This window comes from Microbacterium sp. Bi121 (assembly GCF_918698005.1).
GTDB lineage: Bacteria > Actinomycetota > Actinomycetes > Actinomycetales > Microbacteriaceae > Microbacterium.
Genome location: NZ_CAKKLJ010000012.1, coordinates 1 through 40,594, shown reverse-complemented (window position 1 = coordinate 40,594; position 40,594 = coordinate 1). Strand labels below are relative to the sequence as shown.

Annotated in this window: 42 protein-coding genes, 2 tRNA genes and 2 pseudogenes; 23 read left to right on the top strand and 23 right to left on the bottom strand. The window is 66.7% G+C overall.

What is annotated here, in order from left to right; translation table 11 throughout:
• Positions 1 to 128 precede the first annotated feature (128 nt).
• Together LQZ87_RS14550 and LQZ87_RS14545 are read left to right on the top strand one after the other, a co-directional pair.
• Positions 129 to 500 (top strand): hypothetical protein, encoded by a 372-nt coding sequence (locus tag LQZ87_RS14550; protein WP_230104162.1) that lies wholly within the window; start codon positions 129 to 131, stop codon positions 498 to 500.
• Positions 497 to 892 carry a PIN domain-containing protein gene (locus LQZ87_RS14545; RefSeq protein ID WP_230104161.1) on the top strand — a complete coding sequence of 132 codons (396 nt, stop codon included), beginning with the start codon at positions 497 to 499 and terminating at the stop codon, positions 890 to 892. Before LQZ87_RS14550 ends, LQZ87_RS14545 begins: the two co-directional genes overlap by 4 nt.
• A gap of 110 nt (positions 893 to 1,002) precedes the next feature.
• On the opposite strand, the gene LQZ87_RS14540 is transcribed toward LQZ87_RS14545, so the two are convergent.
• Together LQZ87_RS14540 and LQZ87_RS14535 are read right to left on the bottom strand one after the other, a co-directional pair.
• Positions 1,003 to 2,463, bottom strand: a complete 1,461-nt coding sequence (locus LQZ87_RS14540) for a CCA tRNA nucleotidyltransferase (protein ID WP_230104160.1) — start codon at positions 2,461 to 2,463, stop codon at positions 1,003 to 1,005.
• An 81-nt stretch (positions 2,464 to 2,544) separates the two neighbouring features.
• Positions 2,545 to 3,159, bottom strand: coding sequence for a TetR/AcrR family transcriptional regulator (locus LQZ87_RS14535; protein WP_230104159.1), 615 nt, complete (start codon positions 3,157 to 3,159; stop codon positions 2,545 to 2,547).
• 81 nt (positions 3,160 to 3,240) lie between these two features.
• On the opposite strand from LQZ87_RS14535, the gene LQZ87_RS14530 reads away from it, so the two are divergent.
• Complete coding sequence (locus tag LQZ87_RS14530) at positions 3,241 to 4,455, top strand: NAD(P)/FAD-dependent oxidoreductase (RefSeq protein ID WP_230104158.1); 1,215 nt, start codon at positions 3,241 to 3,243, stop codon at positions 4,453 to 4,455.
• On the opposite strand, the gene LQZ87_RS14525 is transcribed toward LQZ87_RS14530, so the two are convergent.
• The 3 genes from LQZ87_RS14525 to LQZ87_RS14515 form a co-directional block, all read right to left on the bottom strand.
• Positions 4,442 to 4,726 carry a hypothetical protein gene (locus tag LQZ87_RS14525; protein WP_230104157.1) on the bottom strand — a complete coding sequence of 95 codons (285 nt, stop codon included), beginning with the start codon at positions 4,724 to 4,726 and terminating at the stop codon, positions 4,442 to 4,444. The genes LQZ87_RS14530 and LQZ87_RS14525 overlap by 14 nt on opposite strands.
• 178 nt (positions 4,727 to 4,904) lie before the next feature.
• A complete protein-coding gene (locus LQZ87_RS14520; RefSeq protein ID WP_230104156.1) occupies positions 4,905 to 5,957 on the bottom strand; it encodes an LLM class flavin-dependent oxidoreductase in 1,053 nt (350 codons plus the stop codon).
• Between the two features lie 45 nt (positions 5,958 to 6,002).
• Positions 6,003 to 7,559, bottom strand: a complete 1,557-nt coding sequence (locus LQZ87_RS14515) for a methyltransferase (RefSeq protein ID WP_230104155.1) — start codon at positions 7,557 to 7,559, stop codon at positions 6,003 to 6,005.
• Positions 7,560 to 7,657: 98 nt separating this feature from the next.
• Between LQZ87_RS14515 and LQZ87_RS14510 the strand changes: the two genes are divergently transcribed.
• From LQZ87_RS14510 to trxA, 3 genes are all read left to right on the top strand, one after another.
• A complete protein-coding gene (locus tag LQZ87_RS14510; RefSeq protein WP_230104154.1) occupies positions 7,658 to 9,721 on the top strand; it encodes a DUF6049 family protein in 2,064 nt (687 codons plus the stop codon).
• Positions 9,722 to 9,817: 96 nt separating this feature from the next.
• On the top strand, positions 9,818 to 10,789 hold the full coding sequence (gene trxB / locus LQZ87_RS14505) for a thioredoxin-disulfide reductase (RefSeq protein ID WP_230104153.1): 972 nt from the start codon (positions 9,818 to 9,820) through the stop codon (positions 10,787 to 10,789).
• Positions 10,790 to 10,847: 58 nt separating this feature from the next.
• The gene (trxA, locus tag LQZ87_RS14500) at positions 10,848 to 11,171 is read left to right on the top strand and encodes a thioredoxin (protein ID WP_230104152.1); all 324 of its coding nucleotides are present in this window, start codon (positions 10,848 to 10,850) and stop codon (positions 11,169 to 11,171) included.
• A gap of 75 nt (positions 11,172 to 11,246) precedes the next feature.
• Here trxA and LQZ87_RS14495 read toward each other — a convergent pair whose 3' ends face one another.
• From LQZ87_RS14495 to rpmH, 10 genes and pseudogenes are all read right to left on the bottom strand, one after another.
• Positions 11,247 to 11,582 (bottom strand): tryptophan synthase subunit alpha, encoded by a 336-nt coding sequence (locus LQZ87_RS14495; protein WP_230104151.1) that lies wholly within the window; start codon positions 11,580 to 11,582, stop codon positions 11,247 to 11,249.
• Between the two features lie 9 nt (positions 11,583 to 11,591).
• On the bottom strand, positions 11,592 to 13,034 hold the full coding sequence (locus tag LQZ87_RS14490) for a sugar porter family MFS transporter (protein ID WP_230104150.1): 1,443 nt from the start codon (positions 13,032 to 13,034) through the stop codon (positions 11,592 to 11,594).
• Positions 13,035 to 13,103: 69 nt separating this feature from the next.
• Positions 13,104 to 14,078 (bottom strand): ParB/RepB/Spo0J family partition protein, encoded by a 975-nt coding sequence (locus tag LQZ87_RS14485; protein ID WP_230104149.1) that lies wholly within the window; start codon positions 14,076 to 14,078, stop codon positions 13,104 to 13,106.
• Entirely contained in the window at positions 14,078 to 15,001 is a 924-nt protein-coding gene (locus LQZ87_RS14480; RefSeq protein ID WP_230104148.1) for a ParA family protein, read from the bottom strand. The genes LQZ87_RS14485 and LQZ87_RS14480 overlap by 1 nt, the downstream gene beginning before the upstream one ends.
• 344 nt (positions 15,002 to 15,345) lie before the next feature.
• Positions 15,346 to 16,073 (bottom strand): annotated as a pseudogene (rsmG, locus tag LQZ87_RS14475) (16S rRNA (guanine(527)-N(7))-methyltransferase RsmG).
• On the bottom strand, positions 16,003 to 16,497 hold the full coding sequence (locus LQZ87_RS14470; protein WP_230104147.1) for a R3H domain-containing nucleic acid-binding protein: 495 nt from the start codon (positions 16,495 to 16,497) through the stop codon (positions 16,003 to 16,005). The pseudogene rsmG and the gene LQZ87_RS14470 overlap by 71 nt, the downstream one beginning before the upstream one ends.
• Positions 16,497 to 17,564, bottom strand: coding sequence for a membrane protein insertase YidC (yidC, locus tag LQZ87_RS14465; RefSeq protein ID WP_230104146.1), 1,068 nt, complete (start codon positions 17,562 to 17,564; stop codon positions 16,497 to 16,499). Before yidC ends, LQZ87_RS14470 begins: the two co-directional genes overlap by 1 nt.
• 3 nt (positions 17,565 to 17,567) lie before the next feature.
• Positions 17,568 to 17,918: a membrane protein insertion efficiency factor YidD gene (yidD, locus tag LQZ87_RS14460; protein WP_230104145.1), complete on the bottom strand. Its 351-nt coding sequence runs from the start codon at positions 17,916 to 17,918 to the stop codon at positions 17,568 to 17,570.
• Complete coding sequence (rnpA, locus tag LQZ87_RS14455; RefSeq protein WP_230104144.1) at positions 17,915 to 18,265, bottom strand: ribonuclease P protein component; 351 nt, start codon at positions 18,263 to 18,265, stop codon at positions 17,915 to 17,917. The genes yidD and rnpA overlap by 4 nt, the downstream gene beginning before the upstream one ends.
• A gap of 20 nt (positions 18,266 to 18,285) precedes the next feature.
• Entirely contained in the window at positions 18,286 to 18,423 is a 138-nt protein-coding gene (rpmH, locus tag LQZ87_RS14450) for a 50S ribosomal protein L34 (RefSeq protein WP_005054680.1), read from the bottom strand.
• Positions 18,424 to 18,746: 323 nt separating this feature from the next.
• Between rpmH and dnaA the strand changes: the two genes are divergently transcribed.
• The 12 genes from dnaA to LQZ87_RS14390 all read left to right on the top strand — a co-directional run bounded on the left by dnaA (position 18,747) and on the right by LQZ87_RS14390 (position 31,971).
• A complete protein-coding gene (gene dnaA / locus LQZ87_RS14445; protein WP_230104143.1) occupies positions 18,747 to 20,138 on the top strand; it encodes a chromosomal replication initiator protein DnaA in 1,392 nt (463 codons plus the stop codon).
• Between the two features lie 424 nt (positions 20,139 to 20,562).
• A complete protein-coding gene (gene dnaN, locus LQZ87_RS14440; protein WP_230104142.1) occupies positions 20,563 to 21,705 on the top strand; it encodes a DNA polymerase III subunit beta in 1,143 nt (380 codons plus the stop codon).
• 232 nt (positions 21,706 to 21,937) lie between these two features.
• The gene (recF, locus tag LQZ87_RS14435; protein ID WP_230104141.1) at positions 21,938 to 23,131 is read left to right on the top strand and encodes a DNA replication/repair protein RecF; all 1,194 of its coding nucleotides are present in this window, start codon (positions 21,938 to 21,940) and stop codon (positions 23,129 to 23,131) included.
• Positions 23,128 to 23,613 carry a DciA family protein gene (locus tag LQZ87_RS14430; protein ID WP_230104140.1) on the top strand — a complete coding sequence of 162 codons (486 nt, stop codon included), beginning with the start codon at positions 23,128 to 23,130 and terminating at the stop codon, positions 23,611 to 23,613. The genes recF and LQZ87_RS14430 overlap by 4 nt, the downstream gene beginning before the upstream one ends.
• A gap of 119 nt (positions 23,614 to 23,732) precedes the next feature.
• On the top strand, positions 23,733 to 25,778 hold the full coding sequence (gyrB, locus tag LQZ87_RS14425; protein WP_230104139.1) for a DNA topoisomerase (ATP-hydrolyzing) subunit B: 2,046 nt from the start codon (positions 23,733 to 23,735) through the stop codon (positions 25,776 to 25,778).
• A 49-nt stretch (positions 25,779 to 25,827) separates the two neighbouring features.
• Entirely contained in the window at positions 25,828 to 28,389 is a 2,562-nt protein-coding gene (gene gyrA / locus LQZ87_RS14420; protein ID WP_230104138.1) for a DNA gyrase subunit A, read from the top strand.
• A complete protein-coding gene (locus LQZ87_RS14415; RefSeq protein WP_230104137.1) occupies positions 28,386 to 28,790 on the top strand; it encodes a DUF3566 domain-containing protein in 405 nt (134 codons plus the stop codon). The genes gyrA and LQZ87_RS14415 overlap by 4 nt, the downstream gene beginning before the upstream one ends.
• Before the next feature lie 142 nt (positions 28,791 to 28,932).
• Complete coding sequence (locus LQZ87_RS14410) at positions 28,933 to 30,228, top strand: sensor histidine kinase (RefSeq protein WP_230104136.1); 1,296 nt, start codon at positions 28,933 to 28,935, stop codon at positions 30,226 to 30,228.
• Entirely contained in the window at positions 30,216 to 30,935 is a 720-nt protein-coding gene (locus LQZ87_RS14405; RefSeq protein WP_230104135.1) for a response regulator transcription factor, read from the top strand. Before LQZ87_RS14410 ends, LQZ87_RS14405 begins: the two co-directional genes overlap by 13 nt.
• The gene (locus tag LQZ87_RS14400; protein ID WP_230104134.1) at positions 30,932 to 31,744 is read left to right on the top strand and encodes a DUF4097 domain-containing protein; all 813 of its coding nucleotides are present in this window, start codon (positions 30,932 to 30,934) and stop codon (positions 31,742 to 31,744) included. Before LQZ87_RS14405 ends, LQZ87_RS14400 begins: the two co-directional genes overlap by 4 nt.
• A gap of 53 nt (positions 31,745 to 31,797) precedes the next feature.
• Positions 31,798 to 31,871, top strand: a tRNA-Ile gene (locus LQZ87_RS14395).
• A 27-nt stretch (positions 31,872 to 31,898) separates the two neighbouring features.
• Positions 31,899 to 31,971: transfer RNA gene (locus LQZ87_RS14390), tRNA-Ala, on the top strand.
• 29 nt (positions 31,972 to 32,000) lie between these two features.
• Here the strand turns inward: LQZ87_RS14390 and LQZ87_RS14385 are convergent.
• The 4 genes from LQZ87_RS14385 to LQZ87_RS14370 form a co-directional block, all read right to left on the bottom strand.
• Positions 32,001 to 32,363: a hypothetical protein gene (locus LQZ87_RS14385; RefSeq protein WP_230104133.1), complete on the bottom strand. Its 363-nt coding sequence runs from the start codon at positions 32,361 to 32,363 to the stop codon at positions 32,001 to 32,003.
• Between the two features lie 148 nt (positions 32,364 to 32,511).
• Entirely contained in the window at positions 32,512 to 32,676 is a 165-nt protein-coding gene (locus LQZ87_RS14380; protein ID WP_230104132.1) for a hypothetical protein, read from the bottom strand.
• A 78-nt stretch (positions 32,677 to 32,754) separates the two neighbouring features.
• A complete protein-coding gene (locus LQZ87_RS14375; RefSeq protein WP_230104131.1) occupies positions 32,755 to 33,405 on the bottom strand; it encodes a response regulator transcription factor in 651 nt (216 codons plus the stop codon).
• A 12-nt stretch (positions 33,406 to 33,417) separates the two neighbouring features.
• A complete protein-coding gene (locus LQZ87_RS14370; RefSeq protein ID WP_230104130.1) occupies positions 33,418 to 33,747 on the bottom strand; it encodes a hypothetical protein in 330 nt (109 codons plus the stop codon).
• A gap of 224 nt (positions 33,748 to 33,971) precedes the next feature.
• Between LQZ87_RS14370 and LQZ87_RS14365 the strand changes: the two genes are divergently transcribed.
• The 3 genes from LQZ87_RS14365 to LQZ87_RS14355 all read left to right on the top strand — a co-directional run bounded on the left by LQZ87_RS14365 (position 33,972) and on the right by LQZ87_RS14355 (position 36,490).
• Complete coding sequence (locus LQZ87_RS14365; protein ID WP_230104165.1) at positions 33,972 to 35,081, top strand: histidine kinase; 1,110 nt, start codon at positions 33,972 to 33,974, stop codon at positions 35,079 to 35,081.
• Positions 35,082 to 35,216: 135 nt separating this feature from the next.
• Positions 35,217 to 35,486, top strand: a complete 270-nt coding sequence (locus LQZ87_RS14360) for a hypothetical protein (RefSeq protein WP_230104129.1) — start codon at positions 35,217 to 35,219, stop codon at positions 35,484 to 35,486.
• Positions 35,487 to 35,593: 107 nt separating this feature from the next.
• On the top strand, positions 35,594 to 36,490 hold the full coding sequence (locus tag LQZ87_RS14355; RefSeq protein WP_230104128.1) for an alpha/beta hydrolase: 897 nt from the start codon (positions 35,594 to 35,596) through the stop codon (positions 36,488 to 36,490).
• A gap of 70 nt (positions 36,491 to 36,560) precedes the next feature.
• Here the strand turns inward: LQZ87_RS14355 and LQZ87_RS14350 are convergent, their stop codons facing one another.
• Positions 36,561 to 37,634, bottom strand: a complete 1,074-nt coding sequence (locus tag LQZ87_RS14350; protein ID WP_290368282.1) for a 3-deoxy-7-phosphoheptulonate synthase — start codon at positions 37,632 to 37,634, stop codon at positions 36,561 to 36,563.
• A 295-nt stretch (positions 37,635 to 37,929) separates the two neighbouring features.
• The gene (locus LQZ87_RS14345; protein ID WP_230104127.1) at positions 37,930 to 38,373 is read right to left on the bottom strand and encodes a hypothetical protein; all 444 of its coding nucleotides are present in this window, start codon (positions 38,371 to 38,373) and stop codon (positions 37,930 to 37,932) included.
• Positions 38,374 to 38,474: 101 nt separating this feature from the next.
• On the opposite strand from LQZ87_RS14345, the gene LQZ87_RS14340 reads away from it, so the two are divergent.
• Both LQZ87_RS14340 and LQZ87_RS14335 read left to right on the top strand, forming a co-directional pair.
• Positions 38,475 to 39,608 (top strand): aminotransferase class V-fold PLP-dependent enzyme, encoded by a 1,134-nt coding sequence (locus LQZ87_RS14340; RefSeq protein WP_230104126.1) that lies wholly within the window; start codon positions 38,475 to 38,477, stop codon positions 39,606 to 39,608.
• A gap of 94 nt (positions 39,609 to 39,702) precedes the next feature.
• Positions 39,703 to 40,125, top strand: coding sequence for an NUDIX domain-containing protein (locus LQZ87_RS14335; protein ID WP_230104125.1), 423 nt, complete (start codon positions 39,703 to 39,705; stop codon positions 40,123 to 40,125).
• Here LQZ87_RS14335 and LQZ87_RS14330 read toward each other — a convergent pair.
• Together LQZ87_RS14330 and LQZ87_RS15260 are read right to left on the bottom strand one after the other, a co-directional pair.
• A complete protein-coding gene (locus tag LQZ87_RS14330; RefSeq protein ID WP_230104163.1) occupies positions 40,122 to 40,490 on the bottom strand; it encodes a YbaK/EbsC family protein in 369 nt (122 codons plus the stop codon). The genes LQZ87_RS14335 and LQZ87_RS14330 overlap by 4 nt on opposite strands.
• Positions 40,491 to 40,493: 3 nt before the next feature.
• Positions 40,494 to 40,594: pseudogene (locus LQZ87_RS15260) on the bottom strand (DNA helicase); the annotation flags it as partial.

The window sequence follows — 40,594 nt, the reverse complement described above, 5'->3', positions numbered from 1 at the left end:
CCCCTCGCCTTCACCTTCGCCCCCGGAACCCGCCACAGGCGACGCGGAACCGACACCTGAGCCCTGATCGGCGGCGCACCGCTGAGTGTCGATACCCAGTGCTAGCATTGTGCTGGCAGGAGGTATCCATGGCCGCGATCACGATCCGCAACCTTCCCGACGACGTCGTCGAGGCGCTGAAGCAGCGCGCGCAGAAGAACTCCCGTTCGATGGAGGCCGAGGCGCGCGACGCACTCACGCGGCTCGCCGCTGGTGAACTCCGCAGCGGCTTCGAGGAACTGTCTCAGCAGCAGCTGCGTGCGCGACGGTTCTCCGTTCCAGCAAGCGAGGTCATGGCACGACTGGCTGCGAATCCGCCCACGGAGAAGGATCTCCGCGTCGCCGCAGAGTGGCTGGAGGAGCACAACGCCAGACCCTACGACGACCCGAGCGTCTGGGACGACCCGTGGAAGCGGGTCGAGCGGGACCACAACGCGCTGAAGAAGCAGCAGAACGCATGATCCTGCTCGACACGAGCGTTCTGATCGACATCGATCACGTCGAGTTGCCCGACGACGCGATCGCGCTCAGCGCCCTCTCGGCCGCCGAGCTTCACTTCGGGATCGAGCGCGCCTCGACGATGGATCTGCGACGACGACGAATCGCGCACCTCAGCCGGCTCACGAGGGTTCTTGACATCGCATGGCTGCCCTTCGATGAGACGGCAGCTATTGCGTACGGCCAGCTCGCCGCCATCGTCGCCAGAACCCGGCCGGCTCACGCCCGCGGCACGGACCTCTTGCTGGCCGGCCACGCACTCGCGCTCGGCGCTCGCCTCGTCACCTTGAACCCGAAGGACTTCGAGCTCCTCGCCGATGAGGTCGAGATCATCGTGCCCGAATTGCGCGACTGAGACGGTTTCGACTCGCCTTCGGCCCGCTCAACCCGTTTCGGCTTCGGCGGCGGTTCCGCCTGCGCTCAACGACCCGCACAGAGGCCGCTCGCAGGGCGACCGCCGGTGGCCTATCCCCGCGCGGCCCACCATTCGCGCAGACGCTGCTCGGCGGCATCCGGGCCGATCATGCCCTCGTCCAGACGCAGGTCGAGCAGGAACCTGTATGCCTCGCCCACCTCGCGACCGGGGCCGATCCCGAGGATCTGCTGGATCCGGTTGCCGTCGAGCTCTGGACGCATGGCGTCGAGCTGCTCCTGCTCGCGCAGGTCGGCGATGCGCTTCTCGATGTCGTCGTAGGCGGATGCCAGACGCGAGGCCTTGCGCTTGTTGCGCGTGGTCACGTCCGCTCGGGTGAGGATGTGCAGGCGCTCGAGCAGGCCGCCGGCATCCCGTACGTAGCGGCGGACGGCAGCATCCGTCCACGTCCCCTCGGCATAGCCGAAGAAGCGCAGATGCAGTTCGATGAGCGTGGCCACGGCATCCGTCGTGTCGCCGTCGAAGCGCAGGGCCTGCAGACGCTTGCGCGCCATGCGCGAACCGACCACGTCGTGGTGGTGGAACGTCACCGCTCCCCCTGGTTCGAGCTTGCGCGTCCGCGGCTTGCCGATGTCATGCAGGAGCGCGGCGATGCGCAGGGCGACGTCGGGCGCCTCGCCGGGGTGGCGGGAGTGCTCGAGCTCGATCGCCTGCTGCAGCACGGTGAGCGAGTGCTCGTAGACGTCCTTGTGGTGATGGTGCTCGTCGACTTCCAGGCGCAACGCGCTGATCTCGGGCAGGAACTCCTCGACGAGGCCGGTGTCGACGAGCACGCGGATGCCGCGGACGGGGTCGTCGGTCTGCATGAGCCGGACGAGCTCGCCCTGGATGCGCTCCGGGCTGACGATCTTCAGCGTGTCGCGCAGGCGGGTGATCGCCTCCCGCGTCGCGTCGTCGATCTCGAAGCCGAGCTGTGCGCTGAAGCGGGCGGCACGGAGCATCCGGAGCGGATCGTCGCCGAAGCTGACGTTCGGATCGGCCGGGGTGCGCAGGATGCCGGCGACGAGGTCCTCGACGCCGCCGGTCGGGTCGACGAGCTTGATCTCTCGCGCCGTCTCCGGGGATGCGACCTGCAGAGCCATCGCATTCACGCGGAAGTCGCGACGCACGAGGTCGCCCTCGATCGTGTCGCCGAACTCGACGGTCGGCTTGCGGGTGACGCCGTCGTAGCTGTCGGCGCGGTAGGTGGTGATCTCGACCTGCTCGCCCTTGCCGCCAGAACCGGGCACCCTGGCGCCGATCGTCCCGAAGGCGCGGCCGATGTCCCACTGCGCGGTAGAGATCGGCGTGACGATCTTCAGGATCTCGTCGGGCGACGCGTTGGTCGTGAAGTCGAGGTCGTTCACGTCGCGGCCGAGCAGCGCATCGCGCACCGGCCCCCCGACGACGGCGAGCTCGAAGCCCGCAGCGTGGAACGCGTCGGCGACCGCCGAGACGACCGGTCCTTCGGCGAGCGCGCGCAGACGTGCAAGCCCCTCGGCCATGTTCAGCATGGGTTCCAGATTACCGGGCGCTTGCGTCGTGACTCATCGTGCCGAATCCCGGATGACTCGTGCGCAGTCCGGCAGGCCCCGTCACGCCGCCAGCAGTCGGCGGAGCACCAGGCCGGGGGCGGATGCCGCGACCGCAGCCCGTTCGGTCGGGATGGCACCACCGGCAAGTGCCCATTCATCGATCGCACGCAGCACGGCGAAGGCGATGTCGGCCTGCAGATCGAGCGGAAGCTCGTCGCGCACGGCACCGGACGAGCGTCCGGTCTTCAGCACGTCCTGCACCCAGGTCCGCACGCTCGCCAGCAGTTCAGCGCGAGCCCCAGACGCTTCCGCTCCGCCCTGCAGGTAGAAGATCCGGCCCAGGTGCTGCAGCGCCGGTGTCGCAGACAGGGCCCCGAGCTGCTCCAGCAGCTCATCGACGTGCCGCCAGAACGCTCGCGCGCCGAACTCCGCGAACTCGGCGGGCGCCGGCGGCGTCCATATGGCGGCCACATCGGCGATGAGCATCCGCACGACCGTGTCGAACAGCTCGTCCTTGGATCCGACGAAGTGGTAGAACGAGCTCTTGCTCATGCCGGCGGCACGGATGATCCGGTTCAGCGACGCGCCCTCATACCCGGCGCGCGAGAACTCCGCGACCGTCGCCGCGGCGAGCGCGCTGTTTCGGTCGGGTGCCGGGCGTTCGGAATCATCCATGTCGCGATCATACTGGACCACCCAGTCCAATCAGGAGTAGGCTCTGGACCACCCAGTCCAGAGCGTCATCCGGAGGACCGCATGCTCACCGCCACCACGCTCTCCGAGCAGCTCGAGGCGCAGAGGGACGATCGCCTGCGCGTCCTCATCGCAGGTGCCGGCGTCGCCGGTGTCACTCTCGCGTCTCTCCTGCGCACCCGGGGTCTCCATCAGGTGCTCATCGAGCGGATGCCGCGCATGGAGCATCCCGGCTACATGCTCGCCCTCATGCCGACCGTCGATCCCGTGCTGAAGGACATCGGCGTGCACGACGAGTACCTCGCCCGCAGCGCGCCGCTCACCCGCTACGCCTTCCGCTCGCATCGCGGCAGGACGCTTCGCACGGACGACCTCGGCGCCCTACTCTCGCTCCACGGCGATTACCAGGGCATCGAACGCGGTGTGCTCCTCGAGGTGCTCACGGCGCACGGATGCCCGGTGACGTTCGACACGACGATCACGACGATCGGAGACGACGTCGGGTTCAGCTCCGGCGAGCGCGCGGCGTTCGATCTGGTCGTCGCCGCCGACGGCATCCATTCGCGCACGCGCGACCTGCTCGAGGTCGGCGAGGTGTCGACCGTCGACACCGGCTGGGCCGGCTGGGTGACCTGGTCGGACGCGCTGGGCGACGACCCCGCGCTCGGCGAGGAGCTGTGGGGTGATGGTCTCTTCCTCGGCGTCTATCCCGTCAAGGATCGGATCGGCATCTTCCTCGGCGGCCCCGTCGCCGATCTGAGAATCGGGCCCTCGGCGCTCGCTGCGCGCGTCCGGAAGGCCGCACCCGAGATCGGTCCGCGACTCGGCGCGGCCCTGGATGCCGTCACCGCCGATCCCGACACCTATCTGTGGCCGCTCACCGACGTCCGTGCGCAGCGCTGGATCGATGCCCGACGACATGCGGTGCTACTCGGCGACGCGGCATCCGGATTCCTCCCGACTGCCGGCATCGGTGCGGGCATGGCGATGGAATCCGCGTGGATGCTGGGGCGGATGCTCGCGCACGCCGACCGTTCGAACCTCGAGGCGGTGCTCGCCGAGTGGGAGCGCGTGCAGAAGCCGCGCGTCGAATCCGCGCAGTCAAACTCGCGGATGCTTGCGAAGCTGATGTTCCGCCGCGGCAAGATCATCGCATGGTTGCGCGAGACCGCGATGCGGGTGATGACGGTCAAGGCGGTGCTCGGCCCGATCATCAGGCTCATCGCCGAGCAGCCAGACCCCGATGCCGCGGCCGAGAGCGCGATCAGCGCCCGGTGATGTCGCGCAGCTCCTGGGCGTGACGGCGGGTCATCGACATGATGCCGGTGCTCATCGCGGTCGCTCCGATCAGGGCGATGCCGAGGAGGATCCAGATGCCGAACTGCGGATCGACCAGACCGAGCAGGTACACGACGACGACAGCCGCCAAGATCGCCAGACCCTCGACGACGGCGAACGTGATGAAGAAACGGCTCTGACGCTGCTGGTGCTGCCGCTTGAGCGCCTCGACCCTGTGGTCCTCAGAACTGCCGTTCAGCGAATAGCTCATGCCCGAAGCGTAGCGGGGCGGTACCGCTCCGGAGGATGCTGCGTTTCACCGCGAGCTGTGGTTGGAGCGCGACCCGCGAACGGATCGGCTATTGCGGCTTGGTAGCCGGCGCGATGCCGCGCACGGCGATTCGATCTTCACCACGATCCTCCTGTAGCGGTCAGGCCGCTCCGACCCATCACACTGGGTCGCCCTGAACGGGACCCTCGGTGTTCGGCTTCCAACCCAGCGCCGGGGCGACGTGCTCGGCGAACGCCTGCAGCACGTGCAGGTTGTAGTCGACGCCCAGCTGGTTCGGGATCGTCAGCATCAGAGTGTCCGCGGCCATCACGGCTTCATCGGCGAGCAGCTGCTCGATCAGCACATCGGGCTCTGCCGCGTAGGTCTTGCCGAAGGTCGAGCGGAATCCGTCGATGATGCCGACCTGGTCGCCGTTCTCGGCACTGCGCAGACCGAAGTACGCGCGGTCCATGTCGGAGATCAGCGGGAACACACTGCGACTGACCGACACTCGGGGAGTCCCCTCATGCCCTGCCGCCTGGTACGCCGCCCTGTACAGATCGATCTGCTCACGCTGCAGCACGTGGAACGGCACTCCGGTGGCCTCCGTGAGCAGAGTCGAGCTCATCATGTTCAAACCCTTGCGACCGGTCTCCTCGGCCGTCGCACGCGAACCGGAGCCCCACCAGATGTGCTCGCGCAGAGTCTCGGAACGCGGCTCGATCGCCAGGTAGCGGCCCTCTCCGACCTGCTGCGGGTCGCCCTGGACGACGCCGGCACCGTCGATCGCCTCGAGGAACAGATCGAACTTGTCGCGGGCGAGGTCAGCGCCACGAGGGTCTTCCGACCCCAGGTATCCGAACGCCTCGTAGCCGCGCAGCGCGGTCTCGGGTGAACCGCGGCTCACGCCGAGCGCGATGCGCCCGCGAGCGATGAGGTCGAGTGCGGCGGCCTCTTCGGCGAATTGCAGCGGATTCTCGTATCGCATGTCGATCACGCCGGTGCCGACCTCGATGCGCTCGGTCTTCGCGGCCATCGCGGCGAGCAGCGGCATCGGCGACGCGGCCTGACGCGCGAAGTGATGCACCCGCACGTAGGCGCCGTTGACGCCGATCTCGTCCGCACCGACGGTGAGATCGATCGTCTGGTGCAGCATGTCGCCGGCGGTGCGGGTGCCAGAGCCGGGGACCGGCGCGTAGTGCCCGAACGAGAGGAATCCGAAAGCCTTCATGCTCCATGCAACCGAATGGATGCCGAGGGCATTCCCCGAAGCGCGTCAGGATGCCGCGACGAGGAACCCGTCCTGCACGAGTTCGCGGATGCGCGGCTCCAGCTCCGCCCAGAGGTCGGCCAGCGGCACGTCGAACAGGTCGGCGAGGGCGCCGGCGATCTGCGAGACCGTCAATTCGCCGTCGCACGCGCCGACGAATCCGGCGAGCGCGGTGTCGGCCGAGACGGTCCGCCCGAATCCGCCGCCCTGTCGCAGCTCGATCACGCTCGGATCGTCGTCTCCGGGCATGTAATGCCGCGCCTCGGTGACATCGGATGCCGTCACGAGAGTCTGCGGGATGCCGTCGCCGAGTACGTCGTGAGCCGCGAGCCCGTCGCGCAGCGCTCGCCCCGGAGCTGAGAGCGGTTGCGACAGCCTCTCGAAGCGCCTGAGGGGCGCGCGGCCGGCGGCGCCCCGCCGCAGCAGAACATACCCGAAGCCGACGGCCGTGACACCGCGGCCTGCGAAGTCGTCGAGCCAGGCTTCCAGCATCCGGCCGAACGTCGGCTCACGCGGTGTCGTGCCGCCGTCACGGATCCACAGCTCCGCGTACTCGAGGGGTGTGAGCTCCTCGCGCTGGATCACCCAGGCGTCGAGGTCCGGCGCGATCCACGATTCGAGGCGGTCGAGACCTGAGGTCGTCGACCCTTCGGCCCCCGGCCCGGTCGAAGGATCGGAACCCGAGGACACCGACTCCCAGTTACCGAGAAGCTGAGCGATCCCGCCAGGGGTGAGATGCGCTGGGGCGGATCGCACGAACTGCTCCACCAGCGCATCGCCGATGAGTCCCCCGTCGCGGTACTCGTACGCCGTGACACCGTCCACCCGGGGCGTGATGACGAACGGCGGGTTCGACACGATGAGGTCGAACGCCTCCCCCTCCACCGGCTCGAACATGCTCCCCAGCTGGAAAGTGATGTTGCTCACCCCGTTCAGTCGCGCGTTCAGCGCCGCGAAGGCCAGTGCGCGCGACGACACGTCGGTTGCGACGACCTCGCCGGCGTGCCGAGACACGAGGAGCGCCTGGATGCCGCATCCGGTCCCGAGGTCGAGCGCCCTGCCTACGGGCGTCGGCACGATCAGCTCCGCCAGGGTGCGGGATGCTCCACCGACCCCGAGCACGTGATCGGCGGGCAGCTCGGTGCCGAGGGCGAGTTCGTCGAGATCGCTGGCGATCCACCACTCCCCGATGCCGTCGGCGTCCACGAACGACTGCGGTCGCACGAGCGCCGTCGGCACGGCATCCGCGCCGCTCACACGAGCGAGCCCCAGGGCTGCGAGACCTTCGGCGCCGAGCCGCGGCAGCGCCGCCGAGACCAGCGCGGCGGGCTGCGGCATCCCGAGAACCAGCAGACGACCCAGGGTCGCCAGCGCACTGGAGTCGCCGTCGACGGCCCGCAGCAGCGGCTCGCGGACTCCGCGACCGAGGGCGTCATCCGCCTCCTCTCCCCACAGGCGCCGCAGCGGCTCGGAGCGGAAGTCCGAGGCATCCAGGTCGGCGGCGAGCGCCGAGACGAGGGCAGGGTCGGGCACGGGAGGCAGGGCGTCGGACACGGCGGTCACTCTACGCGCCTTCAGGGTTCCCCGACGCCGCCCGCCTAGAATTGCGGGGTCACAACTCACGGGCCGCCGCCACCGCGCGCCCGAGGAAGACCAGAGACTTGATCAGCCCCCGAAACGGCAGACGTGCCCGCGCGCACCGCGGCATCCGCGGTGCGCTGGCGTCGGCCATCGCCGTCGGGGTCATCGCAGCCGGTCAGCTGATCGCGCCGGCATCCGCCGTCGCCGACGTGCAGACGCCCGACGAGGATGCCGCCGTCGAGCTCTCGCTGACCGCCGGCATCCACGGTGTCGTGGCGCCCGATGCGCCGGTGACCGCGACCGTGACGATCGACAACGGCACCGATGCGGCCGTGGCCGCAGGGCGCGTGTCGGTCGAGATCAACAAGACCCCGCTGGCGAATGCTGCGGCGCTGACCGCCTGGCTCGACGGCGGTGAGGCCGACGGCGCCTTCACCTCGATCGGTTTCGAGGACTCCGACGAGGTGGCCGCCGCCCAGACCGCGTCGACGACGATCAGCGCGACGACCACCGTGCTCGGCAAGCTGCCAGCCGGCGTCTATCCGATCCGTGCGCTGCTCACGGGTCCGGAGATCACTGAGGCCCCCGGCGCGACGAGCGTGCTCGTGGTCACCGCCGAGAAGGACCTGCAGCTCACCGTCGTCGTGCCGATCACTGCGACGCCGGCCGACGGCGGGTTGCTCACCGCCGATGAGCTCACCGCCCTCACCGCCCCTGATGGCGCCCTGACTGCACAACTCGACGGCGTCGCCGGCACCTCGGCCGCCATCGCGGTCGACCCGCTCATCCCCGCGGCCGTCCGTGCCCTGGGTTCGGCGGCGCCGGCGGATGCCTCGTCCTGGCTCGCCCGCCTGGAGTCGCTCTCGAACGAGCGCTTCACGCTGCAGCCCGGCGATGCGGATGCGACTGTTCAAGCGCGTGCGAGCCTGCCCGAGCTTCTCCAACCACTGCCGCTGTCGCCGTTCATCGACCAGGCGAACTTCGTCGAGACCGGCGACGCCGACGGTCCGACGCCCACCCCGACGCCGACGGAGCTCGCACCGGAGATCCCGACCGATGCCGAGCTCAGCGCGGTCAGGGACGCCGAGTCAGGCATCCTCTGGCCACTCGGCGAAGCGCGCACCGCCGATCTCGAGACGTTCGACGGGTACCTCGACACGGACGTCACGACGATCCTCCCGTCCTCCTCCGTCGCGGCCGAGAGCAGCGCGCTGGTCGAGGTCGACGGCCACCGGGTCCTCGTGACGGATGCCGCGGCCTCCGCAGCGCTGTCGGAGGCCGTCGCCACCGCCGACGAGTCGGATCGGGAGCGCACCATCACGGCGGGCATCGCCGGGCTCAGCCTGGTGCCGCACTCGTCGCTCCTCATCGGCCTCGACCGCAATGAGACGCGCACCGCTGACGCCCTGCGGGAGACGATCCTCTCGCTCTCGTCGATCGGCGCTCCGACGTCGCTCTCCGCGCTGCGCGCCGAGGAGCCGGCATCCACCACGATCGTCGGCGACGCCACCACGGCGCGAGCCGACGCGCTGAAGGATCTCCTCGCCGACGAGGTCCAGCTCACCTCGTTCGCGTCCATCCTCGATGATCCGCTCGTGCTCCTCTCTCCGGAGCGCATCCAGATCATGCGCCTGATCGGCGTCGGCACCGCGAGCGTCTTCGCGCCGGGGACCGGAGCGCATCGTACGCAGACCACAGTCACCCTGAACGCCGTCGGCGTGCAGCAGCCGAGCCCCGTCCAGCTGTTCACGTCCGCCGCTCCCCTACCGGTTTGGGTGCGCAACGACCTCCCCTGGCCTGTGAACGTGACGCTCACATCGACCCCGTCGGATGCCCGCCTCGACATCGAACCGCTCACCGCTGTGGCCACGCAGCCCGCGAGCAACACGCGGGTGAAGGTGCCGGTCTCCGCACGCGTCGGCAGCGGTGTGCTCGATGTTCGGTTCAGTCTCACCTCTCCCACCGGGGTGCACATCGGCACCGACCAGACCGCCAAGGTCACGGTGCGCGCCGAATGGGAGGGCATCGGCCTCGGCATCCTGGGCGGCCTCATCGGCCTGCTGCTGATCCTCGGCATCGTGCGCACCATCGTTCGTCGTCGCAAGGACAGCGAGGCGGATGCCGGGGCAGCTGCGGCCGAGTAGTCCCGCGCCACCCGACACAGCTCCGCGCGCGGGAATGCCGCGCGGTTACGATTGGTTTCACGCAGGGACGCGTCTGCACGCGAGAAGGAAGAGGACATGCGCAAGGTCATCATCATCGGCTCCGGCCCCGCCGGATTCACCGCCGCCATCTACGCGGCCCGCGCGAACCTCGAGCCGCTTCTGATCGCGAGCTCGGTCGAAGTCGGCGGCGAGCTGATGAACACCACCGAGGTCGAGAACTACCCCGGCTTCCCCGACGGCATCCAGGGTCCCGACCTGATGTCGAAGTTCCAGGCGCAGGCCGAGCGGTTCGGCACCGAGGTCGTGTACGACGATGTGACCTCGCTCCAGGTCGACGGCCCGGTCAAGAAGGTCGTCCTCGGCAGCGGAGCGGAGCACGAGGCCCACACGATCATCTACGCCACCGGCTCTGCGTACCGGAAGCTCGGCATCGAGGGCGAAGAGCGCCTCTCGGGCTACGGCGTCTCGTGGTGCGCGACGTGCGACGGCTTCTTCTTCCGCGAGAAGACGATCGCCGTCGTCGGCGGCGGCGACTCGGCGATGGAAGAGGCCACGTTCCTCACCCGCTTCGCGGACAAGGTCTACGTGATCCACCGCAAGGACACGCTGCGCGCCTCGAAGATCATGCAGGAGCGCGCGTTCGCGAACGAGAAGATCGAGTTCATCTGGAACAGCGAGGTCGCCGAGATCACCGGTGGGGATGCCGTCACCGGCGTCACCCTGCGCGACACGGTCGATGGGTCCACCCGCGAGCTGGCCCTCGACGGTCTGTTCATCGCCATCGGTAACGACCCGCGCACCCATCTGGTGCACGACAAGCTCGAGCTCACCGCCGAGGGCACCATCTGGGTCGACGGCCGCTCGTCCCGCACCTCCGTTCCCGGCATCTTCGCCGCCGGCGACGTCATCGACCCGACCTACCGCCAGGCGATCACAGCCGCCGGCTCAGGAACGGTCGCCGCTCTCGACGCCGAGCACTTCCTCGCGGATCTTGAGGACGCCTCGGTGGAGGTCTCGGCTGCCGAGGCAGCCGAGATCATCGCGTAGGGAACAGTTCCGACACCTCTGCTGTTGCAGTGGGTGAACTTCGATCAAGGAGAAGCAGATGACTGCCAAGGTAACGAGCCAGGCGACGTTCGAGCAGGACGTGCTGCAGGCTGAGGGCCCCGTCCTCGTGGACTTCTGGGCCGAGTGGTGCGGACCGTGTCGCATGGTCGCTCCTGTTCTGGACCAGATCCAGGCGGAGCACCCCGACAAGATCACCATCATGAAGCTCAACGTCGACGAGAACCCCGAGCTCGCGATGAAGTACCAGATCACGTCGATCCCGGCGATGAAGGTCTTCCAGGGCGGCGAGGTCAAGACGACCATCATCGGCGCCAAGCCGAAGCCCGCTCTCGAGCAGGACCTCGCCGCGTTCATCGGCTGATCCCGTTTCACTGAAGAACCCGTCCTTCCGTCAGGGAGGGCGGGTTCTTTCTGTTCGGCGGCTCAGCCCGGGATGCTAGGACGCGTCAGCGATCGTGGCATCCCACCGGCGATGCTGCGATCCCTCGCCGAGGAGCCCCCACACGGCCGTCGTGAGCTCCGGATACTCGAGAGCGATCTGCCGCATCACACGGTAGTTGCGCGCTGTGTTCGGGCGAACGCCGTCATTTGCTGCGATGTTGTCAGCCCGCAGGAGGAACACGACGAGCTCGTCGACGCTGGGGAGATCCTCCATGAACTCCCAGGGGTCCTCGCCGCTGAGCAACCGCTCCTGGATGAGCACAGCCAGCTCGTCCGACGCCTCTGCGCGCAGCACCTCGAGGCTGGCGCGGCGGGGGACGGCTTCAGACATGCTTCCAGCCTACGCGGGCTTCTTGCCACCGCGGCGCGGCAGGTTCACGACATCCGTCATCGTCTCGAGCTCCCGCCCCTTGGTCTCCGGCACCTGGTAGAAGACGAAGAAGAACGACACCAGCGCGAAGAACGCATAGAAGCCGTACGCGAACGTGAGCCCGATCTCGGCGAACGCGGGGAACGTCGTCGAGATGAAGAAGTTCGCGACCCACTGCGCTGCCGCGGCGACGGCCAGTGCTCCGGCGCGGATCTTGTTCGGGAACATCTCCCCCAGCAGCACCCACACGAGCGGGCCCCAGGTGGCGCCGAAGAAGACGACGAAGCCGTTCGCACAGACCAGAGCGATCAGCGACCACGGCTGCGGCAGGGTGACAGCACCGTCCTCGAGCGTGCCGAACGAGAAGGCCAGCGCCATCATGCCGAGAGTCACGGCCATGCCGATCGATCCGATCATGAGCATCGGGCGGCGGCCCACCCGATCGACCAGCAGGATGGCGACGATCGTGACCACGATGTTGGTGATCGATGTGATGACCGAGGTCATCAGGGCGCTCGACTCGTCGAAGCCCACCGACAGCCAGAGCGTCGTCGAGTAGTAGAAGATCACGTTGATGCCGACGAACTGCTGGAAGACACTGAGCAGGATGCCCACCCAGACGATGGGCTTCAGACCGAAGCGGTCACCTCTCAGATCCTTCAACGACTCGTTCTTCTCGTCGCCGAGACTCTCGCGGATCTCCTCGATCTTGAGGTTCACGTCCGTCTCGCCGGTGAAGTCGTACAGCACCTGCGAGGCCTTGTCGACCTTGCCTCGGGCGACGAGGAACCGCGGGGACTCCGGCAGTCGGAGCGCCATGATGCCGTAGACGATGGCGGGGATCGCTTCGACCATGAACATCCATCGCCAGGCGTCGATGCCGAGCCACAGGACGTTCGCCGCCGAGCCCGCGATGTTCGCGAGCAGGGCGTTCGAGAGCAGAGCGGTGAAGATACCGGTGACGATGGCGAGCTGCTGGAGAGAGCCGAGCCTGCCGCGGACCTTAGCCGGCGAGACCTCGGCGATGTAGGCGGGGGCGATGACGGATGCCGCACCGACACCGAGACCGCCGATCACACGCCAGACGATCAGGTCGATGACACCGAAGGCGAGTCCGGATCCGATGGCCGAGACCAGGAACAGGATCGCCGCGATCACCATGACCGGGATGCGCCCGAGCTTGTTCGCGAGACTTCCGGCGAACCATGCGCCGATGGCGCAGCCGATCAGCGCGGACGAGACCGCGAAGCCCTGCAGGCCCGGTCCGAGCTCGAAGGCCCCGGCGAGGGCATCCACGGCACCATTGATGACCGCGGTGTCGAACCCGAACAGGAAGCCGCCGAGCGCTGCCGCGATGCTGATGCCGATGACCCGGCCGTTGAGCCGGCCTGCTTTGCTCTTGTTCTCGGACATGTGCCCTCCCCCGTCTCGGTCCACTCTAGGAGCCGGACGGGGACGGGGCGCGGAGACGGGCGGAATCCGTCAGGATCCGTACTGCTCCTCACCCAGCTCCGAGAGGATGCGGTTGAGGTCCTGGATTGACGCGAATTCGATCGCGACCTGGCCTTTTCGCGCGCCGAGTGTGATCTTGACGCGGGTGTTCAGGCGGTCTCCGAGCTTGCCGGATACCTCGTCGAGGTACGCACGGCGCGCGCCCGGCTGGGGCTTCACCTTCTTGGCGCCGGCCGCTGGCAACGCCTTGGCGGCTGCCTCGGTCGCACGCACAGAGAGGTCCTCGTTGATGACCTTGTCGGCGAGCTTCTGCATCTGCTCCGGGTCGTCCAGCGACAGCAGGGCGCGGGCGTGACCGGCCGACAGGACTCCCGCCGCCACGCGCTGCTGCACGGGAACGGGAAGCCTGAGCAGACGGATCGTGTTGCTGATCTGTGGGCGGGACCGGCCGATGCGGGTGGCCAGTTCCTCCTGCGTGATGCCGAAGTCCTCGAGGAGCTGCTGGTACGCGGATGCCTCTTCCAGCGGGTTCAGCTCTGACCGGTGCAGGTTCTCCAACAGGGCATCGCGGAGCAGATCTTCGTCGGCGGTGTCGCGGACGATCGCGGGGATGGTCTCGAGGCCGGCTTCTCGTGCGGCGCGGGTGCGCCGCTCCCCCATGATGAGCTCGTAGTCGCCGTCCGTGTTCTTCCGGACGATCACCGGTTGCAGGACGCCGAACTCGCGGACGCTGTGGACGAGCTCGGCCAGATCCTCCGTGTCGAAGTGCGTACGCGGCTGACGAGGGTTCGGAACGATCGTCGTCGGGTCGATCTGGATCAGGTGGATGCCGGGAACAGACTCGAGCTCGGCCTCCGGAGCATCCTGCTTCTCCGGCTCACCGCTCGTCGGTGGGGCCTGGATCGTCCCTCCGGGGAAGAACACGTCCACCGGACGCGCCGAGGTCTGGTCGGCCGTGGGGATGAGTGCGCCGATTCCTCGACCGAGCCCAGTGCGCTTCGCCATCAGTTCTCCTTGCTCTGCGTCTTGTGGGACGCGATCTCGACAGCGGCCTCGCGGTACGCGATCGCGCCGGCGGAGGACCCGTCGTACGCGATGACCGTCTGGCCGAAGCTGGGGGCCTCGGAAACACGCACCGAACGCGGGATCACCGTGTTCAGGACCTGCTCCGGGAAGTGATTGCGGACCTCATCGGCGACCTGCTGCGCCAGGCGGGTGCGACCGTCGTACATCGTGAGCAGGATCGTCGAGAGGTGAAGACCGGGATTGAGGTGCTTCTGGATCATCTGGATGCTGCCGAGCAGCTGGCTGAGGCCTTCAAGCGCGTAGTACTCGCACTGGATGGGGATGAAGACCTCTGATGCCGCCGTGAAGGCGTTGATCGTCAGCAGTCCCAGCGAGGGCGGGCAGTCGATGATGACGAAGTCGACCGGGTGGTCAGCGATGTACTGGTCGAGGGCGCGGCGGAGGCGGTGCTCACGGGCAACCTGCGACACGAGTTCGATCTCGGCGCCGGCGAGGTGGATCGTGCTCGGCGCGCACAGCAGCGTCTCGGCCTCCGGGCTCTGCTGAACGATGTCGGCGAGCGGAACATCATCGATCAGCACGTCGTAGACGCTCAGGGTCTCCGCATCATGCGGGACCCCGAGGGCTGTGGATGCATTTCCCTGCGGATCGAGGTCGATCACGAGCACCTTCGCTCCGAAGGAGGCGAGCGCGGAAGCGATGTTGACGGCTGTCGTGGTCTTGCCGACGCCGCCCTTCTGGTTGGAAACCGTGAGAACGCGGGTCTCACCCGTGAAGGTGACCTCGACGTTCTCGAGGTTGCGGCGGCGAGCACTCAGATCGGCGATTTCGCGAGCCAGGGGCGTATCGATCCCGAAAGCCTCGTTCGGCGTTGTCTTCTCGGACTGTTTCACGTGAAACATCCACTCCTCTCGATGGCCGCGTTCCACTCTACTTGGCTCCCTCAGTGCTCGGTTACTCGCGGGCGTGAGAGCCGCACGATGTTTCACGTGAAACATTTCCACCGGGCATCCCATGGTCGTTGAGCGAAGCCGTCGCAGACGGCGAAGACGAAACGGGGCGAGCGAGCGAAACGAGTCGAAGCCGCAGCCCGGTGCGGCTTGTCTGCAGGAGGGCTTCGACCCATCGCCGAGGAGCTCCTCGCTCAGCCCGTTTCGTCTCGCTCCGCTCGGTCAACGAACCGCGATCGCACCCACGCACTCCCGAGTCGATGTTTCACGTGAAACATCACTGCCTGCGGAGACGGTCAGACGACGCGAACCTTGGCGCGCACAACGCGCGTCGTCTCGGCTAGGACGCCCTCGCCGAGCACATCCACCCGCACATCGCTCAGCCGGTACTTCTTGAGTTGCTTGGCCGCAGCTTCGATCTCGGCGGAAGCATTCTGCCCCTTGAGCAACACGAGCTCTCCCCCGTCGCGTACGAGCGGCGCGGTCCAGGGCAAAAGAGTCCGCAACGCGCTGACCGCGCGGGCGGTGACGACGTCGAACTGCTTCGGCACGACCTCTTCGGCTCGGGCCCGAATCACGGTGACGTTGGAGAGTCCAAGCTCGTCTACCTGCTCCGTGAGCCAGGTGACGCGTCGCTCCATCGGCTCGATCAGAGCCCAGGTGACATCGGGGCGTGCGATAGCGAGCACGACACCGGGAAGTCCCGCGCCGGATCCGATGTCCGCCGCGGACCCATGGAACAGCGGGGCAGCGATGGCGCTGTTCAGAACATGCCTCGTCCACAGGCGGGGCAGCTCGAGCGGGCCGATCAATCCTCGCTCTTCTCCCTGCGCAGCGAGGTTCGCCGTGAACGCCCTGGCCAGGTCGATGCGGTCACCGAACAGCGCGGCCGCGGCATCGGGTTCGGTCTCAACAGTCATCCCAGCGACCTCAGCAACGTTTCACGTGAAACATCAGCGCCGGCGGATGACCGTGTGACGGTCTGCGCCCTCGCCGTACGACTCGGAAACGAGTTCGCGGTCAGCCACGATGTCGTGCACCAGCTTGCGCTCGTAGCTCGACATGGAAGGAAGTGAAGCCTGCGATGCTCCCTCGTCCAGTTTCACGACCGCGGCATCCACCAGCTTCTCCAGCTGACGACGGCGAGCGTCGCGTGATCCCCCGATGTCGAGGATCAGACGTGAGAACGAACCGGTCTTGCTCTGCACGGCCAGACGGGTGATCTCCTGCAGCGCCTGCACGGTGTCCGGATCCGCAAGCACGGAAAGACTGGAATCCTCGGACTCGACCGAGACGTACGCACGTCCCTGACGGACGTCGAGGTTCAGGTCACCGTCGATGTCGGCGATGTCGAGCAGTCCCTCGATGAAGTCGGCGGCGACGTCACCCTCGAGCTCGAGCTGCTCCACGGAAGGTTCAGAGCGCTCTGCGACGTTGTCCACGGCCATCAGTTCGACCCCTTCTTCTTGGCGCGCTTCTTGCTCACCGGCTGCTGACGCTTGGGAGCCTCCTGCTTGGCCTTCTCTACTTCTTCCAGCATCCGCTTCTGCTCCGCTTCGTAAGCCGCCATCGGAACGACCTTGCCCGACGAGTCGATCGCCTTGCCCTTTCGAGCAAGCCTCTCCTCGCGAGCCTTCGCGGCCTCGGAGCCGGGCGTGGGCATCTCGCGGATGACGAGGAACTGCTGGGCCATGGTCCACAGGTTCGAGATGAACCAGTAGACGACGACACCGAGCGGGAAGAAGACACCCGAGAAGATGAAGCCCAGCGGCAGCACGTAGAGCATGATCTTCTGCATCTGGTACGCCTGGCCGGTCTTGGCCTCGGGCGACAGGTTCTTCGAGATGATCTGCAGCTGGGTGAAGAACTGCGAGCCGATCATCAGCACGACGAGAATCACCAGCAGGACGATGGCGATCGTGTTCTGCGTCTCGACAGCCTGACCGAGCGTGCCGTGCAGCGACACAGTTCCGAAGATCGTGGCGTCGTAGAACTCCTTGGTGAGCTCGGGACTGAGCAGTCCGACTCCACCGAGGCCGGCGATGGCATGCTTGCTGACGTCGTTGAGCACGCTGAAAAGCGCGAAGAAGATCGGCATCTGCACGAGCAGCGGCAGACAGCTCGACATCGGCGACGTGCCGTGCTTCTTGTACAGGCCCATGGTCTCGCGGCTCATCGCCTCGCGAGAGAGCTGATCCTTCTTGCCCTTGTACTTCTCCTGGATCTTCTTCATCTCAGGAGCGATTTCCATCATCTTGCGCTGGCTCTTGATTTGCCGCACGAACAGGGGAAATACTGAGGCGCGAACCACGATCACAAGACCGATGATCGACAGGATCCAGGTGATTCCGGATGCCGCCGGCAGGCCCACAGCGGTGAACAGCCAGTGCCAGGCGACCAGGATGAGTTCAACAGCCCACTTCAGGGGCCACAGGATGGTGCCGAGCAGATCGAAGCCGCCACCGGTGTCGGTCGGCGTGGGTGTCGCAGAGGCGAGCAGAAGGTCAAGACCCACTGTTCAGTCCTTTCGAGAAGGTACGACGAAACCTCGTGCGGTCAGGTCGTGTCGGAAATGGTCGTGTGGGCGGACGTCGTCGACGCCGCCTTTGCTCCAGGGGTTGCAGCGCAGGATGCGCCACGCAGAGAGCGCGGCTCCCTTGATCGCACCGTGCTGCTGCACCGCTCCTACAGCGTAAGCCGAGCACGAAGGGTAGTACGCACAGACGTCCCCGTAGATCGGCGAGATCACAGCCCGATAGGCGGTGAGAAATCCCAGCACGAGATTGCGAGGGATGAGCGGGATGCTGCGCGCGACGTCGCGGGCACGCAGATGTCCCGTGCCCATCGCATACGAAGGCAGCGCGCTCATGATGTGGCCTGCGCACGATTCAGACGTGCCAGGCACCGCGTCACGTCGGCTTCGAGTTCGGCGAAGCTCGCTGACGCAGACGCAGGAAGGGCACGGATGACGACATCCGTGCCCTCAGGGAGCCCGGCGATCGCGCCTGCGCACACGGCCTTGAGCCGACGGCGCACGGTGTTGCGGATCACAGCGGTACCCACCTGCTTGCTGATGATGAACCCGAATCGGGGTTCGCGCGCTTCCCCCGTCGTCAACATGGAGGTGACGACTCGGGCGCCCCCGCACCGGACACCGCGACGGACGACTGACCTGTAGTCAGTGCCTCGCGTCAGCCGGAACGGACGGGCGAGCACAGCGGTTCCGGGCTCAGAGCTTACGCCGAGAGCTCGGTGCGGCCCTTCGCACGACGAGCCGACAGGATGCTGCGGCCGGCGCGGGTGCGCATGCGAGCGCGGAAGCCGTGCTTCTTGGCGCGACGACGGTTGTTGGGCTGGAACGTACGCTTGCTCATGGAATCACTCCGGGAATGGCGTCACCGGGAGAGTACGACCGGAGACATTGGGGAACTGCCCAGATCCGGGCATAAGTCAACCGATTAAGGGTACGTCTTGGCGGCGCAGAGAGCAAATTCCCCGCGCTGGGCGCCTGGCGCACGAGCCACTTCGCACACCAATTATCCACAACTGCGACTTTCGTGACACGCAGGACACGCCCCCGGTTTTCCACAGGCAGGTTGCCCTGCACAGCTTCGATGACTACCGTGGCATCCGAAGTTATCCACAGGGGAGCCGGGCCGATTCGCCCACCCCGACGCGAGCCACTGCCCGGAGCACCATGTCCTCACCTGCCCAGCCCGACGTTCCAATCTGGGCACAGGTGCTGGAGCTGCTCGATCATGACGATCGTGTCACTCCGCAGCTTCAGGGTTTCCTGAGCCTGGCCGTACCCGCCGGTGTCATGAGCGGCACCCTCTACCTCGACGTCCCCAATGACCTGACCGCGGCGCAGATCAACAAGCGTCTGCGCGTGCCGCTGATGGAAGGTCTGGCGCACCTCGGCCAGGAGGTCACGTCCTTCCGCGTCGTCGTGAACCACGAGCTCGCCGAGCAGCCGACCGCGCCGATCGCGGTCGCCGACTTCGGCCGCCCCGAGGCACCGCGCACCGATCTCACCATCGAACAGCCGACACCGATGCGCCATGAATCGCGCCTCAACCCGAAGTACACCTTCGACAACTTCGTCATCGGTCAGTCCAACCGTTTCGCGCACGCCGCTGCGGTCGCCGTCGCCGAAGCGCCGGCCAAGGCGTACAACCCGCTGTTCATCTACGGCGACTCGGGGCTCGGCAAGACCCATCTCCTCCACGCGATCGGCGACTATGCGCAATCGCTCTACACAGGAGTGAAGGTGCGGTACGTCTCGAGTGAGGAGTTCACGAACGACTTCATCAACTCGATCGCGAACAACCGCGGCTCGGCTTTCCAGGCTCGATACCGCGACGTCGACATCCTTCTCATCGACGACATCCAGTTCCTGCAGGGTCGCGCCGAGACGCAGGAGACGTTCTTCCACACCTTCAACACGCTGCACGATCACAACAAGCAGATCGTGATCACCAGTGATGTCGCGCCGAAGCACCTCACCGGTTTCGAGGACCGGATGCGGAGCCGGTTCGAATGGGGTCTCATCACCGATGTGCAGGCTCCCGACCTCGAGACCCGTATCGCGATCCTCCGCAAGAAGGCGCAGAGCGAGGCGCTGCACATCCCCGATGACGTCCTGGAATACATCGCCACGATCGTCTCGTCGAACATCCGTGAACTCGAGGGCGCCCTGATCCGCGTCTCGGCCTTCGCGAGCCTGAACCGCTCGCCGCTCGACATCTCTCTCGCCCAGACCGTTCTGCGCGACATCGTCGACACGGCGGAGGACAACATCATCTCGCCGACCGACATCATCTCGGCGACCGCTCAGTACTTCAAGCTCACCGTCGACGATCTGTACGGCTCGAGCCGCTCGCAGCAGATCGCGACGGCTCGGCAGATCGCGATGTACCTGTGCCGGGAGCGCACGAACCTGTCACTGCCCAAGATCGGGCAGCTCTTCGGCAACCGCGACCACACGACGGTGATGTACGCATACAAGAAGATCAGCGACCTCATGAAGGAGCGCCGCTCCATCTACAACCAGGTGACCGAGATCACCACGCAGCTCGGTCGACGCTGAAAACGTCCCCTCGGAAGTCTTGACAGCAGCCGCCGGCATCCCTTTAAATGCCGCTTTGCACATGTGGATAACTTGTGGATGAATACGGTCCGCGCTCGGGACGAATGTGTGCGGATCGCGGCATACTGTGGATAACTCGTCAACGAGCGGATGCGACTGACCACCTGTTTTCGCCCGGATTCCTCACGAATTCCACATCTCACAAACGTGTAGTTCCCTACGGAGCGTTGCTATCCACCGAGTTATCCACAGTATCCACAGATGTTAACACTGTTAAGAAGTTAATCCTCTAGAGCCGGCATCCGATCACCTCGAAGATGTGGGAAGTCCGGCGTATGGCGCATCTGCGCTCTGGGGATACGATGGGAACCCCTGAGGTGGGTCACGCCTCTCAGGTCATGTAATTCACGACGAGGGAGAGCCCGTGAGGTTCCAGGTCAACCGCGATGTCTTCAGCGAAGCAGTGTCGTTCGTCGTCAAGCTGCTCCCGCAGCGCAATCCGCAGCCGATCCTGGCAGGTGTGCTCATCGAGGCGGGTGACGAGGGTCTGACCCTCTCGGCGTTCGACTACGAGGCGTCGGCTCGCACGACCATCGACGCCACGGTGGACACCCCCGGCACGATCCTCGTCCACGGACGTCTGCTCTCCGACATCGCCAGCCGTCTGCCCAACGCCCCGATCGAGATCGCCGTCGAGGAGGACGGCGGCATCGCGGTCACCTGCGGTTCGGCTCGATTCACGCTGGCTGCGATGCCCGTCGAGGAATATCCGTCGATCCCCGAGGTGTCTGGATCTTCCGGCGTCGTCCCGGCTGACGATTTCGGCACCGCGATCGCGCAGGTCGGGTTCGCGGCATCCCGTGACGACGTCACCCCCGTGCTGACCGGAGTCCAGCTCGAGGTCGCAGGTCACAACCTGAGCCTCGTCGCCACCGACCGCTACCGCGTTTCGCTTCGCGACGTCCCGTGGGATGGCGAAGCCGCCGAGCAGACCGCTCTGGTCCCTGCCCGCACGCTCACCGAGGTCGGCAAGACCTTCGGTCACGCCGGCACGATCCAGGTCGCTTTCTCCGGCAGCGGCGACCGCGAGATCATCGCCTTCACCGCCGGCAACAAGACGGTCACGTCGCTGCTGATCAAGGGCAACTTCCCGCCGGTCCGCCGACTGTTCCCCGAGCAGACCGAGCACTACGCGGTCGTGAACACCGCCGACCTCATCGAGGCCGTGCGTCGCGTCGCCCTGGTGCTCGACCGCGCCGCTCCGCTGCGCTTCACATTCACGTCCGACAGCGTGACGATGGATGCTTCGGGCAGCGAGCAGGCGCGCGCATCGGAGTCGGTCGACGCTCATCTTTCTGGCGGCGCCGATGTCACTCTCGGTCTGAACCCCCAGTACCTCACCGAGGCGCTGAGTGCGGTCAAGAGCGAGTTCGTCCGCGTCACGTTCACGTCGAGCGACAACGCGAACAAGCTCAGCCCGGTTCTCATCACGAGCCAGACCTCTGTCGACCAGGCCGGCTCGGACTCGTTCAAGTACCTGCTCCAGCCGAACCTCCTGCTGCGCTGATCCTTCTTCCTCGACCGTTCCTTCATCAGCCGGCCAGTCAGCGTTCCGAGCGAAGCGATGGATGCCTCCGACGGGCTGGCACCGGGTCTGGCGGGAGCCCGGCCGAAGGCCGAGCGAGGGCATGTCCCGACGAAGGCATCCATCGCGTAGCGAACCCACTCGTGAGGTCCGTCACCCGAGGCATCCGTGCCGCTGCGAACCCGGTGTCACACCCCCGAAGTAGGCTGAACCCGTGATTGTGGAGCACCTGAACCTGGTCGACTTCCGCAACTACGCGACCGCTGATCTGAGCCTTCTGCCAGGGCCGAACGTCCTCGTCGGCCGCAACGGCCAGGGCAAGACGAATCTCGCAGAGGCCGTTGTCTTCCTGGCGACGCTCGGATCGCACCGGGTCTCGGCGGATGCTCCGATGGTCCGAGACGGCCAGGACTTCGCGGTGATCCGCGCTCGCCTCTCCGTCGGGGAGCGGCGCGTGCTCACCGAGGTGCAGATCAATCGCCAGGGTTCGAACAAGGCGCGCATCAACGGCTCGCCCTCCAAGACGAGCGAACTCCCTCGGTATGCGCACGTGGTGCTCTTCGCACCGGAGGATCTTCAGATCGTGCGCGGAGACCCGTCCTCGCGCAGAAGGTTCGCAGATCAGCTGCTGATTCAGCGCACCCCGCGCATGGCAGGGGTGCTCGCCGACTACGACCGCGTGCTGAAGCAGCGCACCGCGCTGCTGAAGTCGGCCAGGGCGCGCGGCGTCCGTGGTGAGGCGCTCGCGACCCTGGATGTCTGGGACGACAAGCTGGTCGCTCTGGGATCCGAGATCATCGAGGCGCGCTTGCGCCTGGCATCCGATCTGCAGCAGCCTCTCGCCGATGCGTACACGGCGATCGCCGGCGCCGACCACAAGCCGGAGCTCGAGTGGGCGCTGTCGGTGCGCGGCGGCGATCCGGAAGAGGGCGAGGTCGAAGCATCCGATTCTCGCGGCGCGCTGGCCGACCAGTTCCGCGCTGCCCTGCTGGCCAAGCGAACTCAGGAGCTCGACCGAGGACTCACTCTCGTCGGGCCGCATCGCGACGACCTGCTGCTGCGGGTCCGCGACCTGCCGGTCAAGGGCTACGCATCCCACGGCGAGTCGTGGTCGGTCGCCCTCGCACTCCGGCTCGCATCCGCCGAGCTGCTGCGCGCAGAGTCCCCCGCCGGCGACCCCGTGCTCATCCTCGACGACGTGTTCGCCGAGCTCGACGCCGATCGGAGGCAGCGACTGTCTGCCCTGACGGTCGGGTACGAGCAGGTCATCGTCACCGCTGCGGTCGAAGAGGACATCCCCGAGCCGCTGCACCGGCACGTCGTCCGCATCCATGCGGGTACGATCAGCGACGAGCGCGACCCTTCGACAAGCTCAGGGACCGAATCGACAGGCGAGGAGGGGGAATGACCGACGCTGAGACCCCGGAGACGGTCGCGACCTACCTGCGGCTGCGCGGGCTCAAGCCCAGCTCCAAGAGCTGGAAGCGCAAGCGCCGCATCCGCGATGACGATGACAACGCCCCTTTCACCCCGGGTCGTGATCCAGGGGCGCTCGGTTCCGTGCTCGACAAGCTCAGCCGCGAGGCCGGGTGGGAGATCACGCTCGCACGTGAAGATCTCGTCCGGCAGTGGGCGGATCTCGCGGGAGCCGACACCGCCAAGCACTCCGAACCGGTATCTCTGGAGAACGGGATGCTCACCGTGAAGTGCGATTCGACGGCCTGGGCGAAGAACCTGCAGTTCATGCGCGCGACCATCCTCACCGAGATCGGCCGGCGCTACCCGCAGGCGGGTGTGGACAACCTCCGTTTCATCGGTCCGGACGTCCCTTCTTGGAAATGGGGGCCCAGAGCCGTCCCAGGGCGGGGTCCTCGCGATACCTACGGGTAGGACACCACGAATGGGGTCCGAGGCGATTTCAGGGCCACACACGGCCGTTCAGCGCGATGAACCGGTCTTGATGACGCTAGACTGGGTATTCGAGATATCGATGTGGAGAACGCCCTCTGATGACGCCTGAAATTCCTGCTGACGAGCCTGAATCCACTAACGGTCACACCCCGGCGACGGAGCCGTCCACCGATTACGGTGCCGACCAGATTCAGATCCTCGAAGGCCTCGAAGCCGTGCGCAAACGCCCCGGCATGTACATCGGGTCCACGGGCCCGCGTGGTCTGCACCACCTGGTCTACGAGATCGTCGACAACTCCGTCGACGAAGCACTCGCGGGCTACGCCGACACGATCCTGGTGACGATCCTCGCCGACGGCGGCGTTCGTGTCGTCGACAACGGTCGTGGCATCCCCACAGACCCGCACTCCTCCGACCCGAACAAGTCGACCGTCGAGGTCGTGCTCACGATCCTGCACGCCGGTGGAAAGTTCGGCGGCGGCGCGTATGCCGTCTCCGGCGGTCTGCACGGTGTCGGCTCGTCCGTCGTGAACGCACTGTCGACCCGCTTCGACGTCACGGTGAAGCAGAAGGGCTTCGCCTGGCACCACAGATTCGCGGATGGCGGTGTTCCCCAGCAGAAGCTCGAGAAGGGTGAGCCGACCGACGCCACCGGCACCGACATCACGTTCTGGCCGGATCCCGAGATCTTCACCGAGTCCGTCGAGTTCGAGTACGACGTACTGCGCACCCGCTTCCAGCAGATGGCGTTCCTCAACAAGGGGCTGCGCATCGAGCTGCACGACGAGCGCGAGGGTGCGACCTACGAGGTAGAAGAGGACGGCCAGGCGGTCACGAAGCAGCGCAGCGACGTCTTCCTCTACGAGCGCGGCCTCGTCGACTACGTCGAGTACCTGAACAAGGTGCGTCACGCCGAGGTCGTCACCGAGGAGATCATCGACTTCGAGGCCGAGGACACCGAGCGCAAGATCTCGCTCGAGATCGCGATGCAGTGGACGACCGGGTACTCCGAGAACGTCTACACCTACGCCAACACGATCAACACTCACGAGGGCGGCACTCACGAAGAGGGCTTCCGTGCTGCACTGACGACGCTCGTCAACAAGTACGCCCGTGCCAACAACCTCCTCAAGGAGAAGGATGACAACCTCTCCGGCGACGACGTCCGCGAGGGTCTGACGGCCGTCATCTCCATCAAGCTCGGCGAGCCCCAGTTCGAGGGGCAGACCAAGACGAAGCTCGGCAACACCGAGGCGAAGGCGTTCGTCCAGAAGGTCGTCGGCGATCAGCTCGGCGACTGGTTCGAGCGCAACCCCGCCCAGGCGAAGAACGTGATCCGCAAGGCGATCGACGCGGCGACCGCTCGGCTCGCCGCTCGCAAGGCTCGCGAGACAGCGCGTCGCAAGAGCGTGTTCGAGTCGGCGGCGATGCCCGACAAGCTCAAGGACTGCACGAGCAAGGACCCGTCGATCAGCGAGATCTTCCTCGTCGAGGGAGATTCGGCCGGCGGCTCGGCCGTGCAGGGACGCGACCCGCACACGCAGGCGATCCTGGCGCTGCGAGGCAAGATCCTCAACGTCGAGCGCGCACGTCTCGACAAGGCTCTGGCCAACAAGGAAGTCCAGGCGATGATCCAGGCCTTCGGCACCGGCATCGGCGAGGACTTCGACATCGAGAAGGCCCGCTATCACAAGATCGTCCTGATGGCGGATGCCGACGTCGACGGCCAGCACATCACGACGCTGCTGCTGACGCTGCTGTTCCGCTACATGCGCGGGCTCATCGAGGCCGGATTCGTCTACCTCGCGATGCCGCCGCTGTACCGACTGAAGTGGTCGAACCAGCCGCACGAGTACGTGTACTCGGATGCCGAACGCGACGCTCTGCTCAAGCACGGCCTCGACAACGGCAAGCGCATCCCGAAGGACAACGGCGTGCAGCGCTACAAGGGTCTCGGCGAGATGAACGCGAAGGAGCTGTGGGAGACGACGATGGATCACACCACGCGCACCCTGCGCCAGGTGACCATCGAAGACGCCGCCAGCGCGGACGAGATCTTCAGCGTGCTGATGGGCGAGGACGTCGAGTCCCGCCGCACGTTCATCCAGCGCAACGCCAAGGACGTCCGCTTCCTCGACATCTGAGGTAGGCGACTCCGGATGCTTCGACGAGCTCAGCAATCGAAAGAAACACATGACTGACGAAGAACGCACAGAGCCGGTTCACGAACACGGCAAGATCGACCAGGTCGATCTGCAGTCCGAGATGCAGCGCAGCTATCTCGACTACGCCATGGCCGTGATCGTCGGCCGCGCCCTCCCCGACGTGCGCGACGGCCTCAAGCCCGTGCACCGCCGCGTGATCTACGGCATGTACGACGGCGGCTACCGCCCGGACAAGTCGTTCTCGAAGTGCGCCCGCGTCGTCGGCGAGGTCATGGGTCAGTATCACCCGCACGGTGACACCGCGATCTACGACACCCTCGTCCGCCTCGTGCAGCCGTGGGCGCTGCGCTACCCGCTCGCGCTCGGCCAGGGCAACTTCGGCTCGCCGGGCAACATGGGTGCGGCAGCTCCGCGATACACCGAGACGAAGATGGCTCCGCTCGCGCTCGAGATGGTGCGCGACATCGAAGAGGAGACGGTCGACTTCTCGCCGAACTACGACGGGCAGACGCAGGAGCCCGACGTCCTGCCGGCGCGGTTCCCGAACCTGCTGGTCAACGGATCCGTCGGCATCGCGGTCGGCATGGCGACGAACATCCCGCCCCATAACCTCCGCGAGGTCGCGGATGCCGCGCTCTGGGCGCTCGACAACCCCGAGCTCCCGCGCGAAGAACTCCTCGAAGGTCTGATCAAGCGCGTCCCCGGCCCTGACTTCCCGACCGGAGCGCAGATCCTCGGCACGAAGGGCATCCACGAGGCGTACCGCACCGGGCGCGGCTCGATCACGATGCGCGCGGTCGTCGACGTCGAAGAGATCCAGGGCCGCACGTGCCTCGTGATCACCGAACTGCCGTACCAGGTCAACCCCGACAACCTCGCGGTGAAGATCGGTGACCTGGCGCGCGACGGCAAGGTCACCGGCATCGCCGACATCCGCGACGAGACCAGTGACCGAACCGGTCAGCGCATCGTCGTCGTCCTCAAGCGGGATGCCGTCGCCAAGGTCGTTCTGAACAACCTGTACAAGCACACGCAGCTGCAGGACAACTTCGGCGCGAACATGCTCGCGATCGTCGACGGTGTGCCGCGCACGCTCGCGCTCGACGGATTCATCGCGAACTGGATCACCCACCAGATCGACGTGATCGTCCGGCGCACGATCTTCCGCCTGCGCAAGGCGGAGGAGCGCATGCACATCCTGCGCGCCTACCTCAAGGCGCTCGACGCGCTCGACGAGGTCATCGCGCTGATCCGCCGCTCCCCCACCCCTCAAGAGGCGAACCAGGGTCTGCAGAAGCTGCTCGACATCGACGAGATCCAGGCTGACGCGATCCTGCAGATGCAGCTTCGCCGCCTGGCGGCGCTCGAGCGTCAGAAGATCATCGACGAGGCCGACGAGCTCGAGATCAAGATCGCCGACTTCAAGGCGATCCTCGCTGACGAGGCGCGCCAGCGCACCATCATCCGCGAGGAGCTCACCGAGATCGTCGAGCGCTTCGGCGACGACCGCCGCACGCACATCCTGCAGGGCTTCGACGGCGACGTCTCGATGGAAGACCTCATCGCCGAAGAGGAGATGGTGGTCACCGTCACCCGTGACGGCTACATCAAGCGCACGCGGAGCGACAACTACCGTTCGCAGCACCGCGGCGGCAAGGGCGTCAAGGGTGCGCAGCTGCGCGCCGACGACATCGTCGAGCACTTCTTCGTCACCACGACGCATCACTGGCTGCTCGTCTTCACCGACAAGGGCCGCGTCTATCGCACCAAGACGTACGAGGTGCCGGAGGCCGGCCGTGACGCGAAGGGCACGCACGTCGCGAACCTGCTCGCGCTGCAGCCGGATGAGGGGATCGCCCAGATCCTCGACCTCGCCAACTATGAGGTCGCCGACTACCTGGTGCTCGCCACCCGCGACGGCCTGGTGAAGAAGACCCGGCTGAGCGAGTACGACACCAACCGTCAGGGCGGCGTGATCGCGATCCGTCTGCGTGAGGACGACGAGCTCGTCAGCGCGATGATCGTGGATGCTTCGGATGACATACTCCTCATCAGCCGCAAGGGCATGTCGGTCCGCTTCCAGGCGACCGATGCGGCTCTGCGTCCGATGGGGCGTGCGACCGCCGGCGTCACCGGCATGAAGTTCAAGGGCGAGGACCGACTGCTCTCGGCGTCCGTTGCGACACCGGACGGCTTCGTGTTCACGGTCACCGATGGCGGCTACGCGAAGCGCACCGAGGTCGAGCAGTACCGCGTCCAGAACCGCGGTGGATACGGCATCAAGGTCGCCAAGCTCAACGACGATCGGGGCGTCCTGGCGGGCGGTCTGATCGTCAGCGAGGACGACGAGGTCTTGGTGGTTCTCTCCAGCGGCAAGGTGGTACGCTCTGCCGTGGCCGAGGTGCCCGCGAAGGGCAGAGACACCATGGGTGTTCTCTTCGCCCGGACGTCCGAGACGGACCGGATCCTCGCGATCGCCCGCAACGGAGAGCGGGGCCTCGTCGAGGACGAGGCGGAGGCGACGGCTGAGAACGACGCTCCGGAGACGGCCACGGCCCCCGACACCAACCCTGAGGAAGCAGACGCATGAGCACAGTAGCCGACAAGCTGGCTAAGAAGTCCACGCGCAAGACCGGCGGCAAGCAGGTTCGCCTGCGCCTGGTCTACGTCGACTTCTGGTCGGCAGTGAAGCTCTCTTTCCTGGCCGCGGTCGCCATGGCGATCGTGACGATGGTCTCGTTCTTCCTCATCTACCTGGTGCTGCAGGCGACGAACCTGATCACCCAGGCGGATGACTTCGTCGGCAACATCACGGACGGCTCCGTCTCGCTCGCATCGCTTCTGGGACTCCCCCAGGTCATGGCTTTCGCGGCAGTCGTCTCGATCCTCAACCTCATCGTGTTCACGGTGCTCGGCGCTGTGATCGCCGGGATCTACAACCTCGCAGTGAAGGTGACCGGCGGGCTGCTGGTCGGCTTCATGTCGAACTAGTTCTTCTCTACGAAGGGCGGATGCTGCGGCATCCGCCCTTCGTCGTTTCCGGAGCACCCGCACGTGGGGTAGGGAAAACCCGAATCGAGCTGTCCGGATTACTCGGTGTCGGCGGGCGGTGCCCGCGGCCTACGTTTGAGGCATGACCACTCAGACCGTCCCTCCAGCACCGCCGGCATCGTCGGCCGTGCCCGCCCTGGCGAAGACCCCGCCGCTGCGCATCTTCATGACCGTGCTGCACCTGGCCGGGCTCGGCGTCATCGGCGCGATCGTTCTCACGATGCTCTCGGGCCTGCTGGGTCTGGGCCTCGGACTCATCCTCGTGCTCGGCGTCGGACTCCTGTTCCTCGTCGGCTTCGTCTACTTCTTCTACGCCACCGCATGGTTCGAGGTCGGGCGCGCGAGCAGCCTGTACAGTCTCGACCTGCCTCCCCTGCGGTGGCGTGGAAGTCAGCACACCGGATTCGGCGGCTGGTTGCACTCGCTGTGGCGCCAGCTGATCGACGGGCGCACATGGCGCGCGATCGCGAACTTCGTCATCGCCTGCGTCATGGGAGCGATCGTCCTGCGCCTGTTCGAGGGCATGATCCGCTCGGCCATCGTGTCGTTCGCGCCGCTGACCGGCGCTGAGACGATCCGTGCGCCGTTCCCCTTCTTCGCGGCTGAGACCGCGGTCAGCTGGGCGCCGCTGCTGGGTGCGCTCGGCGTGGTGCTGGCCGCGGCCGCGATAGTCGGCCTCGCCCTGCTGCACCGCGTGCTCACCCGGGCGATCGTCGTCCCCAACCGCGAGGCCGAACTTCACGAGCAGGTCCGCACGACGAGCGCGCAGCGCGAAGGCGCCGTCCGCGCGGCCGATGTCGAGAGGACGCGCATCGAGCGCGACCTGCATGACGGCGTCCAGCCGCGACTCGTCTCGGTCGGCATGACCCTGGGCCTCGCCCAGCAGAAGATCGATTCCGACCCTGACACGGCCAAGGCCCTGATCGGCGAGGCCCACACCTCGACCAAGGCCGCGATCACCGAGCTGCGACAGCTCGCCCGCGGCATCCACGCGTCCGTCCTGGATGATCGGGGTCTGGATGCCGCGCTCTCCGCTCTGGCCAGCAGGTCGCACATTCCGGTGAGCCTCGACGTCCGGATGGACGGGCGCTGCAGCAGGGATGCCGAGGCCGCCGTGTACTTCTCGATCGCCGAGTCGCTGACGAACGCCGCGAAACACTCCCGTGCCAGCGAATGCCGGGTCGTCGTGCGACTGCGCGAAGGCGGAACCCTGTGGGCCCGAGTCGAGGACAACGGTATGGGCGGCGCGCAGGTGCAGCCCGGCGGGGGTCTCGACGGCATCTCGAACCGGGTGCTCGCGGCCGGCGGCACCTTCCGACTGGACAGCCCGCAGGGCGGCCCGACATCGCTGGAGGTGAGCGTGCCATGCGCATCCTGATCTGTGAGGACTCTGTTCTCCTCCGCGAAGGGCTCGTGCGACTGCTGGAGGACTCCGGTCACGTCGTCGTCGCAGCTCTCGCCGACACCGAGACGCTGACCGAGGCGGTGCAGACCACGGACCCGGAGCTCTGCATCCTGGACGTGCGGCTTCCTCCGACGTTCACCGACGAGGGCATCCGTGCTGCGCTGAGTCTGCGGCGGACGCACCCGCAGCTTCCGCTGCTCGTGCTCTCGCAGTACGTCGAGGAGCGCTACGCCAGCGATCTCATCGCGGCGCAGGTCGGATCAGCACAGGGTGGATCAGCACAGGGTGGCCCGCTCGGGTACCTGCTGAAGGATCGCGTCGCCGATGTCGCCGAGTTCGTCGCCTCTGTGGAGCGGATCGCCGAGGGGGCGACGGTGCTCGACCCCGAAGTCGTCGCCCAGCTGCTCACGCGTCGCAATCGCGACGATCGGATGCTGCAGCTCACCGAGCGCGAGCGCACGGTTCTCGCCCTGATCGCCGAGGGAAAGTCGAACCAGGCGATCGCCGGTCTGCTGTTCCTCTCTGAGGCGAGTGTCGAGAAGAACATCACCTCCATCTTCCAGAAGCTGGGCCTCGAACCGGATGAGTCGGGCAACCGACGAGTGCTCGCGGCGCTGGCGCACATCGAGAATTCGGGCGGGCCGAGCGGCTCGTCCTCGCAGACAGGAGCAGAACGATGAACGAGCAGGAGAACAGCGGCTTCAAGGCCGTGGCCATCGTCACGGCCGTCATCGGCGGCATCGCGCTCGCCGGTGCAGGAGCCACGGCGGCCTTCGGCGCAGTGCACACTGTCACCCGCGCGACGGACCAGTCCGATCGCCTGGACGTCGACGGCGTCACGGAACTCGACGTCGACGCGTCCGCCGGGGATGTCAGCATCCGCTTCGGAGACGTCGACCAGGCCGAGCTGCAGGTCACCGGATCCGATCGGGAGTGGCGACTCGAGCGAGACGAGGACGAGCTTCGCCTGTACAGTCCCGAGCGCTGGTGGGGTTGGGGCGGCGACTGGTCGTGGTTCGGAGGATGGGGCCGCGACGAGCACGTCGAGCTCGTCCTGCCGCAGGCGCTCGCCGGGCTCGACGCCGATGTGACTCTGAGCGCGGGAAGCCTGGATGTCGAGGGCGACTTCGGTGAGCTCGGTGCGGATGTCTCGGCCGGTTCGCTCTGGATCGACGGGACCGCCGATTCGCTGGATGCCGACCTCAGTGCCGGCGACGCCGAGATCAACCTCGCGGACGTCCGCGAGGCGTCGTTCGGCGTCGCAGCCGGTGACCTCGACGCTGCGCTCACGGGCGAAGCGCCCAGTGACGTGGAGATCGACGTGAGCGCCGGTTCGCTCACGCTCACCCTTCCCGATGTCGAGTACAACGTGACGCAGGATGTGAGTGCCGGTTCGCTCGACAACGGGTTGCAGACATCGTCGAATGCACGCAGCACGGTGTTCGTCGAACTGTCCGCGGGCAGCGTCGAACTGCGCCCGGCTGGCTGATCGGCCTCGATTCGGATTTTCCGTCAAACTCCGGTAAAGTCTTGGAGGTTGACGGGGCTATAGCTCAGGCGGTTAGAGCGCTTCACTGATAATGAAGAGGTCCCAGGTTCAAGTCCTGGTAGCCCCACCGTTTCCTCCAATTCAATACCCGTTAGGGGCCTTAGCTCAGTTGGTAGAGCGCCTGCTTTGCAAGCAGGATGTCAGGAGTTCGAATCTCCTAGGCTCCACAGTTTCATTCACGTCGTTCTCTTCGAATTCACTCGTCGTCTGCGGCCTTGCGATCGATCGCGTTGAGAAGCTCCTTGAGTGCCTTCTCGATCGCCTCGTGCTTGTACTGACCCGCACGGCTCTCTCCTGAGATCACCGCGCATCGGTGCAGCTGCTGGAAGTCGCCGTAGGGAAAGTGGTAGCGACCCTTGGTGTCCTCGCCCATGTCGGTGTCTTCGCCGAGATGCCATTTCGCGTACTCGGTGATTCCGTTCTTCTCGATGAAGTCGTTCTCCTGATCAGTCGACGGTGCGTGCTCGCTCCAGTCGTCGCGATCGTCGTCGGTGAACTCTCCACGACGCAGCAGTCCACGAGCGTGTGTCACCGCCGCGTCATTCAATTTCATGCTCATACCAGCAGACAACTCGCCATAGAAGCATCCACCGAGGGCGTTGACAGGCTCGTGAACTGCGCGTACGACTCGGTCACCGACAGGAACCCAGCGCGAAAGTCGACCTCAACGGGCCTCTCCAGGGTGGCGCCTTCTCTGTGTGGGGCGTCTACCCTGAGGTCATGACCGAGGTGCCTTCGATGGGCCGGAGCCTGGGCAGTTCCTTGTGCTCCACCACTGCCTCGACGACGAGGTGGTCCCCTTCGACCACCTGGCGCTCAATCGTGCGGATCTGCCGAACGCGGCTTTCCAGGTGCACGAGAAGGGCGGCCACCAGTTCGAAGGTCCGGCGACCGCCCTGCTTCGCTGATCGCTACGGTCGGTGATGAGCGCTTAGCGCAAGGGCAAAGTATCAGGCGAGTCCCGACTGGTACGCGAAGACGACGAGTTGCGCGCGGTCCCGCGCACCGAGCTTGATCATCGCGCGGCTGACATGGGTGCGCGCGGTCGCCGGGCTCAGGAACAGCCGCTCGGCGATCTCGTGGTTGCTGAGTCCCTCCGCCACGAGCGCGACGATCTCCGATTCCCGCGCGGTCAGCTGGTCGAGCTGCGGATGCGGTGTCACGGTGCGTCGCCCCGAGGTGACGAACTCCGCGATCAGCGTGCGGGTCACGCTCGGGCCGAGCAGCGCTCCCCCGTCATGGACGGTGCGGATCGCGTCGAGCAGCTGAGCCGGCGGGGTGTCCTTGAGCAGGAAGCCGGATGCTCCGACCCGCAGCGCTTCGAACACGTACTCGTCGCGCTCGAACGTGGTCAGGACGATGACGCGCGTGTCGGACAGGTTCGCGTCGGCCACAATGCGCCTGGTCGCTTCGAGCCCATCGATCCCCGGCATCCGGATGTCCATGAGAATGACGTCCGGTCGGGTCTCGACCGCCCGGTCGACGGCGGCGAGCCCGTCGGCCGCCTCGCCGACGACCTCGAAGCCGTCTTCGTTCTCGAGCAGGGCGCGCAGACCGAGGCGGACGAGATCCTGGTCGTCGACCAGCAGCACACGGATCACCTGGCACCTCCTTCAGCCGTGTTCGGCATCCCGTCGGGTTCGTCCCCATGGTTTTATCACCGAAATCGCGATCGTGAACAGCAGCGCGCTCGACGAGGCTGCGACGATGAGGGGCCAGCCGACGAACATCGCGATCGAGAGCGCGAAAGCCGGTGCCGATTCCGCCGGTGCGCCGAGCGCCGCGAACGTCAGCACGCCGAGAACGAAATGCATGCCGAACCATGCAGCGACCGAGGACAGGTGCACGATCAGGGTGACCTTGCGCGTGCGGGCACCGAGCCGCGGGAACCGGGCGCGCCCTGCAGCTGAGGGGCGAGAAAGGTGCTGTGTCGTGGTGCTCATGACTTCCAGTCTCGGCACAGCGCGCTTCCAATGCGTACGCCAACGGACGTATCTCCGAGTACGTCCTGTGCAGGGCGACGTCGTGGTGCAACCCGAACAAGCTGAGGTCATGAACAGACGAACGCTGTCGCCCCCGACTGACGCGCTCATCCTCATCGCCGGCACCAGCCTGACCCCGCGACGCACTGTCGGTGCCGCCCCGCGTCGGGCACGATGGTGAGGTGATGCGCACGACACGGAGTCTCGTCGGGAACCTTCTCCTGACCGCATTCCTCGTGCTCATCGGGCTGGGGAGCCTGCGCTTCCTGAACGCCTGGGGCAACCAGACGCACACGGTCGACGGCTGGGCTATCGTCCTCGTCGTCGCTGCAGCGGTGTCTGCCGGCGCGCTGCGGTGGTGGCCGCTGATCTCGTTCGCGATCTGCACAGTCGCCGTCACCACGTACCTCGTGCTGGGGTACCCGTTCGGGCCGATTCTGCTGAGCCTCGTCATCGCCACGTACACGCTTGCGCGGCGCGAGCGCCTCAGGATCGCGGTCATCGCTGCCGTGATCGCGCTGCCGCTGCTGGCCGTGCGGCTGTTCACGAACCCGGATGCGCTCGAGGGCTTCTGGGGGCTGGTGCCTGCGCTGGCCTGGATCGTCGTACCGTTCACCGTGGGGCTGACGCGCCGTCTCGTCGTGGATGCCGCGGAGCGCCAGCGTGCCGAGACCGAACGCCGTGCCGTCGACGATGAGCGCCTGCGACTGGCATCCGAGGTCCACGACATCGTCGGGCACGGGCTCGCCGCGATACAGATGCAGGCCGACATCGCGCTGCATGTTCGCGATCGCAAGCCCGAGCAGTCCGCCATCGCCCTCGAGGCGATCAGTCGGGCCAGCGCGGACGCGCTCGCCGAGCTGCGCGCTACCCTCGCGGCCATCGCGCCGGAGGGCGGTGCGGTGTCGCAGGACTCGCGCGCACCCACGCCGGGCCTCACCCGCATCGCGGATCTGTGCGCGCGGATGCGCGAATCCGGCATCCATATCGATCTGACGATCACCGGGGATGCCCGCACCGTCGACCCTGCGGTGGGCGTCGCCGCCTATCGCGTCGTGCAGGAGTCGCTCACGAACGTCGCCAAGCACGCGACAGAGCGTCACGCCCGCGTCGGGGTGCAGTACGAGCCGGATGCCGTGCACGTCGAAGTCGTCAACCCCACGGCATCCGTCGCACCCATCGACGAGGGCTTCGGGATCACCGGCATGCGTCGTCGCGTCGCCGACGTGGGAGGCGAGATCTCCGTGACCAGCGCCGGCGGCGAATTCCGGGTCGCTGCCGTCCTTCCCGGGTGAGCCGTTGAGTGAGCCGCCGTCCCTGGACGAGCCGGCGTACGCGCGCTGACGTACGCGAGGTTACGTCGAGCGGCAGATGGCACAGGCTGCGATCGCCGCGAGAGTCGGGGCATCCGATAACGAAGGGGGTCTCTCATGACCACTGCAGCACTCATCGCCCTCGCCGAGCAAGACCACCACTGGGGCGGATTCGACGGCCCGGGCTTCTTCTGGCCGATCTTCCCGATCGTCTGGTTCGTCCTGATCGCGGGCGGCATCATCACCGCGATCGTCCTCTCGCGCCGCCGTCACAACCTCGCACCGCGCCGCGAGGCCGAGGCGGCTCTCGCCACCCGCTTCGCCGCCGGAGAGATCGGAGAGGACGAATACCGCTCGCGCCGTGCCGTGCTGCGCGACAAGACGTAGCCGCCGTCCCACCCACCTCGGCGATGGGAGGAAAGTGGTCGGTCCCAGCGTGGAAGCCGATCACTTCCCTCCTATCACGGGGCGAGTCGATCACGTATCGTCAGAGCATGTCGACGACGACGCACACCCTGGACGTACCAGGGGCGATTCTCACTTACGACGTCCATGAACCCGAGAACGCCGGCGATCATCCGCCGCTGTTCGTCTTCGGCTCGCCGATGGGGGCGTCGGGCTTCACTCAACTGATCGCACACTTCGGCGACCGCACCGTCATCACCTACGACCCGCGCATCGCAGAGCGCAGTCACCTGAAGGACGGCGGCGAGGTGACGTACGACATCCACGGTGACGACCTCCACCGAGTGGCTGAGGCCATCGGGCTCGGCCCCGTCGACGCGTTCGCTTCGAGCGGCGGAGCCGTTGCCGCGCTCCCCTGGGTCTCGAGCCACCCCGATGACGTGCGCACGCTCGTGGCGCATGAGCCGCCGCTGACCGTGCTGCTCGAGGATGCCGAGACGATCACGAAGGTCAACGCCGACATCGTCGACACGTACCGCCGAGACGGATTCGGTCCGGCGATGGCGAAGTTCATCCAGCTGGTGAGCCAGGTCGAACCGCTGCGGGCGGATTACCTCGATCAGCCTGCCCCGGATCCGGCCCAGTTCGGTCTGCCCACGGACGACGACGGATCGCGAGATGATGCCCTGCTCGGATACAACATGGCGATGCCAGCGTTCGTGCCGGATTCCGCGGCGCTGAAAGCATCCGGCGCGCGCATCGTTCTCGCGATCGGCGCCGCCAGCGGCGGCGGGATGCCGGCACGGGGTGGGCGAGCGCTCGCCGCTCTGCTGGGTGTCGAACCTGTCGTGTTCCCCGGTGATCACGGTGGATTCGCGGCGAGCGAATGGTCGCCCGGCAACGATCCGGCGGCCTTCGCAGACACGCTGCGGGCGGTGCTCGACGGGGGTCAGTCCTCGCTCGACACGCCCGATCCCGGCCTTTGATGGGAGGAAAGTGGTCGATCGGCGTTCGAGAACCGACCACTTTCCTCCCATCATGCGCGGCGATGCAGGCTCAGCGCCGCCGGCGCACCCCGTCCGCCAGCACCGCGAAGGCGGTGGTCGTGGCATCCCAGCCCATGCAGGCATCCGTCACGCTCTGGCCGTATGTGAGCCGCGTCCGTGCCGAGACATCGAGCTTCTGCGCGCCCGCAAGGAGGTTGCTCTCGAGCATCACGCCGGCGATCGCCGCGCCGCCGGCCGCGATCTGCTCGCCGAGCTCCGAGGCGACGACGGCCTGACGCACGTGGTCCTTGCGGCTGTTGCCGTGGCTCGCGTCGATGATCACGCGCGGGGTGAGCATCGCGGCATCCAGCCGACCAGCGGCCTCGGCGACGTGAGCTGCGTCGTAGTTCGGGCCATCCGCTCCCCCGCGCAGGATGATCGATGTGTCCGGGTTGCCCGTCGTGGACACGAGACTCGCTCGGCCGTCGGCGCCGATTCCCAAGAACGCCTGCGGTGCGGATGCCGCGGCGGCAGCATCCAGCGCCACCTGAAGCCCGCCGTCCATGCCGTTCTTGAAACCGATCGGCATCGACAGTCCGGATGCCAGCTGCCGATGGATCTGACTCTCGGTGGTCCGCGCGCCGATCGCCCCCCACGTGATGAGGTCAGCGGTGTACTGCGGGCTGATCGGCTCGAGGAACTCGGTGGCGCACGGCATCCCGAGCGCCGTCACATCGCGGAGGAATCCGCGCGCCATCCGCAGCCCGGTCTCGATGTCGTGACTGCCATCGAGGTGCGGGTCGTTGATGAGTCCCTTCCAGCCGACCGTCGTACGCGGCTTCTCGAAGTAGGTGCGCATGACGATGAGCAGATCGTCACGGTGCTCTTCGGCTGCTCGAACGAGGCGGCCGGCGTACTCGAGCCCGGCCGCCGTGTCGTGGATCGAACACGGGCCGGCGACGACGAGAAGCCGGTCGTCCTCCCCCGCCATGATCGCCCTGATCTCGTCGCGGGTGCGGGCGACGAGTCCCGCCCGCTCATCCCCGATCGGCAGCTCGGCGGCGATGTCGCCAGGAGACGGGAGAGTCGTGAATCTCGAGACGTGCAGGTCGGCGGTGGTCTCGATCGCAGTGATGGTGCTCATGGGTCCTGTCCTATTTCGGCAGCGGACCCGGGATGCAGAGCCCGCCGCAAACGGCGAAAGCCAGAGCGAATGCTCTGGCTTGTCGGCTCTGAAGGGTTGGTGCGCGCTAGTTCTGCGCCGGCCCCTCCAGAGCCGACTCGAAATACGCATACCAACGGGTTGTCATGCGAAGAACACTACCTCATCCCGCGGATGTCCCGCGCCGAGGCCCCCTCTGAGCATCGGCGCCCCCTCTGATTCACGCAAACCAGAGGGGGCGCCGACGGCCCGGAGGGGCCTCGGCGAGAGGCGCGCGTCAGCCCGCCGCGAGTCGCACCCGCTCGGCCAGGAACGTCAGGTCGGCGTCCGTCACGGCGGTCACCGCGTACGCGGTCGGCCATACGTTGCCGTCGTCGAGGTGAGCTGCCTGATCGAACTCGAACGTCGAGTACCGCACCTTGAACTTCGACTTCGGCTTGTAGAAGCAGACGACCTTGCCCGCCTCGTTCGCCCACGCCGGCATCCCGTAGTACGTCCTCGGCACGAGGTGCGGGGCGTTCTCGGTCACCATCGCCGAGAGTCTCTCCCCCAGCATCCGGTCGTCATCGGGCATCTCCGCGATCTTGGCAGCGATCTCGGCCGCGCCCTCCGCACGCACCTCTTCGGGGCTCTTCTTCGCCCGTGACCTGGACTTCTTGCTCTCATCCAGCTTGGCCTTCATGGCAGCGCGCTCTTCGTCGCTGAAGTTCTTCTCGCTCATGCGTCTCTCCTTCGTCTGAGAACAGATTACGAACGCAGCGAACGCTGGTGCTTCTCGATTCCTGACCGATCGCATCGACCGCCGTATGGGATGCTGGGCGCATGACCTCCCTCCCGCACGATGACGTCGACCCCGGTGGCCTGCTCGAGTACTCGGTGGTCTTCACCGACCGCTCCCTGAACCACATGTCCGCCCGTTTCGTCGGCGTGATGCAGCAGCTGCTCGGCATCCTCGACGAGGCCTACGGCGCGCACACGTCTGCGGTCGTCCCGGGAGGTGGCACATACGCGATGGAGGCGGTCGCCCGCCAGCTCGCGACCGGTCGCCGCACCCTCGTCGTGCGGAACGGTCTGTTCTCGTTCCGCTGGTCGCAGATCCTGGATGCCGCCGGCATCAGCGACGACGTCACCGTGCTCACCGCCCGGCCGGACAGCGACGACGTGCAGGCGGCCTGGTCCCCGACGCCGATCGACGAGGTCGTCGCGGCGGTTCGCGCTCGCCGTCCTGAGGTCGTCTTCGCTCCGCATGTCGAGACCGCGGCCGGCATGATCCTGCCGGACGACTACGTGCGTGCGCTCGCCGATGCGGTGCACGAGGTCGGCGGCCTGCTGGTGCTGGACTGCATCGCCTCGGGTGCGATGTGGGTCGACATGAAGGCGCTCGGCGTCGATGTGCTGCTCAGCGCTCCGCAGAAGGGCTGGAGCGGAACGCCGGCCGCGGGGTACGTCATGCTGAGCGAGGCGGGTCGGGATGCCGTCATCAACCGTCCGTCGACGAGCTTCGCGATCGACCTCGCCAAGTGGCTGGCGATCGCCGACGAGTACCGTGCCGGTCGCCCTGCGTACCACGCGACGATGCCGACCGATGCGCTGGTGCGCAACCTCGCCGCCATGGTCGAGACGCGCGATCGCGGATTCGAGCAGCTTCGTGCGGCCCAGGTCGAACTCGGTTCGCGGGTTCGCAGCCTCCTCGCCGAGCGTGGTCTGCCGTCGGTCGCAGCCTCCGAGTTCGCCGCCCCCGGCGTCGTCGTCGTGCACACGGATGATCCCGCACTGAAGTCCGGTGCCGCATTCAAGGAACAGGGGCTCCAGATCGCAGCCGGCGTGCCCCTGCACTGCGACGAGCCTGAGGGCTTCTCGACATTCCGCATCGGCCTGTTCGGACTCGACAAACTCGCCGACGTCGACGGAACGGTCGCGCGCCTGGAGAAAGCGGTCGACGCGATGGGGCGCTGAGACGGACCCTGCACGCTGGGAGGTGCCCCGTGACGCCACCCGGATGCGCGACAAGCGGCACGAAGCGACACCCGCGTCGCACTATGGTTGACCCATGGATCTGCGCGTCGCGGCGTACGCGGTCATCACCGATGATGACGGCAGGGTGCTGCTGGCGCGCTGGGTCGACGGTCGCCGTGCCGCCTGGACGATGCCAGGCGGCGGGCTCGAGGCCGGCGAGGACCCAGAAGACGCCATGCGCCGCGAGGTCGACGAGGAGACCGGGTACACGGCGCGTGTCGGCGACCTGCTCGGCATCAATTCGCGCGTGATCCCGGCGAACCGACGGTCACATCGGTCGGATGCTCCGCTGCACACCCTGCGGATCGTCTACTCGGCCACCATCACGGGTGGAAGCCTGAGGTTCGAGGAGCACGGAACGACCGACAGGGCAGGGTGGTTCACGCTGGCCGAGGTCAAGGAGCTTCAGCGCGTCAAGCTCGTCGACATCGCGCTCCGGATGGCCGGGCTCTTCTAGAGAGCTTCGGGAACCGAGATGTCGGCGACGGTAGCGCCGTAGGCGGCGATCAGCGCGTCGGCGTCGACGAACAGACTGTAGCCGTGGGCGCCGGCGCCCATCGCGATGCGCTCGCCGACGATCGACTCATCGGCGTAGGTCGGCCAGTCGGTCGTGCTGCCGACGGGAACGATGGTACCGCGCTCGTAGCCCGTCGCCGCAAGGGCGAGCTCGGGCTCCGGCAGCCGCAGCTTGTTCACGCCCACGAGGGCACGCAGCTTCGGCCAGGAGATCGAGCGGCCACCGGGGATCAGCGCGAAAAGGTACGTGTTGTCGCTGCGCTTGACCACGAGCGTCTTGACGATCCCGGACCCGGTCGAGGGGATCGGTCACGCGTCGGGGGCTGCGAGCGGGTCGTCCGCGACCCAGAGCTCGTCATCCGTGCGCAGTGCCTGCCATGCGGCGTAGAGAACGCCGGCCGCTGCGGCAG

What these genes read in the sequence shown, in the direction of transcription:
- LQZ87_RS14405 (WP_230104135.1), top strand. Translation starts at nt 30,216, where the DNA reads ATGCGCATCCTGATCTGTGAGGACTCTGTTCTCCTCCGCGAAGGGCTC.
- LQZ87_RS14480 (WP_230104148.1), bottom strand. Translation starts at nt 15,001, where the DNA reads ATGTTTCACGTGAAACAGTCCGAGAAGACAACGCCGAACGAGGCTTTC.
- gyrB (WP_230104139.1), top strand. Translation starts at nt 23,733, where the DNA reads ATGACGCCTGAAATTCCTGCTGACGAGCCTGAATCCACTAACGGTCAC.
- yidD (WP_230104145.1), bottom strand. Translation starts at nt 17,918, where the DNA reads ATGAGCGCGCTGCCTTCGTATGCGATGGGCACGGGACATCTGCGTGCC.
- LQZ87_RS14360 (WP_230104129.1), top strand. Translation starts at nt 35,217, where the DNA reads ATGACCACTGCAGCACTCATCGCCCTCGCCGAGCAAGACCACCACTGG.
- LQZ87_RS14350 (WP_290368282.1), bottom strand. Translation starts at nt 37,634, where the DNA reads ATGAGCACCATCACTGCGATCGAGACCACCGCCGACCTGCACGTCTCG.
- LQZ87_RS14335 (WP_230104125.1), top strand. Translation starts at nt 39,703, where the DNA reads ATGGATCTGCGCGTCGCGGCGTACGCGGTCATCACCGATGATGACGGC.
- LQZ87_RS14550 (WP_230104162.1), top strand. Translation starts at nt 129, where the DNA reads ATGGCCGCGATCACGATCCGCAACCTTCCCGACGACGTCGTCGAGGCG.
- dnaA (WP_230104143.1), top strand. Translation starts at nt 18,747, where the DNA reads ATGTCCTCACCTGCCCAGCCCGACGTTCCAATCTGGGCACAGGTGCTG.
- LQZ87_RS14540 (WP_230104160.1), bottom strand. Translation starts at nt 2,463, where the DNA reads ATGCTGAACATGGCCGAGGGGCTTGCACGTCTGCGCGCGCTCGCCGAA.
- LQZ87_RS14495 (WP_230104151.1), bottom strand. Translation starts at nt 11,582, where the DNA reads ATGTCTGAAGCCGTCCCCCGCCGCGCCAGCCTCGAGGTGCTGCGCGCA.
- LQZ87_RS14530 (WP_230104158.1), top strand. Translation starts at nt 3,241, where the DNA reads ATGCTCACCGCCACCACGCTCTCCGAGCAGCTCGAGGCGCAGAGGGAC.
- LQZ87_RS14345 (WP_230104127.1), bottom strand. Translation starts at nt 38,373, where the DNA reads ATGAGCGAGAAGAACTTCAGCGACGAAGAGCGCGCTGCCATGAAGGCC.
- LQZ87_RS14430 (WP_230104140.1), top strand. Translation starts at nt 23,128, where the DNA reads ATGACCGACGCTGAGACCCCGGAGACGGTCGCGACCTACCTGCGGCTG.
- LQZ87_RS14410 (WP_230104136.1), top strand. Translation starts at nt 28,933, where the DNA reads ATGACCACTCAGACCGTCCCTCCAGCACCGCCGGCATCGTCGGCCGTG.
- LQZ87_RS14470 (WP_230104147.1), bottom strand. Translation starts at nt 16,497, where the DNA reads ATGGCCGTGGACAACGTCGCAGAGCGCTCTGAACCTTCCGTGGAGCAG.
- LQZ87_RS14400 (WP_230104134.1), top strand. Translation starts at nt 30,932, where the DNA reads ATGAACGAGCAGGAGAACAGCGGCTTCAAGGCCGTGGCCATCGTCACG.
- trxB (WP_230104153.1), top strand. Translation starts at nt 9,818, where the DNA reads ATGCGCAAGGTCATCATCATCGGCTCCGGCCCCGCCGGATTCACCGCC.
- LQZ87_RS14370 (WP_230104130.1), bottom strand. Translation starts at nt 33,747, where the DNA reads ATGAGCACCACGACACAGCACCTTTCTCGCCCCTCAGCTGCAGGGCGC.
- trxA (WP_230104152.1), top strand. Translation starts at nt 10,848, where the DNA reads ATGACTGCCAAGGTAACGAGCCAGGCGACGTTCGAGCAGGACGTGCTG.
- gyrA (WP_230104138.1), top strand. Translation starts at nt 25,828, where the DNA reads ATGACTGACGAAGAACGCACAGAGCCGGTTCACGAACACGGCAAGATC.
- LQZ87_RS14485 (WP_230104149.1), bottom strand. Translation starts at nt 14,078, where the DNA reads ATGGCGAAGCGCACTGGGCTCGGTCGAGGAATCGGCGCACTCATCCCC.
- LQZ87_RS14535 (WP_230104159.1), bottom strand. Translation starts at nt 3,159, where the DNA reads ATGGATGATTCCGAACGCCCGGCACCCGACCGAAACAGCGCGCTCGCC.
- LQZ87_RS14340 (WP_230104126.1), top strand. Translation starts at nt 38,475, where the DNA reads ATGACCTCCCTCCCGCACGATGACGTCGACCCCGGTGGCCTGCTCGAG.
- LQZ87_RS14415 (WP_230104137.1), top strand. Translation starts at nt 28,386, where the DNA reads ATGAGCACAGTAGCCGACAAGCTGGCTAAGAAGTCCACGCGCAAGACC.
- LQZ87_RS14355 (WP_230104128.1), top strand. Translation starts at nt 35,594, where the DNA reads ATGTCGACGACGACGCACACCCTGGACGTACCAGGGGCGATTCTCACT.
- LQZ87_RS14545 (WP_230104161.1), top strand. Translation starts at nt 497, where the DNA reads ATGATCCTGCTCGACACGAGCGTTCTGATCGACATCGATCACGTCGAG.
- LQZ87_RS14525 (WP_230104157.1), bottom strand. Translation starts at nt 4,726, where the DNA reads ATGAGCTATTCGCTGAACGGCAGTTCTGAGGACCACAGGGTCGAGGCG.
- LQZ87_RS14385 (WP_230104133.1), bottom strand. Translation starts at nt 32,363, where the DNA reads ATGAGCATGAAATTGAATGACGCGGCGGTGACACACGCTCGTGGACTG.
- rpmH (WP_005054680.1), bottom strand. Translation starts at nt 18,423, where the DNA reads ATGAGCAAGCGTACGTTCCAGCCCAACAACCGTCGTCGCGCCAAGAAG.
- LQZ87_RS14490 (WP_230104150.1), bottom strand. Translation starts at nt 13,034, where the DNA reads ATGTCCGAGAACAAGAGCAAAGCAGGCCGGCTCAACGGCCGGGTCATC.
- LQZ87_RS14520 (WP_230104156.1), bottom strand. Translation starts at nt 5,957, where the DNA reads ATGAAGGCTTTCGGATTCCTCTCGTTCGGGCACTACGCGCCGGTCCCC.
- LQZ87_RS14365 (WP_230104165.1), top strand. Translation starts at nt 33,972, where the DNA reads ATGCGCACGACACGGAGTCTCGTCGGGAACCTTCTCCTGACCGCATTC.